The following is a 57,671-nucleotide window of genomic DNA, read 5'->3' as shown; positions in this document are numbered from 1 at the left end:
AAAGAAGACGTGCAGATTTACGTCAAGGCCATGATGCAGAAGGCCAAGGAAGCACCGGCCGCTGCTGCTGGCGCAACCGGCGGCGCGGGCATCCCGCCGATTCCGGTCGTGGACTTCAGCCGTTTCGGTGAAACCGAAGAAGTGCCGATGACTCGCCTGATGCAAATCGGCGCATCGAGCCTGCATCGTAGCTGGTTGAACATTCCTCACGTGACTCAGTTCGATTCGGCTGATATCACCGAGCTGGAAGCGTTCCGTGTTGCTCAGAAAGCCGTTGCAGAAAAGGCTGGCGTCAAGCTGACCATCCTGCCGCTGCTGCTCAAGTCCTGCGCGCATTTGCTCAAGGAACTGCCGGACTTCAACAGTTCGCTGGCGCCAAGCGGCAAGGCGATCATCCGCAAGAAGTACGTGAACATCGGCTTCGCGGTCGACACCCCTGAAGGCCTGCTGGTACCGGTCATCAAGAACGTCGACCAGAAGAGCCTGTTGCAACTGGCAGCCGAAGCCGCTGCGCTGGCTGCCAAAGCCCGCGACAAAAAGCTCACCGCTGACGACATGCAAGGCGCCTGTTTCACCATTTCCAGCCTCGGCCACATTGGCGGCACCGGCTTCACGCCGATCGTCAACGCGCCGGAAGTGGCGATCCTCGGTGTTTCCAAGGCAACCATTCAGCCAGTCTGGGACGGCAAAGCCTTCCAGCCGAAACTGATGCTGCCGCTGTCGCTGTCCTACGATCACCGTGTGATCAACGGCGCCGCTGCTGCACGCTTCACCAAGCGTCTGAGCGACCTGCTGGCGGACATCCGCACCATTCTGCTGTAACACCGGCCGGCCCTCCTTCATCGCAGGGCCGGTCGCGTTCGACGTTTTTCGAGCGCCACGCTCGTACCTCAACCCCGCCAATCTGGCGGGGCTTTTTTTGCCCTCAAGAAAGCCATGGCCGATTCAGCATTCCAGGTAGCAGCTGCCTGACTGGCATTGGGCCCTCTTCCGAGTTTTTATTCCTACACTCATGGCTTACACCGCCTACAACTCGAGTCCACTTTCGCCCGATATTTTTTGCAAGCCAATAACTAGTCTTAGTTAGGGGAACTTCTAATAGAAACCCCGACAACTTATTCCGCTTAGTTAGCACTACTTCGAATGGATTCGAACATGTTCAAACCGACTGTCGGCCCGATTATTGGCCACACCACAACTAACCATGCGAGAATTTTCTTGCGTGGCGAATTACAAAAAGACGCCCTGGTATTTGCAGGAATTCGCTATCGACGCGCCGGTGAGAATCACTGGTCCAAAGGTGTATTTACAGAACTGACCATTTTGCGCGACATGTGCGATGTAATTGCCCTCAATGACCTCATCACCGACAGCGTCTATGAATACCAGGCAGGCTGGTTCAGCCCCATGAGCCCGGTGCATACCGTGGAGACGATCCAGGAACTGCCGCTGCAATGGCCTCGGGAAATCTATCGCTTTCGCACGCAGTCCAGCAAAAACACCATGCCACGGGCCTATATCGCAGGCTCATGCCGTTACCTGCGCATGACGGCCGGCATTGCGTCGGCCCCGCATCTGGGCGACCGGATCTTTGCCTCGATCACAAGCCTGGCGGAGCGCGCCGAGCCGCCGATCAGCGCCATGCTGATGACTGGCGACCAAATCTACGTCGATGACCTGAACCTCGTGGCCCCCGACCGGGAATACAAAGACATCCTCAGCAAATACCGTACGGCTTTTTCTCAGCCGCATATCTCGAAGTTAATGTCCGGCGTGCCGACTTACATGATCCTCGACGATCATGAAATTGAAGACAATTGGCCCGTCAATGAAAGCAAGGCCGATGCTTACTTATACGAAAACGCCATGGCGGCATATGAGTTATATCAAGCCAGCCATAGCCCTGCTTATGACTTACTGGCCAACGGGCAAGTAAGCAAGAAACTGCAACAGTATTGGTATCAATTCTGCGAGGGTGATATCGAATGGTTCATCACCGACAGTCGAACCCGACGCAATCTATCGGCCAGCGACCGCCGCATTCTTGATGAAGAACAGGAACAGGCGCTGCTCAAATGGCTGATCAACAGCCCGGCACGGGTCAAATTTGTGGTCACCAGTGTCATGTTCTACCCCGACCGCAAACTTAATGGCGATGACGCCTGGAAAGCCTTCCCGGAACAACGACTACGACTGCTGGAGACGATTCGTGCGCGCGGCATCAAAAACGTCTTGTTCATTTCCGGCGATGTCCACGGCTCGCTGACCAGTCGCCTGACTCATAGCGCCGATCCGGATTTTGAAGTTCACACCATCGTGTCTTCACCGCTGTGCAACAGCAAACTGCTGCCGTATGCCAAGGCATCGACCTTCATTCTCGACCAGGCGTTGGCCCGAACCACTTCGGGAGATTATCGGCATGAACTGACCAGTGAGGTGATCAGCCAGGATAACTTTGCGCATCTGGTCGTCGATGCTGAACAGGTCCGCGTCAATTATCACGATCGGGATGGCAAACAACTGCAGTCGATAAGCATCAAGTTACGTTGATTTCGGCAAAGATCGCAGCCTTGCAAGAGAGTCGAAGGCTGCGATCTTTTGGACCCGAAACATTACTTTCAGGCCCCTCGCTGGAGAAATCTTCGCGCCTGCCGACATATTCTTATAGCACTTGGCCTTCATGTCTCTTGTCAGTCGGTGTTGCAATGATGCAACCTTGCCGCAGGCAACAGTAAAGAGGGCGAGAGCCCGGCGCGATCAGCATATTCGAAGCGAGTTTCCCTCCATATGAAGAGCCAACCCGATGCCGCCAGCCGTATGGTGGCCGAGGTAGTGACGCAGTTGCCTGTGCCCTCGCGGCTCGGCATGCTGCGTTTCGAACGGCTGAATGAACCGAGCTGGGCGCTGCTGTTTCTCGATCCCAATTGCGAACGCCAGTTCGGCCTGCCGGCAGTGGAACTCTGCGCCTTGGTCGGCTCGCCTTACGCCAGCCTGATGGAGCCCGAAGCACGCTATCAACTGCATGACACGATCCAGCAGCAACTCACCGAAAGCCCGCATTACCTGATCCGCTACACGTTGCACACCGCCGCAGGCGTACTGAGCCTGCTGGAACTGGGCGAAGCTTACAAACAACACAATCGACACCTGCTGCGCGGCTACCTGATGGTGGTGGACGGGCTGTTCGACGGCGAACCGTTGCTGCCGATACTGGACCTGGAAACCCAGAACTCGCGCCTGCAAATCGCGCTGGAACTCAATCAGCGCGCCCAGCAGGAACAACTGCAGCACCTGGACCGGGTGCGCGCCCAGCAAGATTTGATTCTGCTGCTGACCCGTCAGCGCTACAGCACCAACAATTCCCTGCAAGAAGCCGCCGAGCTGATCACCCGTAGCGCCTGCGACATCTATGAAATCGACTGCGCCAGCCTGTGGAACCTCGACGGCTCGCTATTGACGCCGATCTCGGCCTATCACCGCGCAAGCCGAAACCACCAATTGCCTGAACCGATCGATGCCAGTGGGTTTCCCGATTACCTCGACGCCTTGCACACAGGCCGCGCCATCGACGCGCACAACGCCATGCGCGACCCGCGCACCCGTGAAATCGCCGAGTACCTGCGCCCGCGCGACGTCAACGCCATGCTCGACGCCAGCATCCGCGTTGATGGCCAAGTGGTCGGCGTGCTCTGCCTGGAGCAGATCGGTGCCACACGCGCCTGGCAATCGGACGAAATCGCCTTTGCCGGCGAGCTGGCGGATCAATTCGCCCAAGTCATCAACAACCACAACCGCCGCACCGCCACCAGCGCCCTGCACTTGTTCCAGCGTGCGGTGGAGCAAAGCGCCAACGCCTTTTTGCTGGTCAATTGCGATGGCGTGGTTGAGTACGTCAATCCAAGTTTCACGGCAATCACCCAGTACACCACTGAAGAAGTCCACGGCCAGCGGCTGTCGGAGCTGCCTGCACTGGAAAACCTCAGCGAACTGTTGTTCGATGCGCCGTCGGCACTGGCCAAGAGCAACAGCTGGCAGGGCGAGTTCAAGAGCCGGCGTAAAAACCTCGAACCGTATTGGGGCCAGCTGTCGATTTCCAAGGTCTATGGCGACAATCGTGAGCTGACGCATTACATCGGTATCTACGAAGACATCACCCAGACCAAGCTCGCCCAGCAGCGCATCGAGCGCCTGGCTTACACCGACAATCTGACCAACCTCGGCAATCGCCCGGCATTCATCCGTAACCTCGACGAGCGCTTCGCCCGAGACAGCGACACGCCGATCAGCTTGCTGCTGGTAGACATCGACAATTTCAAACGCATCAACGACAGCCTAGGCCACCAGACCGGCGACAAACTGCTGATCAGTCTGGCCCGACGCTTGCGCAACAGCCTGAGCCCCAGCGGCAGTCTGGCGCGTTTCGCCAGTAACGAATTCGCGGTGCTACTGGATGACACTGACCTCTTGGCTGGCCAACAGGTCGCCAACCAATTGCTGGCAACCCTCGACAAACCGATGTTCGTCGACAACCAGTTGATCAGCGTCACCGGCTCCGTGGGCCTGGCCTGCGCGCCGCTGCACGGCCGCGACCCCCAGACACTGATGCGCAACGCCGGTCTGGCGCTGCACAAGGCCAAGGCCAACGGCAAACACCAGGTGCAAGTGTTCACCGAAGCACTGAATGCCGAGGCCAGCTACAAACTGTTCGTTGAAAACAACCTGCGCCGCGCCCTTACCCAGAATGAGCTGGACGTGTTCTACCAGCCAAAACTGTGCCTGCGCAGCGGTCGTTTGCTGGGCATGGAAGCGCTGCTGCGCTGGAACCATCCGGAAAAGGGCATGATCCGTCCGGACCAGTTCATCAGCGTCGCCGAAGAAACCGGATTGATCATCCCGATCGGCAAATGGATCGCCCGCCAGGCCTGCCGCATGAGCAAAGACCTGACCGCCGCCGGCCTGGGTAATCTGCAAGTGGCGATCAACCTGTCGCCCAAACAGTTCTCCGACCCGGATCTGGTGGCGTCCATCGCCAACATCCTCAAAGAGGAAGCACTGCCGGCGAACCTGCTGGAGCTGGAACTGACCGAAGGCCTGCTGCTGGAAGCCACCGAAGACACCCACTTGCAGCTCGATCAGCTCAAGCGCCTGGGCTTGACCTTGGCCATGGACGACTTCGGCACCGGTTACTCGTCGCTCAGTTACTTGAAAAAATTCCCGATCGACATCATCAAGATCGATCGCAGCTTCATCCACGAAATCCCGGACAACCAGGACGACATGGAAATCACCTCCGCTGTGATCGCCATGGCCCACAACCTGAAACTCAAGGTCGTGGCTGAAGGCATCGAGACGGCCAAGCAGCTTGCGTTCTTGCGTCGCCACCGTTGCGACGTCGGCCAGGGCTACCTGTTCGACCGACCGATCCCGGGTTCCGAGCTGATCGAAAAGCTCAAACGCTATCCGCGCGGCCCGATCGCCTGACAGCACACCGCTCCCACATTTTGGGTAGTGATTAACTTGGCATCATTGGGCACACTGGCAGTCTGTTTATTTACATCTCAACCTGACTGAGAGGACTGATCATGGTTCTGCGCTCGGAAATCCTGGTGAACAAAAACGTGCTCCCGACTAAAGAACAAGCTCTGCCTGGCCGCGAAACCCCAATGACCGTGCCGGAAAAACACTTCGTCCACGACGCCCCGCTGCTCGGCCCGTTCGCAATGGACGTGGATTTCGCGATCTTCGGCCTGGGCTGCTTCTGGGGCGCGGAGCGCAAGTTCTGGCAGCGCGAAGGCGTGGTCAGCACGGCGGTGGGTTACGCGGGCGGCTTTACGCCGAACCCGACGTACGAAGAAGTCTGCTCGGGCCTGACCGGCCATAGCGAAGTGGTACTGGTGGTCTACGAGCCGGCAAAAGTCAGCTATGAAGAACTGCTGAAGATGTTCTGGGAACTGCACAACCCGACCCAGGGCATGCGTCAGGGCAATGACATCGGCACTCAGTACCGCTCGGTGATCTATGCCACCAACCCGGCTCAACTGGAAGCAGCCAACCGCAGCAAGCAAGTGTTCCAGGCGGAATTGACCAAGGCTGGCAAAGGCACCATCACCACCGAAATCGAAGAAGCGCCGACGTTCTACTTCGCCGAGGCGTACCACCAGCAATACCTGGCCAAGAACCCTGAAGGGTATTGCGGGATTGGCGGTACCGGCGTGACCTGCCCTATATAAGCAGTGACAAGCTGCAAGCCTCGAGCTGCAAGCCTCAAGCTGCAAGCCCTGTGCTCGCAGCTTTAACTTGCAGCTTGTAGCTTGAAACTTGCAGCTGCTACTCAGCAATCAACCAATCCATCTGCCATCCACCCTGGGTCTGCCCAAGCTTCTTGGACAACCACGGCAGCAACTCACGCAATTCCTCTTCCAGCCCCCACGGCGGATTGGCAATCGCCAATCCCGAACCATTCAGGCTATTGGGCGTATCCAGCGGATGCACCAGCAACTCCACCCGCAACAACTTCGGCGCGCCCGTACCCGCCAAATCCTGATAGAACCGCCGCAACATGCGCTGATCCTTCACCGGGTACCAGATCGCCGCCACCGTCTGGCGCATCCGGCCAATCGCCTCTTTCAACGACGCGGCACAACGCTGCATCTCATCAAGCTGCTCGAACGGCGGATCAATCAACATCACCGCCCGCTTCTCCTGCACCGGCAACATCGCCCGCGGAACATGCCAGCCTTCACCCAAGTGCACCTTCACCCGACGATCACCGGCCATGTTGTCCTTGAGCAACAAGCCGTCTTCGGGGTGCTTCTCGTTGAGCATCACCCGATCCTGCGGCCGCGTCAGACGCCGCGCCAACTCCGGCGACCCCGGGTAATAGCGCAACTGGCCATCCGGGTTCATGTCGTGCAGCACCTTCATGTAATCGGCAGTCAGCGCCGGCAAATCCGGCTGATCCCACAACCGCGCGATGCCTTCCAGGTACTCACCGGTACGGCTCGCCTGATCGCCCTGCAGGTCATACAGACCAATACCGGCGTGAGTGTCGAGATAGGCAAACGGCTGCTCCTTGCGCGACATCAAGGCGATGAGGCGGGTCAAAGTCAGGTGTTTGAACACATCGGCGTGATTGCCGGCATGGAAGGCGTGACGATAATTCATGATTGCTCCTGCGAAGGCCGGGAAGTTTACCTTGTACGGGGCTGGACGTCAGAACCTCACGGCTAAGCGGGCATTCTCACCGTGAACGCCCTTCTGTAGGAGCTGCCGAAGGCTGCGATCTTTTGATCTTGCTGCTAATGTGGCGAGTAACATCAAGTCACATTTTGCCAAAGACTTGCCGTCGTGGAGCTTACTCATGAGTGCGAAGATCGGACCGACCTGACGCCCGTAAAACGGAGATTTACATGGGACGGAAAATGATTGGTATCGGTGCGCCTACTTCAACTGGCGGCTCCGTACTGGAAGGGAATGTCGGTATCAACATCGATTGCGCTGTTAGCACCTCATCTATTGGACATTTGGCAAGTTGCCCAGCCTGTAGCAAAGGAAAAGGGCCCATCGTCGCGGTCGGGCCCAGAACCATCACATTACCGGCCGGATTGGTTGCCCTGGAAGGTGATTACGTTGCCTGCGGTTGCCCCCCACAATCCAACAAGGTGATGTCCGCTCAGTCATCTGTATATGGCGGAGCCGAACACAACAAAGCAGATTTTTCAGGTATCACTGCCCTGCTCAATCGCCCCAAGACCATCACTGACATTTCCTTGTCCTATGGTGATGAGCAGGTGCCTGTTGAGTCAGTTTCCCGGTTTTACACCGACTTGAATATTCATGTGAAAACTTCGGGTTATTTGCCCGGCGAGACGGTTACCGTCAACATTAGCGGCCCCACCGAAAAAGCGTTGACAGGGGTAGTCGGGGCCAAAGGCGTAGCTATCATTCAAAACGCATTTGGAAGCGAAATCATTGACATGGAAGGGGAAGCATAATGGCTAAAGTTGTCATCAATTCCGGCGGAGTGTCTTCCAGCATCTCGGTTAAAAGACCTCGCTTCAGCACTCTTTGGAACGCATATGCAGAAGTAGGTCATAAAGGTTCAGTCGAGGTTTACGGACTTGTCGGAGGCGGAGTCGAAGCGGCAAGAGCGGAAAAGCCTGATGCTTATGCGAATGCCTGCGCATTGAGGATAAGCAGAGCCTTTAATTACGGCGGATATAAAATCCCCAAAGGCACGATCATAAAAAACCAGCCCATCTATCGACTGAGTGGAGCGGACGAGCTTCCCTACATAATGAAGGTGGTAGATTTCCTCGCTTTTCTTAGACATAACTGGGGCGAGCCCGATCATACGCTGACGCAAACCAATTCGAATTTTATAAATGGAAAAAAAGGCGTCATTGTTATGGATATCACCGGGTGGAGCGACGCGTCAGGCCATGCAACCCTCTGGAACGGGAGCGTGACCGGTGATGACAGTGACTACCACAGGCAAGACAGCCATACCTATGAAAATCCAAGGGTGAAGCTGGAAAAAATAAACTTTTGGGAATTGAAGGGATGACGCACTCTCGGCTAATTATGCTGGCACTGCTACTCGTTGCAGGGCGAGCCATATCTGCTGAAATCGATATCGATAAGGCTCGAGAAGTGCTTAAGGATTATGGGCTGGCAAACTGTATCTCCAGCCAATTCAATGGTGAGTCAGAAATCAAATCTGATATCGGACTTGCAATTGGCGCCTACTCGTCGATGGGTAAAGGTCAGCATCTGATCATTCAAAACGAGGACACCCTCGAGGTCACACACGACCCTTACGCAGAAACCGAGAAATATATGCGTAATGCCTATGCAAAGACCTCATCCGTCAGCAAGCATTCTGATAAAAAAATGGTCTTTTATGGTTGCCTCGAGGTTTACAACTCCAGGGAATTCGACGCATTCATTCAGTCTCAGGATCAATACCTGCCAAAGTAGATCATCCAAATGAGTAAGGACGATCCTTCCTACCATCAAACAGGAAGGATCACTCTTTATTCAGATACTAGGACCGAGCCCGCAACCGCCGCCCAATCACATCCAGCACATCACAGCCATCGCGCAATGGAATGGCGCAGAGCAAGGCAAAGTCACTGAGGATGAAGGATTCGCACTCGACTGAACCGCGCATCGACATGTTCTCAAGCACCTGCGTGACGGCGCGGATTCGATAGTTGGCAGCGTCATACAGAACATCGAGCGGGGCGTGGGTATCGACGAACAGGGTGGGCATGTCGGTGCAGTTGCCGGTTAGGGCCATGAAGCGGTTTTCGGGATGAGGGATTATTTTTTCGTAGGGTGGGTCGGGATGAAGGGTTTTCATATTCAGTTCCAAAGGCAAAAAATAGGAACTGCCATCAGCCTTCCTACAGGCTGGGGTGGCAGCTATGCGCGGGGTAGGAATATCGAGGCCTTTGGAAAACTCGACCACGCCGGAGCGTGCCCGCGCACAACCGCCGCAACTGATCTTACGGACGCACGTTAACGGCCGCAAACCAAGCTTCGACGCCAATACATTTCCAACGACTTTGAAGGGTTCCTACACCCCGCCACTGAGTTTTCAGTGACCACCAAAGACTATCGATGGAAAACATTTCACACCAGTTCATGGAAACCGCTACGACTTGAAGGAAACTTCCGACAACCTTGCCCAGAAATTTCGCTCAAAAAAAGCAAAGGTGACGAAAGGCTTCACTGAAGCTTGGCTTGATTTCGCCACCTGTTGAATCCACATCCTATAGCTGCCACTCAGCAAAGACAGAATTCGGCCCAGAGTGTGTAAAAACGCCTGCCACTCTCTTGCCGCCGACTTCAGACGGTGCAGAATGCCAAGCTATCAAGATCGATCTCGGCGTAGCGCCCCAAATCGCCTTTGTAGAGATAGATCTTGGACACTCTTAGCTCGGATTGTAAGAACTCAACAAGCTTTCTAAGGCTACCGTTTTTAGACATTGTAGTCGGACGTACTACCGTTGCCTGTCCGGATTCATCATCGTAAATTCTGATCAGAAACACATCCTCTTCGTTCTGTATTTCGTAGTTACAACCACGGTACTCATATCCAACATCGTGGTCGACATCATCAAAGCGAGTAGATTTCACTATCTTCAAAGTAGCAGCCCGTTAAACATCACTGATAAACGTGGATGGATATATTTATCTTGCAAGTATACTTTCAGGTTAGTTTTCCGCCGCATACCCACTGACCACTATCGCCAAAACAACAACAACAACATGACTGTCGCGAGCAAAGGTAAAGCAGTAGCTAATTCCTACTTTAAAAAAACCAAGCAGATTCATTCTTGCATCAGCTTTCTTAACCACAAGTCGACACACCATCCCAACTCAAACAAAAGTGGACATATTGGGATGCGACAACAAAACGCGACAAACCAAAAAAGCTTCCTACTCAAACAACTTAAGATCTAATCTAGAGCGACACTCGCAGTAGAACCTAGAGTCACTATCGCGTTGATCATGCCTAAAATCCAGAACCTGCTTGTATAGAGACTGAATTGCAGGATCATTAATAACCCGCATACTATCCAGAACCAAACAAAGCTCATATATTTCGTCTTCACGCCTTACAAGCTCTTGCCTATATTCATCTCTCGACATAATTCCGCGAAATCTAGAAAAATGAAAAGGCAATTTAGTACCGCGCCTAAACATCCATAAGAAAGAGTGCGACAACAACCCAGCAAAATACAACCTACTCGGACATTTTGGATCTGCAGCAAACTCCAGCGCCCCCTTCGCACCAAAAATACTTCTTACTGTACTTTCGAAAATTGCAGCATCACCATCATCGCCACTTTCATACATATCAATAACGACGTCATCGTTATACGCCCACTCCAGTATCAACTCTCGGGTTATATTCTCAGACACTACAAATCACCAATCAGATTGATCTTCGAGACTAGCTTTTTGAAGATCATTCTTCCACTCTTCGCTGGCCAGTCTACATATATCCTCAAAAAAACCGCGAGCGTCATCTATTTGCGTTTCATCCCATGCAACACAAGTATTCTCATCGTAATTACTTTCGAATTATCCAGAAAAATCAAACTCCGGAAGCTTTAATGACGCCTCAAGCAGCTTAACCATTAAAAATCTATGCCTATAAGTAAGATCATCAAAACGAGTTAATATAAAGTCTCTTATAACTACTTCTCTATCGGCTTCATCGTTCGGATCGTACGCCGACAAAGCAACGCCCAGAGTTTCTTCAATATCATATATAGAAATACCTCCCAGCCAATATGAAAGCAGGGGCTCAAACGGTAAATCGAACATAGGCCACTTCAACATCTCAACATCCTAATCTGGGAACGCCGTATAAGGCTTTTTTATATCCTGCCGACGAAATCTAACTTCAGAATAATTTAGCACACCTACATATCTTGGATTGTTTCTGTCCCTATTATTTGGTTTATACCCTCTACCAGCATTTTAGAAAAAATGGGACAGATCTACTTATTTTCATAAATTCGCTATCTACGACTTATCTGAGCATTAGCTCCCTTCACCAAGTCGCTCGATCTTCCTGGCTGGCTTTGAGCAAGTCATCTTTCCAAACCTCCTGCGCCAGCGTATAGACATGCTGAAGAAAACCACGAGGATCCTTTAATTCGTACCATTCACCCCGAGCCCAGCTCGCAGCCTCGTCCTCGTCAATATCGAACAAGCCCTGAAAGTCATAGCTTTCGTCGTTCAGCTTATCTGCCAGAGACTCCATCAAAACGAGCTTATGCCGATAGGTCAAATATCCTAAATTAAGACTGTACTTCCTGATCAGCTCAGCTCTATCGTCCTTATTATTAGGATCATAAACTTCAAGTTCTGCCCCAAGCGTCTCTTCACGATCATAAACACCAAAAACCCCAATAAACCACATTAAGTCGGGCCGAAATTCCTCATCTAAAAAAGGGTCTCGCAACATCATTTTTTCTCCGAAGGAAAACCTGTATAGGGCCGGGTCACATCATCTTTATCAAACTTAACTTCAAACCAATTCAGATCCTCATTTAACTTAGGATTACTTTGATCCATTCTATTTGGCCTATACCCACGACCAGGGGACCAAAAAAGGGGACGAACATATTTACCCTTTCTGAAATATTCATATCAACAGCATCAGAATCATCCGCGTAATCATCGTCAAACAACTCCGCGCCTGCCTCTTTACAAGCCCAACGCTTGAAGTCATTAAACGACCACCCCCCTCAATAACTTCAGGCATTATTCATACTCCATCATCTTCCAACTGATAACACTTCAAACGATCCAACAGCACTTTCATAAACCGACGCTGATCTTTAACCTCATCATTAAAGTACGTATCCACCCTTGTGAACACCTCATCAAAATTTTCCCCCACCTCTAGGTAATACAATATCGTATCGACAAACCATTGACGCTCATCTGGCCGATACACTAGAAAATCCGGCTTCAGCAAAAGATCAAACAACTCAGCCAGTTCACGATCATCATTTACATCTTTAGATACTATTATCTTCTCTCTTTCTTCACTTTTTGTATTTTCGATATCAAACGCAAAAAGCAAACTTCTCAAAACAACCATACTCGGCTTTGGCTTCATCGCTTGAACTCCGTGTAAGACGTTATCGCATCACCATCGTCATTGAGTATGACAATAGCCTTGTTCTGCTCCCCATACTCAAGCCCTCTTCTTTTATAGCCCTCACCAACTTTACGCCCAAAATCTATTGGCTCTCTAGAATTCAAAAGACCACTTTGCCTAAATATTAGCTTCGCCCTATAAATTGCATTTAATTGATCTCGGTGGGAAACAAATTTAGTCGCTGCACTTGGTATCACAGGCTGCCCCCTTCTCCTTCCCTCTGTATAAAACTTAATCTCACCCGTCGCTGGGTCCTTACCTGTACTCACACGATCCAGTTGAGATTGAAGAGTCGTTTGAGCTCCATGCCTTTGTAAAAAGTGGGCTTCATCTATCGAGTCTTCCATTTCTTTTAATCGTCTAAATGCAACCGCCTCAGCCAGCTCATCAATCCGCGCCCTCCGCTGCTCACCCGTCAGCTTCGGCAGCGGCGGCTCACCCCCATCAACCCTAGCGCCAGTCGTATCATCCGGCGCCTGACACCCAGGCTTATTGGGCGGCGGACAATTCCCGCTCAACCCCAACGGATCAACCCACCCCGTCGGATTCGGCGTGTACTGGTACTGGTTCAGCCCACCCGCCAACTTGATCGGATCAGGCGTCAGGTACCGACCAACCTCCGGATCATAGTACCGATGCCGGTTGTAGTGCAGGCCGCTCTCGGCGTCGAAGTATTGCCCCTGGAACCGCAGCGGCTGGTCGAGCTGCTCGCCCCCTCCGAATGCCAGACGCGTGACTTTCCCGTAGGCGTTGTACTGCGCCGACCAGACAATCTCGCCACCAAAGTCCGTCAGTTCCTGAGGCGTCCCCAGGTGATCGAGCTGGTAGTAGAACGGGCAGGCCTTTTTCGGGCCTTTGCCGTCGAGCATCGCCAGCGGGCGGAAGCTGCCGGGCTCATAGACGTAGCTGCGGTAGTGTTCGCGGCTGCTTTCGGCGATGAGGTTATCGCCTTGCCAGAAGAATTCGGTGGTGTGGCCGTCGACGGTTTTGGTGATGCGGCGGCCGAAGGCGTCGTAGCGGTAGGTCGCGGTGCAGCCGTTCGGGGTGGTGACGCCGACCAAGCGGTGCTGACCGTCGTAGCGGTATTCAGTGACGAGTTTTTGCGCGGTGCCGCGGCGTTCACGGATGAGGTTGCCGAAGGCGTCGTAGTCGTAATGCCGGTCGCCTTGCATCAATAGGCGATTGCCTTTGACGGTCGCCGGGCCCGGGCGATCCTGCATCAGCAGGTTGCCCGCCGGATCGTGGGCGAAGCTTTCCGGCGGATCGTCGCGGGTGTGGCGCACGCGGGTCAGGCGGTTGAGCGGGTCGTACTGGTAGTTGCGCTGGCCGTGGCGGGTGTCGGCGATGTGGTCGAGATTGCCGTTGAGGCTGTAGGCATAGTCGCGGCGGTACAGGTTTTTTTGCTGTTGGCTGACGGCGTGGGCCTTCAGTCGGCCCTGGTCGTCGTAGGTATATTCGCTGAGCAGCAGGCCTTGCTGGCGTTGCTGTTCACGGCCGGATTTGTACGTGTGACCTGTAAGACGCGCGCCATTGAGGTCGATGGCCGTCAGCGCACCGCCCTTGGCGTGGTGGTAGTCGAGTTTGCTGCCGTCCGGCAGGCGCAGGCGGTTGAGCTGGCCGCAGGCGTCGTAGCCATAGCGCAAGGTGCCCCAGCCCTGGTGCTCGGTGATCAGACGATCCTGCTGGTCGTACTCGAATTCCAGCGGATGGTCGTGGCCATCGTCGACACTGCTCAGTCGGCCCAGCGAGTCGTAGCGGTATTCGACCTGGATGCCATCGGGCAGCGTTTTGACCAATAGGCGCCCAGCCGAGTCCCGCTCATAAGCCGTGATCAGCTGCGAGCCGTCATCGCCGAACTCGGTTTTCTCCACCAAGTGGCCGTTGAGGTCGTAGGCGTACGCGGTGCGGCGGCCATCGAAACCGGTTTCCTGTCGGATCAGGCCGTTCGGCGTGTAGTCCAGCCGATATTTCTCGCCGGATTCGTTTTCGATTTCCGTCAGTAATAGCTGTGCGTTGTCGTAGCGGTACTGGAGCTGGGTGCCGTCGGGGTTGGTCCGACGGCTGACCAAGTGCAGGTCGTCGGCGTATTCGTAACGGGTGATGCGGCCCAGTTCATCGCGTTCGGCGGTGATCTTGCCGTAGGCGTTGTAGCTGAAGGCGCGAGTGGCGCCGGTAGGTAAAGTCGTCTGGATCAGTCGGCCGACGGCATCCCACTGATAACGGGTAACCGCACCGTGTTCATCCTGACGGGTCAGCTGCCGCCCCAGCACGTCATAGGAAAAGCGCCGCTGACCACCGTCCGGCAAGGTCTCTTCGAGCAACTGGCCCAAGGCATTCCAGACGAAGACATGCCGACTGGTGTCCGGGTAGCGGATCGACAGCAAGCGCCCCTGAGGGTCGTAGTGGTAATGGGTGATCTGGCCGTCCGGATCGGTGGCCTCGGTGACCTCACCCTGGGCATTGCGCTGATATTTCCACACCGCTTTGCCGCGATAGCGCGCGTGCAGGAAACCGTTGCGGTATTCGTAGGCCGTCGGCTCGTCTTCGGCCGGAATCAGCGCCACCAACCGTCCGACTTCGTCGTAACGGTATTCAGTGACGGCGCCGAGCGGATCCTGCTCGGCAATCAGCCGACCGTTGTCGTCGTAAGCCTTGAGCTGTTCGCCGCCATCTAGTTCTACCCGGCGCACCAATCGCGCCCGGTCGTCGTGGACATAAACCTCTTCACTGCCGTCGATGTTCTGGACGGTGACGCTGCCCTGGTCGTCCCAGACATAACGCGTGTCCATCTGCGAGAAAGACGCCCAGTGCCGGATGCAGCGCGCCGCCTTGCCGGACCGCTCCCACTCCCAGAAGAAACTCGCGCCACCAGCCAGTTGCCGCTGCAGGATCACGTGCTGGTCGTCGTAGTCGTAACGCTCGCTGTCGCCGGCGGCGTTGCTGGCCTCGATCAACTGATCGCGTTCGTCGTAGTGGTAGCTGACTAGCGTCTGCTCGGTGTGCCAGGCCTCGGCGAGGGTCTGGGCCGGGACAAAAACCTGATAATCGACGCCGACCAGATGGCTGCGGTCATAGCGCAACAGCAAGGCGCGACCGGCGCCGTTGTCGAGGCGCTGGATGCGCTGCTGACGGTCGCGGGTGATGCGCAAGCGGTTGTCGTAGGCGTCGCTGATCGCGGTCAGAAAACCGTCATGAAAGTGGTAGAAACGCGGCTCTTCGCCGGCCTGGGCGAGGATCAATTCTTCCAGTTCATCGCCCAGATAAATCGCCGCGCGCGACAAACTGTTGTGGATCGCCGGGCGTTCGTGGTTCGGCAGCGGGAACGTCGTGCGACGGTTTTCGTGGTCGATCCAGATGACCTGATCACCCTCGATCTCCAATCGATGGGCGAGCGAATGACTCCAGCCAAAGCCCAGGCCACAGTCGATCTCGGCGGCGCTGGTGCGATAGAGCCGGGTGAAGTCGAACGGCAGGATGCCGTCCAGGGCACCATCGGTGAGGGTCAGCAGTTCTTCGCCGGTGACCATCGAAACCGGGCAGCCGTTCTTGCAAGTGGACGGCACGCACGTGGCGCTGTCGCCGTTGGGGTTTTTCGCCTGATCCGGGACGTTGTCGCGGTGTTCGTTTTGCTTGAGCGTGGTGTTGCGTTTGGCATCCCAGCGCAGTTGCATCCGACCCTTTTTCAGCCCCGCGGCAACACCGCGTGCGGCGACTTTCTTATAGCGGTCGACGTACTCCATGAAGGTGCTGAGAATAGTGAAAGTGGCCTCGACGAAGCGCATCGCAAGACCCGCCAGCAACGCCCCGTACTTGATCCCGCGAAATGTGAGATAGGCCTTGGCGACGGGTATACCGACCCCCGTCCAGGCCAGTGCCAAAGCAATCAGAATATCGATCAGTACCGAGACAATGACTTGGCTGGCCACCTCTGCCGAGTTACCAGCCATTTCGCTAGGCGGTAACGCCGAAAGCCAAAGACTCGCAGCACGAAACAGCAGACAAAGCGCCGCTTCATCGCTAGCCAGCAACATGGCTTTTTCCATCGTTGCTGGTGATTGCTTCGCCAAATCGATGAGTTGCTGCGCACTACTGCCGAGTTGTTCAAGGTGAGCGCCTGGATTCTTAAGGATGTCAAAGACAAGGCTCAGTCCATCCCAAACGCCCATGACTGCTGCCCAACTTCCCGCCAGCATTCCGTTACCAGCGGCCACAAAAGTCGACTGCGACCACTGCGGTTTGAACCCCTCCCACTCTTTGCGCAGCCAGCCTTCCAGCTCTGAGGTCAAGCCATCGTAAGACGAGAAAAGATCATCGATTTGAGCCGGGGTAACTTCACTCTGGACATGAACACGATAGAACTTGCCGGGTGTACCTTCGAACTGTCCTTTACCGTTTTCATCAAGCGTGACCGGTGTGATCTCGCCGCCATCGACAGCAATCACATCAAGCGAAATATTCCCCAGCGGAATGTCATAAACCGATTCAAACTTGCTCTCGATTTCCAGAATTCCGCTCTTCGGGCACTGCGCAAAGCTGGAGAAAAAATCGTCATCACGACTGCTCACCGCGGTGGTGGTATTACCAAGTTTTATGAGCCGCTCCATGTCCATCAGCGACGGCATATCCGTAACTCGGCTAACCCTGTCCACATTCCTGCTCAAGAAGCTGCCAAGTTGCTGGCGATACAAACTCAACGTGTCTTTGAAACCGTCGAGCTCCTGCTCGATCCGTACGATCTGATCCATCAGTCCAGCTCCGTCATCAGGTAATCCACCAACGCTGATTTCGGCACTTGAGGCTGGTCCGGCGTCTCAAGAAGGCTCGTAACTTTGTGCCGCAACACACTTTCAGAAAACGCTTCGTAAAGGTCTGGACGGTCTTCGCTCAGCCACTTCAGCAAGTTGTTGATGCGGGTCGTGGCGGTCTCAGTGGCGAGGCGTTTGAGCAGCGATTCAGAAACTTCCCACCACGGAAAATCCCTGGCGGCTTTCAATGCACTGCCGGCGATATCGAGCGGTTGCCCATTGATCAAACAACGGTCAATGACAGGCATTAACTGCGTGGCGTTAACGTCGGCAGACTGAAGAATCGACAGCAAATAACGCCCATCCCAGAAACGAAAAAACACCGCGTTGCCGTTGGGCAAAAGAACTTGAGTGAGGCTGCGCAAATGCTCGACCAGCACTTCTTGAGAGGCAGAAGAAACTGCCAGCCAACCCCAATCGCGGGACTCGGTCGTAGCAACCCACTCCAGAAACTCACCATCAGCAGCGACGATTCCGACATAGGGCATCACCGCGTCCCACTCGGCATACGCGGTGTCGGCCCAGATCGGGCTCGGCGCTTGTGCGGTGATCGAGCGTTGCCAGGCAACAAATGGCTCAGCGGCGCTGGCATTGCTGAAAATCGCGAACAGTTGCTCCGACGGTTTCACTGGCTGGCGTTCCAGCCAGGCCCGAGGTGACAAGACATCAGGCGGCACAGACACCGTCCTTGCAGCGCTCGCACTCTTCGCAGAACGGCGCGTCACTTTGCAGGCTGAGTATTTGTGCGGCACTGAGCAGCGCCGCGGGGGCTGCTGCCAGTTTCAACGGGACGTCCGGCAAGCTGGGCGCAGCAGCCATGGCCGCCATCGGTGCGCCACCGACCTGGATCGGCACGCTGCTGAAAATTCCGCCGGGGCCGATGTTGATCCACTGCCCGCCCGCCTGAATGGTCGCGCTGGCGCCGCCGTCGATGACCACTTGCTGGCCGGCGCTGACGTGGAATTGCTGGCTGGCGTTGAGGGCCTGACTGGTCACGCGAATGTGCCGGTCACCGACCACCACCAAATGATCATCAAGTCGCACTTCGGTCTGGCGCTGGCCGTGGGTGATGCGCTTTTCGTCAGCCTTCAACTCATGGCGGGCGGTGCCGGTGACGACGATGCTGCGCTGGTTGTCGACCTGCACCTGTTGATCATTCAATACATGCTGAGTCCAGTTTCGCTGGGCGCGCAGGTAGATTTCCTCGCCGCCCTTGCGATCCTCGATGCGCAATTCGTTGTAACCACCGCCACCGGGACTACTTTGGCTGCGGAAAATGCTGCGGGTTTTGTCCGCCGGCAGATCGAGCGGCACCGGGGTCGCGGCGTTGGGCAGGCACCCCATGACCAGCGGCTTGTCGGCATCGGCGTCGACGAACCCCACCAGCACTTCCATGCCGACGCGCGGAATCATCACGCTGCCGTAGCGGTCGTGCGCCCAGCCAGTGGCGACACGCAGCCAGCAACTGGAATGCTCGTTGAGCTGACCGTCACGGTCCCAGGCCAGTTGAACCTTGACCCGACCGTACTCGTCGCAATGGATTTCGCTGTCAGTCGGGCCGGTAACCACGGCCGGTTGATAGCCGAGCATGCGGGGCTTTTCCGGCCCCAGCGAGGGGCGAAAAGCAATGTCCCACGGCGTCGCCAGAAAGGCATTGCGATACCCTTGGAAATCATCTGGGCTGTCGCTGGTGGCCGACTCTTCGAGGACCTGCGGCTGCCGCCCCCGGTGTTCGATTTCGGTGATCAACCACAGGTCATTCCATGCCTGACGCGGGTGTTCGGCGAGGTGTAGGAAATGCCCACTGACCAACGCAGATTCGTCGCCGCGACCTTCGGCCTGGCGGTAATCGGCGCCGTGGCGCTCCAAGGCCCGTTGTGCCAGATGCTTGCCGTGTTCGCGGTCGGTGAATTGGCCAGGGAAGTGGTAGTCCTCAAGCACCGGTCGCTGTTCGCTGTCCAGGCGGCTTTCGAGTTGCAGGTGTGGTTTGTGGAAGTCGTAATCCCGGCGAGTGACCGCCGTAGTACGGGTTTCCAGGCGCACGTTGAACCGCTTGATCGCTGGCGCATCCGCTGCCATCCCGCTACCTGGCAAGTACAGCGTCGGCTCGGGTAGTCGAGGGAAAACCGTCTGGTCATCGCCGAACACCAGCAAGTGCCCATCGGGGCTGTGCTGGAAGTGGTAATGAATACCGATTTCGGCACACAGACGTTGAATGAATGCCAGATCGCTTTCGGCGTACTGCACGCAGTACTCGCGCTCGGGGTAGTCGCTGCCGAGCCGGAACTCGAAGGCGTCACGCTGGATGCCGTGGTCTTTGAGGATTTGCGTGACGATGGTCGGCACGCTTTTGTGCTGGAAAATCCGCTGATTAATGCGCTGACCCAGGTATGCCAGACGCGGCACGAGACTGATTTGATAGCCTGTCAGACGATGACTGGAATCGCTCTGGCCAACACGAAAAATCTGACCGTGAATACCGGAACCGTGCGCATCGAAACTCAGAAATGCCTGACGGTGCAGCAGGCTTTCGAGTTCCAGGTCCGGGCGCTCGCTGACCAGTTCCAGGTCAAAACGATAGGGTTGGCTGATGGCTTCCTTGCCCGTGAACTCAAGTACCTTGAGCTCATTCTGGACGCCGTCGAGGGTCAACGTGAAACGCGGTTGATTGGCAGGCGCGAACATCCGATGTGTCTCTGCAGAATGAAGGCGGGCGATTCTGCATGAGCGACAAGGGGTGTTGACGTGGGGACAAGGAAATCAGATTTGCCCTACTTTTTTAAGGATTTTTCCTTCAAAAATCGGTGTGTTTTGCTACAGACATTCCCTGCAAAAGTAGTGTGTTGCAGCGGGTGGCCTCTTCGCGGGCAAGCCTCGCTCCTACAGTTCTGCGGTGGATCATGAATCCTGTAGGAGCGAGGCTTGCCCGCGAAGGCGGCATCAAAAACATCAACCCCTTCCCCACAAACCAAAAAAAACGGCCCGCCTCCAAAGGAAGCGGACCGTTTTCATGTAGCCGAAGGGTCAGAGCATCAGCTCATCCCCATCACTTGTTCAGGCGGAAATCTGCCTCGGCAGCCGCAAAGCGCTGAAGCATGCCGTGAGTCGGCGTGCCCAGCTTGCTGACGATGTAGATCGCCAGGCTGGCGAAGATGAAACCAGGAATGATTTCGTACAGGCCCAGCAGTTCGAAGTGTTTCCAGACGATCACGGTGATCGCGCCGACCAGGATACCGGCCAGTGCGCCGTTGCGGGTCATGTCTTTCCAGATCACGGAGATCAGGACAACCGGACCGAACGCAGCACCGAAACCGGCCCAAGCGTAGCTGACCAGACCCAGTACACGGTTTTCCGGGTTAGCCGCCATCGCAATGGCGATCAGGGCAACCAGCAGCACCATGGCGCGACCGACCCAGACCAGTTCAACCTGGGAAGCGCTTTTACGCAGGAAGGTTTTGTAGAAGTCTTCGGTCAGGGCGCTCGAGCACACCAGCAGCTGGCAGCTCAGGGTACTCATTACCGCCGCCAGAATGGCCGACAGCAGTACACCGGCAACCCACGGGTTGAACAGGATTTTGGCCAGTTCGATGAATACACGCTCGTGGTTTTCACTCACTGGCATTGCCACGGCAGGGTTTGCCGAGAAGTAAGCGATGCCGAAGAAACCTACAGCGACCGTACCGCCCAGGCACAGGATCATCCAGGCCATGGAAATGCGACGCGCCTTGGCAATCGACTTGACCGAATCCGCCGCCATGAAACGCGCCAGGATATGCGGCTGGCCGAAGTAGCCCAAGCCCCAGCCCATCAGCGAGATAATGCCGACGAAGGTGGTGTTTTTCAGCATGTCGAAGTTGCTGGCGTCTTGCGCTTCGATGGCCAGGAACGTGGTATCGATGCCGCCGGTCGCCAGCAGCACAATGATCGGCGTCAGCAGCAAGGCGAAGATCATCAATGTGGCTTGTACGGTGTCCGTCCAGCTCACTGCCAGGAAACCGCCGACGAAGGTGTAGGCAATCGTCGCCGCAGCACCGGCCCACAGCGCTGTCTCGTAAGACATGCCGAAGGTACTTTCGAACAGACGGGCGCCGGCCACGATGCCGGAAGCGCAGTAGATGGTGAAGAACACCAGGATCACCACCGCAGAGATAATCCGCAGCAGGCCGCTTTTATCTTCAAAACGGCTGGAGAAATAATCCGGCAGGGTCAGTGCATCGCCGTTGTGCTCGGTCTGCACGCGAAGACGGCCGGCGACGAACAGCCAGTTCAGGTAAGCACCGATGATCAGGCCGATAGCGATCCAGCTTTCGGAAAGACCGGACATGTAGATAGCGCCTGGCAGGCCCATCAACAACCAGCCGCTCATGTCGGAAGCACCGGCAGAGAGTGCGGTCACGACGCTGCCCAGGCTACGACCGCCCAGAATGTAGTCAGAAAGGTTGTTGGTGGAGCGATAGGCCATGAAGCCGATCAGCACCATTGCTGCGATGTAGATCACGAACGTGATCAGGGTTGGATTGCTTACGCTCATTGAGTTACGCCCTGGCATTGTTTTTATGTAACGGCGGCTGGTGAACCGCTCGCAAACGACGACGTTTGACAGACGATCCGGATCCCGCGCATTTATGACTGATGTTTCCCCAGGAAAGCCATCAGCCGGCACACCGGTTTTTCGACCGGTTGCACCTTGGCCGCGAATGCTATTCAACATTGCAAATAAGGTGCAACCAGTTTCGTACGAATAAGTTGCACCTAGTCGGATTTTTCTTACAAAGGGTCGATTTTGCTCCTTTTTAGGGCGTTTTTCCGGTTGCACTAGAATTAAAAGCACCAAGCAGGCGCGGGAGGAGGCAGCAAAATCAGTTTCCTGACGAGCTGCTTATTATTCCGACAAAAAAAGGGTTGCACCCGGTTGCACCTCGACCGACGCACCGCTAATCTTGCCGCCAGCTGATGCCACGCGGTCGTGGCAAACATGAGGATAAAAAAATATGGCTACCACCACTCTTGGGGTCAAACTTGACGACCCGACCCGCGAACGCCTCAAGGCCGCCGCGACCTCGATTGATCGCACGCCGCACTGGCTGATCAAGCAGGCAATTTTCAATTACCTGGAAAAACTCGAGGGTGGTGCAACCCTGTCCGAGCTGAACGGTTTGAACGGCAAGGAAATTGACGAAGCGGGCGAGATCCATATTGATCACGCCCATCAGTGCTTCCTGGAATTCGCCGAAAGCATCCTGCCGCAATCGGTGCTGCGCGCTTCGATCACCGCTGCCTACCGTCGCCCGGAACCTGAAGTGGTGCCGATGCTGATCGAGCAAGCGCGCCTGCCGGCCCCGATGGCCGACGCCACTAACAAGCTCGCCGCCTCGATTGCCGAGAAATTGCGCAATCAGAAAAGCGCCGGCGGCCGTGCCGGGATTGTTCAGGGCCTGTTGCAGGAGTTTTCCCTGTCGTCCCAGGAAGGCGTGGCACTGATGTGCCTGGCCGAAGCGCTGTTGCGTATTCCGGACAAAGGCACCCGCGACGCGCTGATCCGCGACAAAATCAGCACCGGCAACTGGCAGCCGCACCTGGGCAACAGCCCATCGCTGTTCGTCAACGCCGCCACCTGGGGCTTGCTGCTGACCGGCAAACTGGTCGCCACCCATAACGAAGCGGGCCTGACCTCCTCCCTGAGCCGCATCATCGGCAAGAGCGGCGAGCCGATGATCCGCAAGGGCGTCGACATGGCCATGCGCCTGATGGGCGAGCAGTTCGTTACCGGCGAAACCATCGCCGAAGCCCTGGCCAACGCCAGCAAGTTCGAAACCAAAGGCTTCCGTTATTCCTACGACATGCTGGGTGAAGCCGCACTCACCGAGCACGACGCCCAGAAATACCTGGCCTCGTACGAACAAGCCATTCACTCGATCGGCAAAGCCTCCCACGGTCGTGGGATTTATGAAGGCCCGGGCATTTCGATCAAGCTGTCCGCACTGCACCCGCGTTATAGCCGCGCCCAGTACGAGCGCGTGATGGACGAGCTGTACCCGCGCCTGCTGTCGCTGACTCTGTTGGCCAAGCAATACGACATCGGTCTGAACATCGACGCCGAAGAAGCCGACCGCCTCGAGCTGTCGCTGGATCTGCTGGAGCGCCTGTGCTTCGAGCCGCAACTGACTGGCTGGAACGGCATCGGTTTCGTGATCCAGGCGTACCAGAAACGTTGCCCTTATGTGATCGACTACGTGATTGACCTGGCTCGCCGCAGCCGTCATCGCCTGATGATTCGCCTGGTGAAAGGCGCGTACTGGGACAGCGAAATCAAGCGCGCCCAGGTCGAAGGCCTGGAAGGCTATCCGGTCTACACCCGCAAGGTGTACACCGACGTGTCCTACATTGCCTGCGCACGCAAACTGCTGTCGGTGCCGGAAGTCATTTATCCACAGTTCGCCACGCACAACGCCCACACTTTATCGGCCATTTACCACATCGCCGGTCAGAACTATTACCCAGGTCAGTACGAGTTCCAGTGCCTGCACGGCATGGGCGAACCCCTGTACGAACAGGTTGTAGGCAAAGTTTCCGAAGGCAAGCTGAACCGTCCGTGCCGCGTATACGCTCCGGTTGGCACGCACGAAACACTGCTGGCGTACCTGGTGCGTCGCCTGCTGGAAAACGGCGCGAACACTTCGTTCGTCAACCGCATCGCCGACCAGTCCATTTCGATTCAGGAGCTGGTGGCCGATCCAGTGGCCAGCATCGAGCAGATGGCGACGCTGGAAGGCGGTTTCGGCCTGCCGCACCCGCGCATCCCGCTGCCGCGCGATCTTTATGGTGCCGAGCGCGCCAACTCCAGCGGCATCGACATGGCCAACGAACATCGTCTGGCTTCGCTGTCGTGCGCTTTGTTGGCCACCGCACACAACAACTGGAAAGCGGCGCCGATGCTCGGTTGCGCCTCCAGTAGCGAAACCCCGGCGCCCGTCCTGAACCCGTCGGATCTGCGTGACGTGGTGGGTCATGTGCAGGAAGCTACCGTCGAAGACGTCGACAATGCAATTCAGTGCGCCCTGAACGCCGCCCCGATCTGGCAGGCGACCCCGCCAGCCGAACGTGCTGCGATTCTGGAACGTGCCGCCGATTTGATGGAAGGCGAGATCCAGCCGTTGATGGGCCTGTTGGCTCGTGAAGCCGGCAAGACTTTCGCCAACGCCATCGCCGAAGTGCGTGAAGCCGTGGACTTCCTGCGTTATTACGCGGTGCAGGCACGCAACGATTTTACCAACGATGCCCACCGCCCATTGGGCCCAGTGGTCTGCATCAGCCCGTGGAACTTCCCGCTGGCGATCTTCAGTGGTCAGGTCGCTGCGGCCCTGGCCGCCGGTAACCCGGTACTGGCCAAACCTGCGGAACAAACCCCGCTGGTGGCGGCTCAAGCCGTGCGCTTGCTGCTCGAAGCCGGGATTCCGGAAGGCGTGTTGCAACTGCTGCCGGGCCGTGGCGAAACCGTCGGCGCCCGCCTGGTCGGCGACGATCGGGTCAAAGGCGTGATGTTCACCGGTTCCACCGAAGTCGCGCGTCTGCTGCAACGCAACATCGCCGGTCGTCTGGACGCTCAGGGGCGTCCGATTCCGTTGATCGCCGAAACCGGTGGCCAGAACGCGATGATCGTCGACTCCTCGGCGCTGACCGAACAAGTAGTCATTGACGTGGTGTCGTCGGCCTTCGACAGCGCCGGTCAACGCTGCTCGGCGCTGCGGGTGCTTTGCCTGCAGGAAGATTCCGCTGACCGTGTCATCGAAATGCTCAAGGGCGCCATGGCGGAATGCCGCCTCGGTAATCCAGAGCGTCTGAGCGTGGACATCGGCCCGGTGATCGACGCCGAAGCCAAGGCAGGCATCGAGAAGCACATCCAGGCCATGCGCGACAAAGGTCGCAACGTGTACCAGGTAGCCATCGCCAACACAGAAGAAGTCAAACGTGGCACTTTCGTGATGCCGACCCTGATCGAACTGGAAAGCTTCGACGAGCTGCAACGGGAAATCTTCGGCCCGGTGCTGCACGTGGTGCGCTACAAGCGCAAGGATATCGATCAACTGATCGGCCAGATCAACGCTTCCGGCTACGGCCTGACCCTGGGCGTACACACGCGCATCGACGAGACCATCGCCAAGGTGATCGACAACGTCAACGCCGGCAACATCTACGTGAACCGCAACATCGTCGGTGCTGTAGTCGGCGTGCAACCGTTCGGCGGTGAAGGCCTGTCGGGTACTGGCCCGAAAGCCGGTGGTCCGTTGTACCTGTACCGCCTGCTGTCGACGCGTCCTACCGATGCAATCGAAAAATCCTTCGCTCGGGACGATGCCGTCGCTGCACCGGACGTTCGTCTGCGTGATGCCATGAGCAAACCGCTGACAGCGCTCAAAGCCTGGGCCGAGAGCAACAAGCTCGCTGACTTGAGCACCTTGTGCGTGCAGTTTGCCGCGCAGTCGCAGAGCGGGATCACCCGTGTTCTGGCCGGCCCGACCGGCGAACGCAACAGCTACGCCATCCTGCCGCGCGAACACGTGCTGTGCCTGGCAGAGGTCGAAGGCGATCTGCTGACTCAATTGGCTGCGGTATTGGCCGTGGGCGGCTCGGCGGTATGGCCGGAAGGCGAACCGGGCAAAGCTCTGTTCGCACGCCTGCCGAAAGAAGTTCAGGCGCGGATCAAGCGGGTTGCCGACTGGACCAAGGACGAAGTGGTGATCGATGCGGTTCTGCATCATGGCCATTCCGACCAGTTGCGTGCGGTGTGCCAGCAAGTGGCCAAGCGTGCCGGGGCGATCGTTGGGGTTCATGGTTTGTCGCAGGGCGAGACCAACATTGCGTTGGAGCGTCTGGTGATCGAGCGGGCGTTGAGCGTTAACACTGCTGCGGCGGGTGGTAATGCCAGCCTGATGACGATCGGCTAAACCCTCCTCGTGATCGTTCCCACGCTCTGCGTGGGAATGCCTCCTGTGACGCTCTGCGTCACGCCGTTTGGGGACGCGGAGCGTCCCGGGCTGCATTCCCACGCTCTGCGTGGGAACGATCATGACCGTCCTCCCCAGCTTTATCCTTCCCTCTCGTTCTGCCTCTCCATCACGCTCATCAATCATCCTGTTCACCCCGCCCTTCCCACATCTAGACTCGGTCCATTCCAAAAAAAGGTAGGCCGCCATGTCCGAGACGTTGCTCAGTTCCCGCAATCTGGCTTTCGAGCTGTATGAAGTCCTTGATGCCGAAGGCCTGACTCAGCGTGAGCGGTTCGCCGAGCACAACCGCGAGACCTTCGATGCGGCCATCGGTACTGCCCGCAACATCGCCGAGAAGTTCTTCGCCCCGCACAACCGCAAGGGCGACGAGAACGAACCGCGCTATGAGAACGGTCAGGCAATTCTGATTCCGGAAGTGAAGCCGGCGGTGGATGCGTTCCTTGAAGCCGGTTTCCTCAACGCCGCGCGCAGTTTCGACGCCGGCGGCATGCAACTGCCTACGCTGCTGTCGCAAGCGTGCTTTGCGCACTTTCAGTCGGCCAACGCGGCGTCGACTTCTTACCCGTTCCTGACCATGGGCGCGGCGAACCTGATCGAAAGCTTCGGCACCGATGAACAGAAGCAGCGTTTCCTGCAACCGATGATCAACGGTCGTTTCTTCGGCACCATGGCCCTGACCGAGCCTCACGCAGGCTCCTCGCTGTCGGATATTCGTACCCGCGCCGAGCTTGCATCCGATGGCACCTACCGCCTCAAGGGCAACAAGATTTTCATCTCCGGCGGCGACCACCCGCTGTCGGAAAACATCGTGCACATGGTGCTGGCCAAACTGCCGGACGCGCCGGCCGGGGTGAAAGGCATTTCGCTGTTTATCGTGCCCAAGTTTCTGGTCAACGATGACGGCAGCCTGGGCAAACGCAACGACGTGTTGCTGGCCGGGTTGTTCCACAAGATGGGCTGGCGTGGCACCACTTCCACCGCGCTGAACTTCGGCGACAATGGCGAGTGTGTCGGCTATCTGGTGGGCAAGCCGCACCACGGTTTGAGCTACATGTTCCAGATGATGAACGAGGCGCGGATCGGCGTCGGCATGGGCGCGGTAATGCTCGGTTACGCCGGGTATCTGTACTCACTGGAGTACGCTCGCGAACGTCCGCAAGGCCGCGTTCCCGACAGTAAAGACCCAACCACCGCCCCCGTGGCAATCATTCAGCACGCCGACGTCAAACGCATGCTGCTGACCCAGAAGGCTTATGTAGAAGGCGCGTTCGACCTTGGTTTGTACGCGGCGCGACTGTTCGACGACACCACCACGCTTGAGACTGAAGCCGAACGCAAACAAGCCCATGAGCTGCTGGATTTACTGACGCCGATCGTCAAATCCTGGCCGTCGGAGTTTTGCCTGAAGGCCAACGAACTGGCGATCCAGATTCTCGGCGGCCACGGTTACACCCGTGAGTACCCGGTGGAGCAGTATTACCGCGACAACCGACTGAACCCGATCCATGAAGGGACTCACGGCATTCAGTCGCTGGACTTGCTGGGGCGCAAGCTGGCGCAGAACGGGGGCGCGGGGCTCAAGCAATTGATCCGTCTGATCGCCGACACCGCCGCACGTGCACAGACGCATCAATCGCTGACGCCGCTGCGTGAGCCGTTGGAGAAACTGGTGGCCCGCCTGCAAACCGTGACCATCGGCCTGCTGACCGATCTGGCCCAAGGCAAGGTCAATTGCAGCCTGGCGAATTCGGCGCTGTACCTGAAAGTGTTCGGGCATACGGTGATCGGCTGGCGCTGGCTGGAACAGGCGATTCGTGCCGAGGAAGGGTTGGCCAAAGGGAACTCGGCGGACGTGAGCTTCTATAAAGGCAAACTGCAGGCGGCGCGGTATTTTCTGACGTGGGAAGTGCCGGGTTGTCACCATGAGCTGGCGATTCTTGAGGCGCGGGATGATGTGTGTTTGACGATGCAGGATGAGTGGTTCTGACACCCTCTCACTGATCGTTCCCACGCTCTGCGTGGGAATGCCTCAGGGGACGCTCCGCGTTCCAATGGGACGCGGAGCGTCCCGGGCTGCATTCCCACGCAGAGCGTGGGAACGATCGGTCAACACAATTTTTAGCTGAGTTTGAAACTGCCCATCTGCCGCGCCAGATCATCCGCCAACCGCTGCAACATCTGACAATCCTCACGGCAAGCCCTGACTTCCCCCGCTGTCGCTCGAGCCAAATCAGAAATCCCCTGCACATTCCGGTTGATTTCTTCGGTCACCGCCGACTGCTCTTCCGTCGCCGTGGCTACCTGGTGGTTCATGTCGCTGATGCGCTCGACCTGTCCGGTAATCGCCGTTAACGACGCCCCGGTGCGCTGGCTCGACTCAACGCCGGTGCCGGTCGCCGCTTGTCCGGCGTGCATGGAAGACACCGCATTCTCCGCGCCCTGCTTGAGGCTGCCGATCATCTGCTGGATCTCGTCGGTGGACGCCTGAGTCCGCCGCGCCAATGTCCGCACTTCATCGGCCACCACGGCAAACCCGCGCCCCATGTCCCCGGCCCGCGCCGCTTCGATGGCCGCATTCAAAGCCAAAAGATTGGTTTGCTCGGAAATCCCGCGAATCACCGCCAACACTTGATCGATGGACGCCACTTGATGGGCCAACTCGCCCACCGCACCGGCGGCGATACCAATCTCATCGGACATGCTTTCGATATGCCGAATCGAGCCGCCCACGACTTCCCGCGCCTGCAATGCTTCATCCCGCGCGGTTTGCGAAGCGACGGCTGCATTGCCAGCGTTCTGCGCGATTTCCTGCACGGTCAGGCCCATTTCGTGAACGGCGGTGGCGACCATATCGGTCATTTCCTGCTGATGGCCCGAGCGTTCGGCCGTGTTATCCACCACACGCGCCACTTGGCCGACCGCCGTGCGCAAACGCTCACTGGTGGCCAGGACTTCGCCGATCATGTCGCGCTGACTTTCCAGGAAGCGATTGAAGCCACGAGCGAGGTCACCCAGTTCATCGGCGCGGCTGGAATCTAACCTGTGGGTCAAATCTCCACCACCGCTACCGATGGCAACCAACGCTGCTGTTACCTGACGAATCGGTCGCACCAATCCACGGGCCAGCAACACCACCAGCAACAGGCAAACCAGTGCCACCGCCAGACCGATGCCGCCGCTCATCCACATCGCGCGGCGGGCTTCGGCGTAGATCTGCGACTGTGGCACTTCGGCCACCAGGGTCCAGCCCAGATCACGTAGCGGCAGGCTCAGCGCCAGAAAATCTTCGCCATCGCGGATAAAACGGCTGGTGGCAAACGCGGTGGCGCCAGGGCGCTGCCCCATGACCGCTTGCGCCGCCGAAGCGCCGATTTGCTCGACCAGCGTGCGTTTGCCGCTGAACTGCGCCTGGGGGTGAACCTGGATCAAACCGTCGGAGCGCACCAGATAGACCTTGCCGCGCTCACCGAAATTGAAATCGTGGATCAGCTCCGACAGTTCTTTCATGCTCAGGCCCAGCCCGGCGACGCCCACGACTTTACCGGCCTGCTCGACCTTGAGGTCGATGAACAGCGCCAACTCGCCGGTGGCGGTGTCATTGTCGATATTGAGGGTGCGCGGCTGGTTGCTGTCGAGGAACGAATAGAACCAGGCGTCGTTGGGATTGGAACGGCTGAGCGTGCGATCCAGGCCTTTTTCATTGAAGTAATGGCTAGACGCGGCCCCGATAATCAGCGCGGTAAAGGCTTTATGCTCGGCGCGGATGCCTTCCAGATAGTTCACGAAGGTGTCGGTCTGGGCGCTGTTCTCGCCCCCGGCCAACCAGTCGCGCACCATGCTGTTACTGGCGATGTCCTTGGCGGCGGTGAGCGGTTGAACGAGGATTCGTTCGATGTCGTTGCGCATCGCCTCGATGCTCGACGGCAGCGCTTGTTCGACCAGATAGCGCTGGGCGAGGCGGTTGACCACGAGGGTATAAACGCCAACCACGATCAGAATACTGACCAGCAGGGCGGTGCCCATGCTCAGGATCAACTGCCATTGAATACTGCGTCGCCAGAACTGCATGGAGCACCCCCAAAGAATAAGAGGCTGAAACACTGCAACAGCCATGCCGATTGTATACAACGCAAACGACAATTTATTCTTTGGTTGTGCGCAAAGCTGATCAGGCCTGATTGATGGTCTTGGCGATCACTTCAACCGTGGCGCTGACTTGCTCTTGGTAACGGTCGAGTTCTTGCTGGTGACGCTTTTGCATTTCGATCTGCTGCGAACACAGATTCATCGCCGCCAGCACCAGCAAGCGGTCACCGATCAGCGTCGGGTATTTCTTTTTGGTCTCGGCCAGGGCGGCCTTCAACATTAAAGCGGCGTCCAGCAGGGTCTGCTCTTCCCCGGCCGGCGCCTTGATCGAATAGTCCTCCCCCAGAATCGAGACGACTTTTACCCCCGGGGCGCCATAACTCATGCGCTGACAGGGCCGGCGCTGACGCGCTCAACCAAGGCCTGAATACGTGCGGCAGTGGCGCCTTGTCTCTCTTCCTGTTCCATCAGGCTCAGTTGCAGGCTTTCGTTTTCATCCTTGACCTGGGCCAGTTCCGCGCTCAGGGATTGATTGGTGCCGAGCAGGCTCTGGTTCTGCTGCACCAGGTCGCTGACCAGTTGTTCCAATTGGCTTAGGGATGCTTCCAACATTTTGATTTTCCGGGCATTTTCAAAGGGCGCGTACGATAAAGAAAAGTCACCACTGACGCCAGGGTTATTCGGGCGCAAGGCCTTGATTTTGCTGGCGGGCGACCTTCCTCGCGAGTTTTAAAGACTGTGTTTGGCGGATCTGGTTCCTGCACTTCGTCGCCGCGGCCCTTGCGCGACAAAAACGCGCGCCGCTCAAGACTTTAGTCGTATGACCGATAAGTCATGCATACAGCAGTCTCAGCCCCGCACGGATGCGCTTTTTTCGGTGAACATCATGTCTTTACGAAACATCAATATCGCACCGCGGGCGTTCCTCGGTTTTGCCTTGATTGGCGGCCTGATGCTGGTTCTGGGTGTATTCGCGCTGAACCAGATGAGCAAGATTCGCGGTGCCGCCGAGCAAATCACCTCCAACAGCGTACCGAGCATCAAAAGCCTCGATGAGTTCACTCAGCTGACCCTGCGCCTGCGCGTGCTGTCTTATCGTCTGCTGGTGAACCGCGAGCCGGACGTCCAGCAGAAAACCATGGACCTGCTGGAAACCCGTAACCAGCAGATTCGAGCGGCTCAAGCCATCTACGAAAAACTGATCGCCAGCCCGCAGGAACGTGCGACCTATGATCAATATGTGCAGTTGCTGGGGCAGTATCGCCAGATCGAAGACCGGATGAAGAGCCTGTCGCGCAACAATCAGATCGACGAACTGCGCACGCTGCTCAATACCGATTTGCTGACGAACTCTGAAGCCGTCAACTCTGTGCTCAGCCGTTTGCTGGAGATCAACACTCAGCAGTCCCTCGACACCAATCAGCAAGCCGTCGACCAATACGCCTCGGCCTTCAACCTGACGGTGACCCTGCTGATCATCGCCACCGGCCTGACTTTGCTGTTTGCCTGGCTGCTGACTAACAGCATTACCAGGCCAATCGCCAACGCCCTGAGCGCCGCCGAAGAAATCGCCGAAGGCAACCTCACGCGCCCGATCACCGTCGACGGTAAAGATGAAGCCGGTCGTTTGCTGGCCGCGATGGCGAAGATGCAGGACAAACTGCGCGACACCTTGCAACAGATTTCCGGTTCGGCCACGCAACTGGCGTCCGCCGCGGAGGAGCTCAACAGCGTTACCGACGAAAGCGCCCGGGGCCTGACTCAGCAGAACAACGAAATCGAACAGGCCGCCACGGCCGTTAACGAAATGACCAGTGCCGTGGAAGAAGTCGCGCGCAATGCCGTGAGCACCTCCGAAGCCTCGAAAAATGCCACCACGTCGGCGGGTGACGGCCGTGACCTGGTGCAGGAAACCGTCAGTGCGATCGAGCGCATGAGCGCCGACGTGCAGAGCACTGCCACCCTGATCGGTGATCTGGCCAACGAGTCGCGCGACATCGGCAAGGTGCTGGACGTGATTCGCGGCCTGGCGGACCAGACCAACCTGTTGGCATTGAACGCCGCCATCGAAGCCGCCCGTGCCGGTGAAGCCGGTCGTGGTTTTGCAGTCGTTGCCGACGAAGTGCGTGCCCTCGCTCATCGCACCCAGCAGTCGACCAGCGAAATCGAACGCATGATCGGCAGTATCCAGAGCGGCACCGAACACGCCGTGGATTCGATGCGCAACAGCACCGAACGCGCCGAGTCGACCTTGAGCATCGCCCGTGGAGCAGGCCTGTCGCTGGATACCATCAACAGCGCCATCGTCGAAATCAACGAACGCAACCTGGTGATCGCCAGCGCGGCCGAAGAGCAGGCACAGGTGGCCCGTGAAGTGGACCGCAATCTGGTGAACATTCGTGACCTGTCGGTGCAATCGGCCACGGGTGCCAACCAGACAAGCGCGGCCAGCAACGAGCTGTCGCGCCTGGCGCTGGACCTGAACAACATGGTTGGGCGGTTTAGCCTCTAATCCTGTGGCGAGGGGGCTTGCCCCCGTTCGGCTGCGCAGCAGTCGTAGAATCCGGGGCCGCTGCGCGACCCAACGGGGGCAAGCCCCCTCGCCACAGTTATCTCATCCGGCTCATCGTTAAAAGCTTTTTGACAGCATCACATTTCAACAGGTTAGAATCGCTGGCACGCAGACTGCATGGTCAGTTTGTGCCCGCCTTTAGCTTTCTGGAGTATTGCCTTTGAATGCGACGACCATCAACAGCCTGTTCTTGATCGGCGCGTTGCTGGTAGGTGCGAGCATTCTGGTGAGCTCACTTTCATCGCGCCTCGGGATCCCGATTCTGGTGATCATCCTCGCGGTGGGCATGTTGGCCGGTGTCGACGGTGCCGGCATTATTTTCGATAACTACCCTACGGCTTATCTGGTCGGCAACCTTGCCTTGGCAGTGATCCTGCTCGATGGCGGCTTGCGCACCCGGGTGGCGAGTTTCCGCGTGGCATTATGGCCGGCGCTGTCGCTGGCCACTGTCGGGGTGTTGATTACCACGGGGCTGACCGGAATGGCGGCGGCGTGGTTGTTTGACCTCAATATGATTCAGGGCCTGCTGATCGGCGCCATCGTCGGCTCCACCGATGCCGCCGCCGTGTTCTCGCTGCTGGGCGGCAAGGGCTTGAACGAACGGGTGAGCGCGAGCCTGGAAATCGAATCCGGCAGCAACGATCCGATGGCGGTGTTCCTCACCGTGACCCTGATCGACATGCTCGCCAGCGGCGAGACCGGCCTGCACTGGAGTCTGCTGGCGCATTTGGTGCGTGAATTCGGCATCGGCGGTGTGATCGGCCTGGGCGGTGGCTGGCTGATGCTGCAACTGGTCAACCGTATCAATCTGGCCACCGGCCTTTATCCGATTCTGGTGATTGCTGGCGGTCTGGCGGTGTTTGCCCTGACCAACGCCCTGCACGGCAGCGGTTTTTTGGCGGTTTACTTGTGCGGGCTGGTGATCGGCAATCGCCCGGTGCGCAGTCGCCACGGTATTTTGCACATGCTCGACGGCATGGCCTGGCTGGCGCAGATCGGCATGTTCCTGGTGCTGGGGTTGTTGGTCACGCCCCATGACCTGCTGCCGATTGCCTTGCCCGCACTGGGCCTGGCGCTGTGGATGATCCTGTTTGCCCGCCCGCTGTCTGTGCTGGTCGGCCTGTTGCCCTTCAAGGCATTCCATGGCCGCGAAAAGGCATTCATTTCCTGGGTTGGCCTGCGCGGTGCCGTACCGATCATTCTGGCGGTATTTCCGCTGATGGCGGGGCTACCCAATGCCCAGCTGTATTTCAATCTGGCGTTCTTTATTGTGCTGGTGTCGCTGCTGCTGCAAGGCACGAGCCTGCCCTGGGTTGCCAAGCTGTTGAAAGTGACCGTCCCGCCGGAGCCCTTACCGATTTCCCGATCGGCGCTGGAAGTGCATGTCACCAGTGAATGGGAGCTGTTCGTGTATCGCCTGGGTGCCGAGAAATGGTGCATTGGATCCCCTCTTCGCGAGCTGAAAATGCCCGAAGGGACCCGTATCGCTGCCCTGTTTCGTGGCCAACAATTGCTCCATCCGTCGGGTAGCACGGTGCTTGAAGTCGATGATTTGCTCTGTGTAATCGGCCATGAACACAACCTTCCGGCCCTCGGAAAACTCTTCAGTCAGGCCCCGCAACGGGGGCAGGATTTGCGCTTCTTCGGCGACTTCGTACTCGAAGGAGACGCCCAGCTGGCCGCGGTTGCCGCCCTGTACGGGTTGCAAGTCGAAGGCATCGATCCAAACATGTCCCTGGGCCACTTCATTGCCCAGAAAGTGGGCGGTGCACCCGTAGTGGGCGACCAGGTGGAATGGAACAACACACTGTGGACCGTCGCTGTCATGGAGGGGAACAAGATTGGTAAGGTAGGCGTCAGATTCCCCGAAGGAAGTCGCCCGGGTCCCGGCTTGTTCCTCTAAACTCCACTCTTCGTCAGTTTTCGATCGGTCTTTATGTCAACCCTGCGCACTGTTTTCATCATGGCCCTGCTGGGCTTGAGTCTTTCCATCAACACACTGAAAGCCGCCGAACCGCCCTCCAGCGCAGCCGTGCAGGCGAGCCTGGACAAGATCGCCGAGCGCAAGCTGCCGGAAGCCGATCAGAAGGCCCTGCAAAGCGTTTTGCAAGGCACGTTGACGCAACTGGCCAACAGGCGTGATTACGAGCAAAAACTAGTTGATCTCAAGCAGCAGCTGGCTAGCGCGCCAAAGCAGAACATCGAGAACCAGCGTGAACTGGCTCGCCTGAAGGTCAACCATGTGGTGCCGGTGGCGCAACGCTACGCCAAAGAAACCATTCAGCAGCTTGAGCAGTTATTGACCGAACGCTCGACGCAGCAAAGCGATCTGCAAAAGGCACTGGCCGAGGCCAACAGTCTGGTGATCACTGCCCAGACCCGTCCTGAGCGTGCCCAGGCGGAAATTTCCGCCAGCCAGACGCGCATTCAGCAAATCAATAACATCCTCAAAATCGGCAAGGACAACGGCAAGACGCTCAGCGCTGAACAGCGCGACCAGCTCAACGCCGAGCTTGCGGCACTGAACGCACTGATCCCGTTGCGTCGCCAGGAGTTGGCCGGTAACAGTCAGCTGCAGGATTTGGGCAACAGCCAGCATGACCTGCTCACGGAAAAGTCCAATCGCCTGGATCAGGAGATCCAGGAGCTGCAAACCCTGATCAACCAGAAGCGCCTGGCCCAGTCTCAAGAGACCGTTACCCAGCAGTCCATCGAAGCGCAGAAGGCCGGCGGCAGCAGCCTGCTGGCCACCGAAAGCGCGGCCAACCTGAAGCTCTCCGATTACCTGCTCAAAAGCACCGACCGTCTCAATGAAGTCACCCAACAGAACCTGCAGACCAAGCAGCAACTGGACAGCGTGACCCAGAGCGACTCGGCGCTGGACGAACAGATCAACGTGCTCAAGGGCAGCCTGCTGCTCTCCAAGATTCTGTACAAACAGAAACAGGCCCTGCCGCGTCTCAGGGTGGACCGCGACCTGGCGGATCAGATTGCCGATATTCGCCTGTATCAGTTCGAAGTCAGCCAGCAACGGGAACTGCTCAGCAACCCGACAACCTATGTCGACAACCTGCTGGCGACTCAACAGCCCGAGCAAATCACCCCGCAACTGCGCAAGAGCCTGCTGGAACTGGCCATCACTCGTGCGGACCTGCTGGAGCGCTTGAATCGCGAATTGAGCGCGGTGCTCAACGAATCCATCACGTTGCAACTCAATCAGAAACAACTGCTCAGTACCGCACAAAGCCTGAGGGCGACGCTGGATGAGCAAATGTTCTGGATTCCCAGCAACAAACCGCTGGACCTTGAGTGGATATACGCTGTGCCGGAACGCCTGGAGCGTCAGATCACTACCCTGCCATGGTCCTCGAGCCTGAGTGAGCTGACCGATGGCCTGACCCAGCGACCGCTGCTGTTCCTGCCGCTGGCGTTTCTGATCGGGGCGCTGCTGTGGCGCCGAAAAAATCTGTATGCCCGCCTGAACAAGGTTCACCTGGACATCGGCCATTTCAAGCGCGACAGCCAGTGGCACACACCGCAAGCGATTCTGATCAATATCCTGCTGGCGATGCCCGTTTCCCTGGCGCTGGCCTTGTGCGGCCTGGCGTTGCAGATCGACGCCCGCGGGCAGAACGCCAATATGGGGGCGGCGCTGCTGGAAATGGCCCAGGCCTGGCTGGTGTTCTATACCGCTTACCGCATCCTCGCGCCGGGTGGCGTCGCCGAATTGCATTTCCGCTGGGAAAAACCTCAGGTCGAATTCCTTCAAGGCTGGATACGCCGACTCGGCCTGGTAGTGATGGCCCTGGTGGCGGTGGTGGCGGTCGCCGAGTTGCAACCGGCGATACTGGCCGATGACGTGCTCGGCATGCCGGTAGTGCTGACTTGCTACGCCTTGATGGCCTGGCTACTCAGCCGCCTGCTGGTCAGCAGCCCGACTCACCAGAACGCTTCACTGTTCCGCAAGGCCGTGGGGGTTCTGTTCACAGCCCTGCCAATCGCGTTGTTCGTCGCCGTATGCTTTGGCTACTACTACACCGCGCTGAAACTCAGCGACCGGTTGATCAATACGCTGTACTTGCTGATGTTCTGGCTGGTGATCGAAGCGACCTTCGTCCGTGGCCTCAGCGTTGCCGCACGGCGCCTGGCCTATCAACGCGCCCTGGCCAAACGTCAGGCCGCCAAAGAGGCCGGCGACGGCGAAGCGGTGATCGAAGAGCCGACCCTGGACATCGAGAAGGTCAACGAGCAGTCCCTGCGCCTGATCCGCCTGGCCCTGCTCGGCGGTTTCATCGCGGCACTGTATTGGGTCTGGTCGGACCTGATTTCGGTGTTCTCGTACCTGGACAACATCACCCTCTACGAATACACCAGCGGCACCGGCGCCAACATGAGCATGGTGCCGATCAGCATCGGCGACATGCTCGGCGCGCTGATCATCATCGGCATCACCTTTGCACTGGCGCGCAACCTGCCAGGCTTGCTGGAAGTGTTTGTGCTGTCGAAGCTGAACCTGGCCCAAGGCAGTTCCTACGCCACCACCACGCTGCTGTCCTATGTGATTGCCGGCGTCGGTTTCGTCTCGACCCTGTCCACGCTCGGCGTGAGTTGGGACAAGTTGCAGTGGCTGGTGGCCGCGCTGTCGGTCGGCCTCGGTTTCGGGATGCAGGAGATCTTCGCCAACTTCATTTCCGGCATCATGATCCTGTTCGAACGCCCGGTACGGATCGGCGACACCATCACCATCGGCAACCTGTCGGGCACGGTGAGCAAGATCCGCATCCGCGCCACGACCATCACCGACTTCGACCGCAAGGACATCATCGTCCCGAACAAGACGTTCATCACCGGACAACTGATCAACTGGTCCCTCACCGACACCATTACCCGGGTAACCCTCAAGCTCGGCGTCGACTACGGCTCGGACCTGGACCTGGTGAAAGAACTGCTGCTCAAGGCTGCCCGGGATAACCCGCGCGTGCTGAAGGATCCGGAACCCCACGTGTACTTCCTGAACTTCGGCGAAAGCACCCTCGACCACGAGTTGCGTATGCATGTGCGCGACCTCGGCGACCGCAACCCGGTGCTCGATGAGGTCAACCGCTTCATCAATCGCGAGTTCAAGAAGCAGCACATCAACATCTCGTTCCGACAAATGGAGGTCTACCTCAAGAACCTTCACGGCCAGGAATACAAGATGGTGCCGATCGAACCGGAAGCCAAAACCATCGTGCCGGTGGTCGACAGCAAACCGCGGCGCGAACCGCCACCTGTCGAACTCGACTAACCGCGCTATCCCTAGCAGAATGCTCGGACATTCTGCTGGAGATGGCCGTTGAAAGCCCTCGACGAACTGACCTTCGACAATCGCTTCGCCCGCCTGGGCGATGCGTTCTCAACCCATGTGCTGCCCGAGCCCATCGCCGCTCCGCGACTGGTGGTTGCCAGCCCCGCCGCCATGGCGCTGCTGGACCTGGACCCGGCCGAGGCCCACACACCGGTGTTCGCTGAGCTGTTCAGTGGTCACAAGCTCTGGGCCGAGGCCGAGCCGCGGGCGATGGTCTATTCCGGGCATCAGTTCGGCTTTTACAACCCGCAGCTGGGCGACGGTCGCGGCTTGTTACTGGGCGAGGTCTACAACGAAGCCGGCGAGCATTGGGACCTGCACCTCAAGGGTGCCGGCCAGACGCCCTATTCACGCATGGGCGATGGACGGGCGGTGTTGCGGTCCTCGATCCGCGAATTTCTCGCCTCCGAAGCCCTGCATGCGCTGAACATTCCCACCACTCGCGCGCTGTGCGTGATCGGCTCCGACACACCGGTCTGGCGCGAGAAACAGGAACGCGCGGCCATGCTCCTGCGTCTGGCGCCGAGCCATGTACGTTTCGGGCATTTCGAATTTTTCTACTACACCAAGCGTCCCGAGCAACAGAAAGAACTTGGCGACCATGTGCTGGCCATGCATTTCCCCCATTGCCTGGAACAGCCGGAACCGTATCTGGCGATGTTCCGCGAAATCGTCGAGCGCAATGCCGAACTGATCGCCAAATGGCAGGCCTACGGGTTCTGCCACGGCGTGATGAACACCGACAACATGTCGATCCTGGGTATTACCTTCGACTTCGGCCCGTTTGCCTTTCTCGACGACTTCGATGCCCACTTCATCTGCAATCACTCCGATGATCAGGGCCGCTATTCTTTCAGCAATCAGGTACCCATTGGCCAGTGGAACCTCAGCGCCCTCGCCCAGGCCTTGACGCCGTTCATCAGCGTCGAAGCCCTGCGCGAAACCCTCGGCCTGTACCTGCCACTGTTCCAGGCCCACTACCTGGACCTGATGCGCCGTCGCCTTGGCTTGACCACTGCCGAAGACGACGACCAGAAATTGCTGGAACACCTGCTGCAATTGATGCAGAACAGCGGCGTCGATTACAGCCTGTTCTTCCGCCGCCTCGGCGATGAATCACCCGAACGGGCCATCGCCTGCTTGCGCGATGACTTCGTCGACCTCAAGGGTTTCGATGCGTGGGGCGAACTCTACATCGCCCGGGTTGCCCGTGAAGGTGTGGTTGACCAGGAACAGCGCCGCAAGCGCATGCATGCGGTGAATCCGCTGTACATCCTGCGCAATTACCTGGCGCAGAACGCCATCGATGCGGCAGAGAGCGGCGACTACTCGGAAGTTCGCCGCTTGCACGCGGTGCTGAGCAATCCGTTCGAGGAGCAGCCTGGAATGGAGCGTTATGCCGAGCGGCCGCCGGAATGGGGCAAGCATCTGGAGATCAGTTGTTCGTCGTGAGTGCAGATAGGCCCTTTTCGCAACCGAATAAGATAGTGGTCTAAAACCTATCTCCTTGATAAAGACCACCTTCAACTCCAGATCAGCTCCATAGACTGCCCAACTGAGAGCCAATCATGACCGACCCACTCCTCATCCCCTGCCCCCACTGCAACGGTCTGAACCGCATCCCCGCCGAGCGCCTCAACGATCATCCAAAATGCGGTCGCTGCAAGGCCGAGGTCTTGCTGAACAAACCGTTCGAATTGAAACAAGGCGATTACGCCAGTCAGATCAAGGGCGATCTGCCATTGCTGGTGGATGTGTGGGCGGACTGGTGCGGGCCATGCAAGTCGTTTGCGCCAGTGTTCGAGCAGGCGGCGGGGCAGTTGGCAGGCAAGTGTCGGTTGGCCAAGCTGGACAGCGAGGCGAATCAGCAGTTGTCGGCGCAGCTGGGGATTCGCTCGATCCCGAGCCTGATTCTGTTCAAGAACGGCCGGGAAGTGGCTCGCCAGAGCGGGGCCTTCCCGTTACCGCAATTGATGAGCTGGTTGCGTAGTCAGGGGATCTGATAGCAGCCTGAAAAAGATCGCAGCCTTCGCAGCTTCTAAATCGGCGTTCAGCCAATCCCGTAGGAGCTGCCGAAGGCTGCGATCTTTTGCTTTTCAGTTTTCCAGCAAGTTGTGCAGGTCGACGAACTGCAGAGTCAGTTTGTGCCGCGGGTCGAGATGGATCAGCGGCGTGTTGGCCTGATGGGATTCGCGCATCCGCACTGAACTGGCCAGGTACACCGGCAATACGGGCAGCCCTTCGGCGATCAGTTCGTCGAGGATTTGCTGAGGCAAACTGGCGCGGGCCTGGAACTGGTTGACGACAATGCCTTCAACCTCCAGCCCTTCGTTGTGGTCTTCCTTCAATTCTTCGATTTCCGCCAGCAGGCCATACAGCGCCTGACGGGAGAAACTGTCGCAATCAAAGGGGATCAACACCCGATCAGCAGCGATCAACGCCGAGACAGCATAGAAATTCAGCGCTGGCGGTGTATCGAGGTAGATTCGGTCGTAATCGCCGTCCAGTTCCTCGAGCAATTTTCTCAGCTTGTTGATCTTGTGCTTGGCCTCAAGCTTGGGCTGCAAGTCAGCCAGCTCGGCGGTCGCGGTAACGACGTGAAGGTTGTCGAACGGAGTTTCGTAGATATCGACCTGGTTTTTCTTCGAAAACGGGCCGGAGGACAGCGTCTGCTTGAAGAAATCAGCGATCCCCATCGGGATATCGTCACCGGTGAGTCCCGTCAGGTATTGAGTGGAGTTGGCTTGGGCATCGAGATCCACCAACAGCGTGCGATAGCCTTCGCTGGCGCTGACCGCCGCCAGATTGCAGGCAATACTTGACTTGCCCACGCCACCTTTCTGATTGAACACCACGCGCCGCATGTCAAAACCTCCGTGTATCAAAGAATGACCGAGTGTAGTGGTCCACGCCGCTGCTTAGCTACCTCGCTGGCATCGGGACTACACAATCATGGGTAATTTCCGTCGGAAAACGCCGCCAACTCACCCATCGATCGCCGATGGAGCTGACAGACATGTCCGACGCCGCGTGGATAATGGCCAAACGACAGTTTTTTTCGCGAACCAGACGGTACATTTCGTTGCACAAAATGTAACCAGCATTTGCTACACACCCGTCGCAACGGGATAATGCGCGCCACTCGGCGTTAAGCGCCACGTAAGGTCTGCCGCGATTTTTAGCGGCTCACCGCGTCAAAAGAAAGCCTGCAGGGGCGGGATTGAATGTCTGTGATCAACTTCAACATCGCCCAATGGCGCGCGTGGGCCCCCGGGCTTGAAAGCGTGGATGACTGGCAGGCCTGGAGCCGGCAACCGGTTGTGCTCGAGCGCAGCGATGTCGCTCCCGACGTATCGTTTCTGCCGGCCATGCAGCGTCGGCGCCTCAGCCGTCTGGCGCGGATGGCGTTCAGTGTCGGCTGGCCTTTGGCCGATGGTCGCCAGGACCTACCGTTGATCTTTATTTCCCGCCATGGCGAAACCCCGCGCACCTTCGACATTCTCAGCGATCTGGCGACGGATCAACCGTTGTCGCCCACTCAGTTCAGCCTGTCGGTGCACAATGCGGTGATCGGCCTGTGGTCGATCATGCGTGGCGAAACCAGCGAAATGACCGCCCTCGCCGCGGCGGGAGATGGCCTTGAACACGGCATGCTGGAAGCGGCGGCGCTGCTCGAGGAAGGCGCACCCGCGGTACTGCTGATAGTGACGGAGGAGCAACCGCCCGCGGCCTACACGGCCTGGATCGACGATGTGCCATTCCCCTACGCGGTGGGCCTGTTGATTACGCCTGGCAATCAGTGGCAGCTGTCGCTGAACAGCACCTCGCAAGCGTTGTCCAAAACCCGTTGGCCCCATGCCCTGAATCTGTTGCGTACCCTGCTCGGCCAGCAAACGACCTGCCAACATGCCTGGAAAAATCGTGTATGGACCTGGCAACGCAACCTGTGACCGATAAAAACCGCGACGCCTATTACTGGCGCCTGCTGGCCACTGCCGCAAGCTTCACCCTGTTCGGGTTGGGCGGGCTATGCCTGCGAGTGGTGGTATTCCCACTGCTGAGTTGCCTGCCGGGAGACGCCCAGGCCCATCGTCGGCGCGCCCGACAGACAGTGAGCCGCTGTTTCTGGTTTTTCATTCGGTTCATGGCTCGCGCCGGCGTGCTGACTTATGACATTCAGGGCGCGGAAAAACTCGGGCGGCCAGGGCAGATGATCGTTGCCAATCACCCCTCGTTGATCGATGTCGTATTTTTGATCGGCCTGGTGGGCCACTCCAACTGTGTGGTCAAGAAAAGCCTCTGGGAAAACCCGTTCACCCGCGCCCCGCTACGCCGCACCGATTACATCAGCAACGATGGCAGCATGGACATGCTCGACGCCGCTGCCGATGCGCTGAAAAGCGGTCAGACCCTGATCATCTTTCCCGAGGGCACCCGCACTCAACCCGGCAAACCGCCGGCCTTTCATCGGGGGGGCGCGGCAATCGCCCTGCGTGGTGCGAGAATCCTCACCCCGGTGATCATCAAGGTCAGCCCGACCACATTGACCAAGGCCGAACCCTGGTATCGGATCCCCAAACGCCGCGTGCACTTCAGTTTTCGCGTCGGGGCCGATATAGACCCACAGGCCTTCGCTACGCAGGGGCCTGCGCCTCAGGCCTCGCGCAAGCTCAATGACTATTTGCACCATTACTTTATTAAGGAGCTCGCCGAAGATGAGCGATCTGCACCGTGAGATAAAAGAACTGATCATCGATGCCCTGGGCCTCGAAGACATCAGCGTCGATGATATTGGCGATGAACAAACGCTGTTCGGCGAAGGCCTGGGCCTGGACTCGGTAGACGCCCTGGAACTCGGCCTGGCCATCCAGAAAAAGTACGGCATCAAAATCGATGCCGACGCCAAGGACACCCGTAATCACTTCACCAACGTGGCGAGCCTTGCGGCGTTCGTCACCGCAAAGCAGGCAGCTTGAGACCGGACCATGCAAACTCGTGACGATATTTTCATTACCCTGCGTGATGCTCTGGTCGAACTCTTTGAGCTGGAGCCCGAGCGCATCGGTCTGGAGTCCAATCTGTATCAGGATCTGGAAATCGACAGCATCGATGCGGTCGACCTGATCGATCACATCAAACGCCAGACCGGCAAGAAAATCGCCGCCGAGGAATTCAAATCGGTGCGTACCGTCAGCGACGTGGTCGAGGCGGTCTACCGTCTGGTTCAACCCGCCGCATGAGCCGACTGATCGGCCTCGGCCTGCTGCTGGCGGGCCTTTTGTACCCCTTTGCGGTGTATTTCGGCATGGCGCATTTTGCCCCGTGGCAGTTCGGTCTGCTGCTGGGCAGCCTGTGGCTGGCGCGGGCGCTGACTGGCCAGCGGCGGCCTGAAAGCCTGTGGATGGCCGTGGTCGCCATCGCATTCTGCCTGTTGCTGGCGCTGTTCGACAGCCCGGTGCTGCTGCGCTGGTACCCGGTATTGATCAGCGCATTCATGCTGGTGCTGTTCGGGCTGAGCCTGAAATATGGCCCGCCGATGATCGAGCGCCTGGCCCGGCTGCGAGAGCCGGAATTACCGGCCAAGGCCATTCGCTACACCCGCCGGGTGACGATTGCCTGGAGCGTGTTCTTTCTCTGCAACGGCTTGTGCGCCGCGGCCCTGACCCTTTGGGCGCCGCTGAATTGGTGGATGTTGTACACCGGCCTGATCTCCTATGGATTGATCGGCCTGATGTTTGCCATTGAATGGCTGATACGACAACGGGTAAGAGGCCGCCCATGAATTGGATAACACTTGAGCAACTGTTGCTCAAGGCTCGGCCAGACCATGTCGTGACGGCCGAACCTGCGTTGAATCATGCGCAATTGTGCGAACAGGCCCTGAGCCTGGCTGCCGGCCTGCAAGCGCAAGGCGTGCAGCGCATCGCCGTGCACCTTGAAGACGCTGCCGACCTGGCCATTGCCCTGCTCGGCGCCTGGCGTGCCGGGGTCAGCGTACTGTTGCCCGCGGACTTGCAAGCGCAAACTCGCCAGCGCTGGTCGACCGAGGTCGATCTGTGGCTGACCGACCAGGCTGAGGATGCGCACCTGAGCGATTATCGGCATGCACCGCTGCCAGCCAGTGCTCTGGATCTGGATCGCTGTCAGCTGAGCCTGTGCACCTCCGGCTCCAGTGGCGAACCCAAGCGTATCGACAAAACCCTGCGCCAATTGGCCAATGAAGTCGAAGCGCTGGAGCATCTATGGGGCGCAGATCTGGGCGAGGCCTGCATCATTGGCAGCGTCGCCACTCAACACATCTACGGCTTGCTGTTTCGGGTGCTGTGGCCGTTGTGCGCCGGGCGCTCGTTCGTCCGCAAGCAATTGGCCTTCCCGGAAGATTTGCAGCGCGCCAGCCGCGAATACCCGGCCTTCGCCTGGGTCGCCAGCCCGGCGCTGCTCAAGCGCATGGGCGACAACCTCGACTGGCCAGCGCTGAGCGCGGTGCGCCGGGTATTTTCCTCCGGTGGTGCGTTGCCCGCCGAAGCAGCGCAATGCCTGCATGAGCGCCTGCAACAATGGCCGACAGAAATTTTCGGCAGCTCGGAAACCGGCGGCATCGCCTGGCGTCAGGGCCCGCATCTGTGGCAACCCTTCGCCGATGTAGCGCTGAGCCAGGACAACGATGGTGCCCTGCTTGTCGCCTCAGCGTATTTGCCAGCCGGCCATGTCGAACACACCGCCGATGCCGCGCGCATCGCCGCCGACGGCCGTTTCGAGCTGTTGGGACGGCTGGACCGAATCGTCAAACTGGAAGAAAAACGTATTTCGCTACCGATGCTCGAACAAGCGCTGATGGCTCACGGCTGGGTCGCCGAAGCACGCCTCGCCGTGGTTCAGGAAAATCGCGCTTCATTAGGGGCGCTGCTGGTACTCAGCGAACGAGGCCTGCGTGCCTTGCGCAATCAGGGTCGACGCAGCCTCACTCAAGCCTTGCGTCAGCACCTGAGTCAGCATTGTGAAACGCTGGCCCTGCCACGCCGCTGGCGCTTGTTGCGGCAGCTACCGCTCAACGCACAAGGCAAACTGCCCCAGGCCGAGGTGGAAGCCTTGCTGCTGGCGCCCCGTCCAAAGGCCCCGGAAGTGCTGGAGCAAATCGACACCGATGGCGAATGGAGCCTGCAATTGGCCGTTCCACCAGACCTGGCGTATTTCAGCGGCCACTTTCCCCGAGCGCCGGTATTGCCCGGCGTGGTGCAGGTGGATTGGGCATTGAGCCTGGGCCAGCGACTGATGGATCTGCCGGCAAAATTCGCCGGCATGGAAGTGCTGAAATTCCAGCAACTGGTACGCCCCGGTGATGAAATCCAGTTGCACCTGCGCTTCGACTCGGCGCGCAGCAAATTGTATTTCACCTATCGCAACGAAACCGCCACCTGCTCCAGTGGGCGGATTTTGCTGGAGGCTGCCTGTGGATAAGTTGAGTTCCGCTGTAGCAGCTGCCGAAGGCTGCGTTCGAGTGCGAAGCGCTCGCATCTGGGTTACCACGTTTATTCTGAAAGATCTCCAATACCGGTTTACGACCGCTTCGCGCTCGAACGCAGCCTTCGGCAGCTGCTACACGGGCGAGGGAATGAGCCACCATGCATAACCCCTGCGCCGTAATCCCGGTCTACAACCACGAAACGGCAATTACCGCCGTGGTCGATGCCCTGCTTGCCAGTGGCCTGCCCTGCATTCTGGTGGATGATGCCAGCAGCCCGGCCTGCGCCAAGGTGCTTGACCGACTGGCCCAGCGGGACCGGGTTTACCTGATCAGGCTCACCGTCAATCAAGGCAAGGGCGGCGCGGTAATGACCGGTTTGCGCGAAGCTTCGCGCCTGGGCTTCAGCCACGCCTTGCAGGTGGACGCCGACGGCCAGCACGACCTGCAAGACGTCAAAGTCTTCATCGAACATTCACGCGCCCACCCCGACGCGATGATCTGCGGTTATCCACAATACGACGCCAGCGTGCCGAAAGGCCGTTTATACGCCCGCTACCTGACCCATGTGATGGTCTGGATCAACACCCTGTCATTGCAGATTCGCGACTCGATGTGCGGCTTCCGTGTCTACCCATTGCCACCGACCCTGGCGCTGATCGACTCGGCCAGGATCGGTAAACGCATGGACTTCGACTCCGACATCCTGGTGCGCCTGGCCTGGCGTAATCAGCCGATGCAGTGGCTGAGAACCAGGGTTCATTACCCTCAGGATGGCGTCTCGCATTTCCGCTTGTTCCACGACAACGTATTGATTTCGAGCATGCACACCCGGCTGTTCTTCGGCATGTTGCTGCGCGCACCGGTAATCCTCTGGCGACGGTGGCGAGCATGAGCGACAACGCCGACAAACAGCATTGGGCCGATCGTCAGGAGCGCGGCAGCTTCTGGCTGATGAAGTTCACCGCGCTATGCGCAAAAGTCTTGGGTCGCCGATTGCTCAGCCCGTTGCTGTACGGCATCGTGCTGTACTTTTTCCTGTTCGGACGCAGTGCCCGCCAAAGTGCCTGGCAATACCAACAGCGACTCGCTGACTGGAGCGGTCGCAGCGAGCTGCGCCCGACCCATTGGCGGGTGTTTGGCCAATTCATGGCCTTCGCCGATTCCATGCTCGACAAACTCGATGTGTGGAACGGTAAGCTGAGCATCGACCAAATCGAGATCATCGACCCGGCGCTGCTGCGCAATAAGCTGCGCGGCACACGCGGGCAAATGCTGGTAGGCGCGCACCTGGGCAATCTCGAGGTCTGCCGGGCATTGGCCGAGATCGGTGAGAAAGTCACCATGAACGTGCTGGTGCACACCAAGCATGCCGAACAATTCAACCGCTTGCTGGGCGAAGCCGGGGCGACCAATCTGCGCCTGATTCAGGTCAGCGAGCTGGACGCGGTGATCATGCTGCAGCTGCATGAACGCCTGGAGCGCGGCGAATGGCTGGCGATTGCCGGCGACCGCGTGCCATTGCATGGCGGGCGCAGCGTGAGCGTGGGTTTTCTCGGTCATCAAGCCGCGTTTCCTCAGGGTCCATGGTTGCTGGCCGGTCTGCTGAAATGCCCGATCAACCTGATGCTGTGCCTGAAGAAACCCACTGGCGACTACCGACTGACCCTCGAACCGTTCGCCGACGCCATCGTTTGGAAGCGCAGCGACCGCGAACAGGTCATTCATCAGTGGGCCTCCCGCTACGCCGAACGCCTGAGTCACTATTGTCTCGAAGCGCCCCAACAATGGTTCAACTTTTACCCTTTCTGGAAGACCGATGACGACGCCAACGCTTGAGCCGGTAACCTTCGGCGAACTCCCTTTGCGCATCGAAGACGTGCTGGCCCTGGCCAACCGTCGGGTGCCGACGCAATTGCAGGGCGATCCCGAGTTTCGCCAGCGCATCGCCAAGGGTCCGCAGTTCCTTGATTCCCTGTTGGACAAGGAAGGCGTGATCTATGGCGTGACCACCGGTTATGGCGACTCCTGCGTGGTGGCGGTACCGCTGCACCACGTCGAAGCCCTGCCGCGTCATCTGTATACCTTCCACGGTTGCGGCCTGGGCAAACTGCTCGACGCCCAAGCCACCCGGGCGGTGCTGGCGGCGCGTTTGCAGTCGCTGTGCCAAGGGGTTTCCGGAGTACGCGTGGAACTGCTGGAGCGCCTGCAGGCCTTCCTCGAATACGACATCCTGCCGCTGATTCCGGAAGAAGGTTCGGTGGGCGCCAGCGGTGATCTGACGCCGCTGTCCTACGTCGCCGCGACCTTGTCCGGCGAGCGCGAAGTGATGTTTCGCGGTGAGCGTCGACAAGCCGCCGATGTGCACAGCGAGCTGGGCTGGGAGCCGCTGGTATTGCGCCCCAAAGAAGCGCTGGCGCTGATGAACGGCACCGCGGTGATGACCGGCCTCGCCTGCCTGGCTTATGCCCGCGCCGATTACCTGTTGCAACTGGCCACGCGCATTACCGCGCTGAACGTGGTCGCGTTGCAGGGCAACCCGGAACACTTCGACGAGCGTCTGTTCGCCGCCAAACCCCATCCGGGGCAGATGCAAGTCGCCGCCTGGTTGCGCAAGGATCTTGCAATCAATGCACCGACCGCGCCGCTGCATCGCCTGCAAGACCGTTATTCCCTGCGTTGTGCGCCGCACGTGCTCGGTGTATTGGCCGACAGCCTGAACTGGCTGCGCTCGTTCATCGAGATCGAACTCAACAGCGCCAACGACAACCCGATCATCGACGCCGAAGCCGAACGCGTGCTGCACGGCGGGCACTTCTACGGCGGCCATATTGCCTTCGCCATGGACAGTCTGAAAAACCTGGTGGCCAACGTTGCCGACTTGCTCGACCGCCAGCTCGCGTTGCTGGTGGACGAGCGTTACAACCATGGCTTGCCGAGCAACCTGTCTGGTGCCAGCGCCGACCGGGCGATGCTCAACCATGGCTTCAAGGCGGTGCAGATCGGCACCAGCGCCTGGACCGCCGAAGCCCTGAAAAACACCCTGCCGGCCAGCGTCTTCTCGCGCTCCACCGAGTGCCATAACCAGGACAAAGTCAGCATGGGCACCATCGCCGCCCGCGACGCCATCCGCGTACTGGAGCTGACCGAGCAGGTCGCCGCCGCCACGCTGCTGGCCGCCAACCAAGGCGTCTGGCTACGTGGCCAGGCTGAAGACGCGCGGCCACTGCCACCGGCCCTGGCTGCAATGCACGAAGAGTTGGCCAAGGACTTCCCGCCGGTCATCGAAGACCGTGCCCTGGAAGGCGAATTGCGCCTGTGCCTGCAACGTATCGCCGAACAACACTGGAGGCTGCATGCGTAGCAAGGGAGTGCTGCACACTGACACGGAAATCCTCGTACCGTTCTTTGACGTCGACACCATGAACGTGGTCTGGCACGGCCATTACGTCAAATACCTGGAAGTCGCCCGCTGTGCGCTGCTGGACAAGATCGGCCACAACTACGACGCCATGGTGGCGTCGGGTTACGCCTGGCCGGTGATCGATTTGCAACTGCGCTATGTGCGCGGCGCGGTGTTCGGCCAGAAGCTGAATGTGCGCGCCAACCTGGTGGAGTGGCAAAACCGCCTGAAGATCAATTACCTGATCAGCGATCTGGCCACCGGCGAACGCCTGACCCGCGCCTGTTCGGTGCAGGTCGCCGTCGACATGAGCAGCCGCGAAATGCAGCTGGCTTCGCCGAAGGTGTTCACCGACGCGGTTGAAAGGATGTTGCCATGAAACTGCTGAAAACCCTCTGTAGCAGCTGGCGAAGCCTGCGTTGGACTGCGCAGCGGTCGCCCTGCGATTTCCCTGAAGCACCGCATGCGCAGGTCTTACGACGGCTTCGCCGCCGGACGCAGCCTCGCGGGCTCGGCAGCTGCTACATGTTTGTGTTGGCGCTGGGTTTTACTTCACTGGCGCAGGCCTTCGATCTGCAACAGCTCAGCGATCAACTGGCCAAACCCGATGTGATCCACGGTAGCTTCGTCCAGGAAAAACACCTGCGCGCTCTGCCCCAGCCGCTGACCAGCAAGGGCACCTTCGTTCTGGCAAAAAACCATGGTTTGCTCTGGCTACTGAAAACGCCGCTGCAACAGGACTATCGCATCAGCGACAAAGGCATTGCCCGGCGTGATGCCAGCGGCTGGCAAATGCTGCCGAACAAGAGCGCCGGTGCCGAACAGAACCGCTTGTTCCTCGCGGTGCTGCAAGGCGACAGCAGTGGCCTGCAACGGGATTTCGAGCTTTCGCTGAGCGGCGACGCACAGCGCTGGAAACTGACCCTGATCCCGCGCTCGATGCTGCTCAAGCAGGTGTTCAATCAGATCAACATTGATGGCGGCGAACTGGTGCACAGCATCGAGCTGCTCGAAACCCAGGGCGACCGAACCCTGTTGCGCATGCAGGACAGCACCAGCGCACAACCCTTGAGCGATGCGGAGCAACATGACTTTGCCGAGTGAACGGATGCTCCCGCGGCTGTTTCTGATCCTGCTGCTGGCGGTGCTCGCGCTCGCCGGCTGGCAATGGCGTGATGGTGCACCGCTGTCGGCCAACCTGATGGAACTGGTACCAGGCACCGTGCCGGACGCGTTGCAACTGCGTGCCGAACAGCGCATGCAAGAACCGCTGAACCGGGAAATGCTGGTACTGGTCGGCCATAAAGACCGCCAGCAAGCCATCGCCATGGCGCAAAAACTCGGCGAGCAATGGCAGGCCAGCGGCGTCTTCGAAAAGGTCCAGTGGACCCTGCAAGCCGACTTGCCCGCCTTGCGCAGCCAATTGCTGCAAGGTCGACTGGCGATGCTGCCCGCTGCCGACCGGCAGCAACTCATCGAGCACCCTGACGCCTTTATCCAGCAACGGGTACAAGCCCTGTTCGACCCGTTCACCGGCTTCAGCCTGGTGCCGAGCCAGGACGACTGGCTCGGCCTGACCGGGCGCATCCAGAACAGCCAGCCACAACACGGCTCGGTGCAACTGGACATCGGCAGCGGTACGCTGGTTGCCGATGCCGACGGCAAGAGTTGGGTGATGCTGCGGGCACGAACCGCCGGCAACGCGTTCGACATGGACTTGCCGCTGCAAGTGGCCGACCTGCTGCAGCACAGTCGCGAAGAAGCGGCCCGGGCCGATGTGCAACTGCTCGCCGCCAGTGGCCTGCTGTATGCCGCCAGCGGTCAACGGCAAGCCGCGCGCGAAATGACCTGGGTCGGCGGCGGCGCCACAGTCGGGATTGTGTTGCTGCTGTTGCTGGCCTTCCGGCGCTGGAGGGTGCTGCTGGCATTCGTCCCGGTGCTGGTGGGCATGTTGTTCGGTGCGGTGGCCTGCGTGGCGCTGTTCGGCCATATGCATGTGATGACGCTGGTGCTGGGCTCAAGCCTGATCGGTGTGGCAGTGGATTACCCACTGCATTACCTGTCCAAAAGCTGGAGCCTGAAACCCTGGCACAGCTGGCCGGCGTTACGTCTGACTTTGCCGGGGCTGACGCTGAGCCTGATCACCAGTTGCATCGGCTACCTGGCCCTGGCCTGGACGCCGTTTCCGGCCCTGACCCAAATTGCCGTGTTCTCCGCTGCCGGCCTGGTGGGCGCCTATCTGTCGGCAGTGTGCCTGTTGCCGGCGCTGCTCAAGGGCGTGGTTCTGCAGCCGGCGCAATGGCCGATGCGCATCGCCGAAAAGTTACTGGAGCTGCGTGAGTCGCTGCTCAAATACTTGCGCACGCCGGTCCTGCTGGCCCTGCTGATCGCCTTCTGTGTCGGCGGTCTGTTGCAGTTGCAGAGCAAAAACGACATTCGCCAATGGGTCGGCACACCGCAGCAACTGACTGACGAAGCGCAGACCATCGCCCGCATCACCGGCTATCAACCTACCAGCCAGTTTTTCCTGGTGCGCGCGGCCAATCAGCAGGCGTTGCTCGAACGGCTGACGGCACTGAGCGAGCGCCTGGATCAGTTGGTCAATCTGGATAAACTTCAGGGCTATCTGTCGCTCAATCAACTGGTCAGCCAACCGAGCGAGCAGCGCAAAGTGCGTGAAGCACTGAGCAAGCTGCCGCAGTTCTGGCAACCGTTACTCGCCCTTGGTGTGCCGGTCGCCGCGTTGCAGGCCGAGCTGGCAACGTTGCAGGCGCTGCCTGTCGAAGACATCGACGCAGCATTGGCCGGTCCATTGGCCGAGCCCTACCGCACACTGTGGCTGGGGCCGACCGAAGACGGCGTGGCGGCGATGGTCAGCCTGCAAGGCTTGAACAATCCCACGCTGTTGCGGATTCAGGCGCTGGACTTGCCGGGCGTGGAACTGGTGGACCGCCTCGGCGAACTGAACCAGGTTTTCGCCGCCACTCAAATCAGCGCCGCTGAATTGAAACTCGCCTCCTGCGTGTTGATCGTGCTGGTGCTGATCCTGCCATTCGGTTTCGGTGGTGCGTTGCGAATCGTCTCCCTGCCGTTGCTGGCGGCTCTGTGCAGCCTGGCAAGCCTCGGTTGGCTCGGTCAGCCGCTGACGCTGTTCAGCCTGTTCGGCCTGCTGCTGGTGACGGCCATCAGCGTCGATTACGCGATTCTCATGCGCGAACAGATCGGTGGTGCTGCGGCGAGTCTGCTGGGCACCCTGCTGGCAGCGGTGACCACTTGGCTGTCGTTCGGCCTGCTGGCGGTGTCCAGCACGCCGGCGGTGAGCAACTTCGGCCTGTCGGTGAGCCTGGGCCTGGCGTTCAGTTTCATTCTTGCGCCATGGGCCGGACGCCAAGTGCATGCTGCCCCGGTCGTGGAGCCGGCAGCATGATGGTCGCGGCGTTCTGGATGATGGCCCTGGTGTTGTTCGCCGTGGCCACTCGTATCGGTCGTCATTTCGGTCTGATTCCGATCGTCAGCCAGTTGCTGCTGGCGACCTTCGGCCTGCCGTTGTTGATGTACTTGTGGATCGAACCGGGCTGGCACCTCAGCGGCGTCGACCTGATCTCGCCGGGCTGGCTGGAGAACCTCTACAGCCTGAGCTTTGCCTTGCTGCTGGGGCACATTCTCAGCGATGTGATCGACCTGCGCCTGGAACGCCAGAGCCTGAAAATCGCCCTGCCGAGTTTCTGTATTCCGTTTGCCGGCGGGCTAGCGACAGCGTTCTGGCTGTTGCCGCCGCAGCCGTGGATCAGCTCGCTGGCGGTCGGTCTGCTGTTCGCCATCACCGCCATTCCGGTGTTGTATCTGTACCTGCGACACATCAACTACCCGCCCGCCGCCACCCGGCGACTGGTGCAAGCCGCGATCCTGATCGACCTGACCTGCTGGACCCTGTTTGCGTTCGCCCAGGGTACCCTGCACCTGAGCAGCCTCTTGCTGCCGCTCGCCGGCGCCTGCCTGCCATTGCTGTTGCGCCTGCTCGGATTACGCCAACCGTTGCTGCACAGCGGCGGCTTCTTCGCGCTGCTGGTGGTCGCCGAACACTTCAAACTCAATGCGCTGATTTTCGGCATCGGCTATCTGCTGTGCATGGCCGCGCTCAAGGTGCCATTGGTGCTGCCATTGTCGGCGGCGTGGATGAGCCGTTTGCAGACCTGGATCGCCATCCCGCTGATCCTCACGTTCGGCATCGTGCAGATCAACGTGCACAGCGCCATCGACAGTCTCAGCGGCGTGCAACTGGCCGCACTTCTGCTATTGCCGATCGCCAGCAAACTGTTGGGCAACTGGCTGGGCCTCGGCTGGGCCGGCGCCTCGTTTGAAGGTGCCAGCCGCTGGCGGGAAAGCCTTTTACTGAATATTCGCGGTTTGAGCGAGATTGTCTTTCTCAACCTGCTGCTGCAACAACAGCTCATCAGCCCGGCGCTGTATTTTGCGCTGATGTTGATGGGCCTGATCGCAACCCTGCTGCCGGCGCTCGCCGGCATGCACCGAATCCCTTTGAACATCGCCGCCCCGGCAAGGAGCACCCGTGCCAACAGTTGAAATGGAACGTCGTCAGGTACTGGTCATCGGCGCCGGCCCCTCGGGCGCCATCGTCGCCGCGCTGCTCAAGCGTAAAGGTCATGATGTGCTGATGATCGAGCGCCAGCATTTCCCACGGTTTTCCATCGGTGAAAGCCTGCTGTCCCACTGCCTGGATTTCGTCGAAGAAGCGGGCATGCTCGAGGCGGTAAATGCCGCTGGTTTCCAGCGCAAAAACGGTGCAGCGTTCGCTTGGGGGGAGCAATACAGCACCTTCGATTTCGGCGACACATTCACCAAAGGCAAGCCGACGACGTTCCAGGTCCAGCGCGCCGACTTCGATAAGTTGCTGGCCGATCAGGCTGAGTTGCAAGGTGTCGATGTCCGTTATGGCGAAGCCATTGTCAGCGCCGATTTCAGCCTGGAGAAACCGCAGCTCGATGTGCTGCGCGAAGACGGTAGCCAATACCGCGTCGAGGCCGACTTCGTGCTCGATGCCAGCGGCTACGGTCGCGTGCTGCCGCGCTTGCTCGACCTTGAAGCACCGTCGAATTTCCCGGTGCGCCAGGCCGTGTTCACCCACGTCGAAGATTGCATCGACAGCCCGGCTTTCGACCGGGAGAAGATCCTCATCACCACCCATCCGACCCAGCGCGATATCTGGTTCTGGACCATACCGTTCAGTAACGGCCGTTGCTCGGTGGGTGTTGTGGCGGCCGCCGAGCATTTCGCAGGCCGCGCCGAGAACCTTGACGACTGCCTGCGCGGTTTCATTGCTGAAACGCCGAGCCTGGCCGGTGTGCTGAACAATGCCGTGTGGGATACGCCCGCGCGAACCATCGGCGGCTATTCGGCCAACGTCAAAACCCTGCACGGCCCGGGTTTCGCCCTGTTGGGCAACGCGGCGGAATTTCTCGACCCGGTGTTCTCCTCCGGAGTAACCATCGCCATGCGTTCGGCGAGCATGGCCGCCGCCGTGCTGCACCGCCAACTGCAAGGTGAAAGCGTCAACTGGCAGACCGAATTCGCTGAACCGCTCAAGCGCGGCGTCGACACCTTCCGTTGCTACGTCGAAGGCTGGTACGCCGGGACCTTTCAGGATGTGATTTTTTATCAGGGCGGCGCAGCGGAAATCCGCCGCATGATCAGCTCGATCCTCGCGGGTTATGCCTGGGATGAACGCAACCCGTTTGTCAGCGAACCCAAACGCCGGCTGCGGATGATCTCAGACCTGTGCGCACAGGGCCCGACATGAGTTACTTGATCGACAACTACGTCGAAGAAACCCGTTTCGGGTTCTGGTTTCTGCGCAGCCACACCTGGCAGCATCACGTATTGCGGGTGGCGATCAATGATTTGCGCGCCCTGTTCAGCGCGCCATTGCCCGCCAACTGGGTATTGCTGGATGCCGGTTGCAGCCAGGGCTGGTCAATGTGGTCGCGCGCAAGCCTCTTGAAGGTGCTGATTGATGTCTAGCGCAACTCAAACCTGTGGGAGCGAGCCTGCTCGCGAAAGCGGTGTGTCAGTCAACAAACGTGTTGGATGTGCCGTCGCATTCGCGAGCAGGCTCGCTCCCACAGGGTCTGCGGCGCTGATCCGCTTTCTGTTGCTCAGCTGTGTCCTGTTGCTGAGCGCTTGCGCCAGCCAGGCACCGCTGCCCGAGCGAATCCCAAACCTGGCGTTGCCACTGCAATTGCACATCGAACGGCAGATGGCCGAACAGCGTCAGGACTGGCTGCTGGTCATCCAGCGTGAAGGCCCAGGCATTCGCTGGTCGATGATGGACCCTTTGGGAATTCCCGTGGCACGGCAGAAACTGATTGATGGCCGGTGGCAGGCCGACGGCCTTCTGCCGCCCAATCCGGAAGCCCGGGAACTGTTCGCTGCCTTATTGTTTGCGTTGACCCCCGCAGGCGAGCTGCATCGCAGCTATCCCGCTGCCCGGCAGGACGCTGGGCAACGGTCTTTGTCACCACGCTGGAACATCCTCTATTCGCAACCACTGAGCTTTGTATTGAACGTGTCCCAAGGCCCGCACTATCGCATCACTCCGTTAGGCGAGCGTACGCCATGACGGCCTATCTGAATGCCCTCGGGGTAATCTGCGCCCTGGGCCGCGACAAGCAGGAAGTCGCGCGCAACCTGTTTGCCGGCGATTGCTCGGGCATGCGCAGCGAGGCCGGCTGGGTGGTGGAACGCTCGCTGCCGGTCGCGGCGGTGCGCGGCGAGCTGGCGCCGATTCCACCTGAGCTGGCGCACCAAAGCAGTCGCAACAATCAATTGCTCCTTGAGGCTGCGCTGCAAATTGGCGAAGACATCGAGCAAGCGATCCAGACCTACGGCCGCGACCGTATCGGCGTCATCCTGGGCACCAGCACCTCGGGCATCCATGAGGCCACCAGCGGTCTGGCCCATTACATCCGCGAGCAGCAGTTCCCCGCCGACTACGACTATCAGCAACAGGAACTCGGCGCACCGGCAACGTTCCTCGCCGACTGGCTGCAATTGAGCGGCCCGGCCTATGTGATTTCCACTGCCTGCACCTCCAGCGCCCGGGCGCTGATGAGCGCCCAACGACTGCTCGACCTGGGCCTGTGCGACGCCGTGTTGTGCGGCGGCGTCGACAGTTTGTGCAAACTGACGCTCAATGGCTTTTCGGCCCTGGAAGCGGTGTCCGAGCAGCGCTGCAATCCGTTTTCAGCCAACCGAAACGGCATCAATATCGGCGAAGCGGCGGTACTGTTTCTGATGAGCAAAAATGCCGGCAACCGCCAACCGATTGCCCTGCTGGGCAGTGGCGCCAGCTCCGATGCACACCATATTTCCGCGCCCGAACCCACCGGTCGTGGCGCCCTGCAAGCGATGCGCAAAGCCTTGAGCCGCGCAGGCCTGCAACCGCAGCAGATCGGTTACCTGAACCTGCACGGCACCGCCACCCAACACAACGACGCCATGGAAAGCCTGGCCGTGACGACACTCTTCCCGCAAGGCGTGCCCTGCTCATCGACCAAACCGATGACCGGCCATACCCTCGGTGCCGCCGGTGCCCTGGAAGCGGCGTTCTGCTGGCTGAGCCTGAGCGCGGACAACCGCGAGCATGCCCTGCCGCCCCATGTCTGGGACGGTCAGCCCGACCCCGACTTGCCGGCCCTGCATTGGGTGACCCCGACTGACCACCTGACGTCCATTGCACCTCGCTACCTGATGAGCAATTCCTTTGCCTTCGGTGGCAATAACGTCAGCCTGATTATCGGAGACGCCCCATGATTGCCTGGCCGCTCGCCGAACTGCTGCCGCATGCTGGCGACATGATCCTCATCGAGCAGATCCTGTCGTTCGATGACGAGCAAATTCATACCCGACTCACCGTCAAACCCGACGGCCTGTTCAATCGTCCGGACGGCAGTCTGCCGGCCTGGGTCGGCATCGAGCTGATGGCCCAGAGCGTCGCCGCGTACGCCGGCTGCCATGCGCGCCAGAAAGGCAATGCGGTTGAACTGGGTTTCCTGCTCGGCACCCGAAAATTCGAATGCAACGTGGAACATTTCCCCGCCGGCACCGAGTTGACCATCCATGGGATACGCTCGCTGGAAGACGACAACGGCATGGGTGTGTTCGAATGCCACCTCACCGCCCCCGGCATCCATGCCACCGCCCGGCTGAACGTGTTTCGTCCGCCCCAGGCCGCGCACTATCTTCATGAACCCCAAGGAGTCGAGTGATGACTGAATCCGTAC

At 58.8% G+C, this 57,671-nt stretch carries 45 protein-coding genes and 3 pseudogenes (2 of these 48 running past the window's edge); 34 read left to right on the top strand and 14 right to left on the bottom strand.

What is annotated here, in order from left to right; genetic code table 11:
* From aceF to msrA, 4 genes are all read left to right on the top strand, one after another.
* Positions 1 to 822 carry the 3' portion of a dihydrolipoyllysine-residue acetyltransferase gene (gene aceF / locus FHW68_RS15555; protein ID WP_183681157.1) on the top strand. It extends 1,140 nt beyond the left edge of the window, so 822 of the gene's 1,962 nt are visible here — the last part of the coding sequence; the start codon falls outside the window, past its left edge; its stop codon occupies positions 820 to 822.
* 333 nt (positions 823 to 1,155) lie between these two features.
* Positions 1,156 to 2,550 (top strand): alkaline phosphatase D family protein, encoded by a 1,395-nt coding sequence (locus tag FHW68_RS15550; protein ID WP_183681155.1) that lies wholly within the window; start codon positions 1,156 to 1,158, stop codon positions 2,548 to 2,550.
* 237 nt (positions 2,551 to 2,787) lie between these two features.
* On the top strand, positions 2,788 to 5,481 hold the full coding sequence (locus tag FHW68_RS15545; protein ID WP_095630875.1) for a bifunctional diguanylate cyclase/phosphodiesterase: 2,694 nt from the start codon (positions 2,788 to 2,790) through the stop codon (positions 5,479 to 5,481).
* Positions 5,482 to 5,582: 101 nt separating this feature from the next.
* Positions 5,583 to 6,230, top strand: a complete 648-nt coding sequence (gene msrA, locus FHW68_RS15540) for a peptide-methionine (S)-S-oxide reductase MsrA (RefSeq protein ID WP_095630876.1) — start codon at positions 5,583 to 5,585, stop codon at positions 6,228 to 6,230.
* Between the two features lie 97 nt (positions 6,231 to 6,327).
* Here msrA and FHW68_RS15535 read toward each other — a convergent pair whose 3' ends face one another.
* Complete coding sequence (locus FHW68_RS15535; protein WP_095630877.1) at positions 6,328 to 7,164, bottom strand: 23S rRNA (adenine(2030)-N(6))-methyltransferase RlmJ; 837 nt, start codon at positions 7,162 to 7,164, stop codon at positions 6,328 to 6,330.
* A gap of 245 nt (positions 7,165 to 7,409) precedes the next feature.
* Here FHW68_RS15535 and FHW68_RS15530 point away from each other — a divergent pair, with 245 nt between their 5' ends.
* From FHW68_RS15530 to FHW68_RS15520, 3 genes are read left to right on the top strand one after another with little or no spacing between them, the layout of a single operon-like run.
* Complete coding sequence (locus FHW68_RS15530) at positions 7,410 to 7,994, top strand: PAAR domain-containing protein (RefSeq protein WP_183681152.1); 585 nt, start codon at positions 7,410 to 7,412, stop codon at positions 7,992 to 7,994.
* On the top strand, positions 7,994 to 8,566 hold the full coding sequence (locus FHW68_RS15525; protein WP_183681150.1) for a type VI secretion system amidase effector protein Tae4: 573 nt from the start codon (positions 7,994 to 7,996) through the stop codon (positions 8,564 to 8,566). The genes FHW68_RS15530 and FHW68_RS15525 overlap by 1 nt, the downstream gene beginning before the upstream one ends.
* Positions 8,563 to 8,979 carry a hypothetical protein gene (locus FHW68_RS15520; protein WP_095630879.1) on the top strand — a complete coding sequence of 139 codons (417 nt, stop codon included), beginning with the start codon at positions 8,563 to 8,565 and terminating at the stop codon, positions 8,977 to 8,979. The genes FHW68_RS15525 and FHW68_RS15520 overlap by 4 nt, the downstream gene beginning before the upstream one ends.
* 67 nt (positions 8,980 to 9,046) lie before the next feature.
* Here the strand turns inward: FHW68_RS15520 and FHW68_RS15515 are convergent, their stop codons facing one another.
* The 8 genes from FHW68_RS15515 to putP all read right to left on the bottom strand — a co-directional run bounded on the left by FHW68_RS15515 (position 9,047) and on the right by putP (position 22,024).
* The gene (locus FHW68_RS15515) at positions 9,047 to 9,364 is read right to left on the bottom strand and encodes a hypothetical protein (protein WP_183681148.1); all 318 of its coding nucleotides are present in this window, start codon (positions 9,362 to 9,364) and stop codon (positions 9,047 to 9,049) included.
* Positions 9,365 to 11,094: 1,730 nt separating this feature from the next.
* Positions 11,095 to 11,355, bottom strand: a complete 261-nt coding sequence (locus FHW68_RS27435) for a hypothetical protein (protein WP_311656088.1) — start codon at positions 11,353 to 11,355, stop codon at positions 11,095 to 11,097.
* Positions 11,356 to 11,569: 214 nt separating this feature from the next.
* Positions 11,570 to 11,989: a hypothetical protein gene (locus FHW68_RS15505; protein WP_183681146.1), complete on the bottom strand. Its 420-nt coding sequence runs from the start codon at positions 11,987 to 11,989 to the stop codon at positions 11,570 to 11,572.
* Positions 11,990 to 12,289: 300 nt separating this feature from the next.
* Positions 12,290 to 12,646, bottom strand: a complete 357-nt coding sequence (locus FHW68_RS15500; protein WP_183681144.1) for a hypothetical protein — start codon at positions 12,644 to 12,646, stop codon at positions 12,290 to 12,292.
* Positions 12,643 to 17,433, bottom strand: a complete 4,791-nt coding sequence (locus tag FHW68_RS15495; RefSeq protein ID WP_183681142.1) for an RHS repeat-associated core domain-containing protein — start codon at positions 17,431 to 17,433, stop codon at positions 12,643 to 12,645. The genes FHW68_RS15500 and FHW68_RS15495 overlap by 4 nt, the downstream gene beginning before the upstream one ends.
* Complete coding sequence (locus FHW68_RS15490) at positions 17,433 to 18,170, bottom strand: DUF4123 domain-containing protein (protein WP_183681140.1); 738 nt, start codon at positions 18,168 to 18,170, stop codon at positions 17,433 to 17,435. Before FHW68_RS15490 ends, FHW68_RS15495 begins: the two co-directional genes overlap by 1 nt.
* A complete protein-coding gene (locus FHW68_RS15485) occupies positions 18,160 to 20,178 on the bottom strand; it encodes a type VI secretion system tip protein VgrG (RefSeq protein ID WP_183681137.1) in 2,019 nt (672 codons plus the stop codon). Before FHW68_RS15485 ends, FHW68_RS15490 begins: the two co-directional genes overlap by 11 nt.
* A 361-nt stretch (positions 20,179 to 20,539) precedes the next feature.
* A complete protein-coding gene (putP, locus tag FHW68_RS15480) occupies positions 20,540 to 22,024 on the bottom strand; it encodes a sodium/proline symporter PutP (protein ID WP_095633519.1) in 1,485 nt (494 codons plus the stop codon).
* A 460-nt stretch (positions 22,025 to 22,484) separates the two neighbouring features.
* Here putP and putA point away from each other — a divergent pair, with 460 nt between their 5' ends.
* Positions 22,485 to 26,438: a trifunctional transcriptional regulator/proline dehydrogenase/L-glutamate gamma-semialdehyde dehydrogenase gene (putA, locus tag FHW68_RS15475; protein WP_183681135.1), complete on the top strand. Its 3,954-nt coding sequence runs from the start codon at positions 22,485 to 22,487 to the stop codon at positions 26,436 to 26,438.
* Between the two features lie 247 nt (positions 26,439 to 26,685).
* Positions 26,686 to 28,488 (top strand): acyl-CoA dehydrogenase, encoded by a 1,803-nt coding sequence (locus tag FHW68_RS15470; protein ID WP_183681133.1) that lies wholly within the window; start codon positions 26,686 to 26,688, stop codon positions 28,486 to 28,488.
* A gap of 131 nt (positions 28,489 to 28,619) precedes the next feature.
* Here the strand turns inward: FHW68_RS15470 and FHW68_RS27540 are convergent, their stop codons facing one another.
* The 4 genes and pseudogenes from FHW68_RS27540 to FHW68_RS15455 form a co-directional block, all read right to left on the bottom strand.
* Positions 28,620 to 29,351: a methyl-accepting chemotaxis protein gene (locus FHW68_RS27540; protein ID WP_371916222.1), complete on the bottom strand. Its 732-nt coding sequence runs from the start codon at positions 29,349 to 29,351 to the stop codon at positions 28,620 to 28,622.
* 135 nt (positions 29,352 to 29,486) lie between these two features.
* Positions 29,487 to 30,524: pseudogene (locus FHW68_RS27535) on the bottom strand (cache domain-containing protein); the annotation flags it as partial.
* 145 nt (positions 30,525 to 30,669) lie between these two features.
* Positions 30,670 to 30,972, bottom strand: a complete 303-nt coding sequence (locus FHW68_RS15460) for a cell division protein ZapA (RefSeq protein WP_008071056.1) — start codon at positions 30,970 to 30,972, stop codon at positions 30,670 to 30,672.
* Positions 30,969 to 31,199 (bottom strand): hypothetical protein, encoded by a 231-nt coding sequence (locus FHW68_RS15455; protein WP_183681129.1) that lies wholly within the window; start codon positions 31,197 to 31,199, stop codon positions 30,969 to 30,971. Before FHW68_RS15455 ends, FHW68_RS15460 begins: the two co-directional genes overlap by 4 nt.
* 208 nt (positions 31,200 to 31,407) lie before the next feature.
* Here FHW68_RS15455 and FHW68_RS27530 point away from each other — a divergent pair.
* From FHW68_RS27530 to trxC, 6 genes and pseudogenes are all read left to right on the top strand, one after another.
* A pseudogene (locus tag FHW68_RS27530) lies at positions 31,408 to 32,244 on the top strand (MCP four helix bundle domain-containing protein); the annotation flags it as partial.
* Complete coding sequence (locus FHW68_RS27525; protein ID WP_409258758.1) at positions 32,227 to 33,099, top strand: methyl-accepting chemotaxis protein; 873 nt, start codon at positions 32,227 to 32,229, stop codon at positions 33,097 to 33,099. The pseudogene FHW68_RS27530 and the gene FHW68_RS27525, both read left to right, overlap by 18 nt.
* 220 nt (positions 33,100 to 33,319) lie before the next feature.
* Positions 33,320 to 35,062 (top strand): potassium/proton antiporter, encoded by a 1,743-nt coding sequence (locus FHW68_RS15445; RefSeq protein ID WP_095633513.1) that lies wholly within the window; start codon positions 33,320 to 33,322, stop codon positions 35,060 to 35,062.
* Between the two features lie 33 nt (positions 35,063 to 35,095).
* Positions 35,096 to 38,446 carry a mechanosensitive channel MscK gene (gene mscK / locus FHW68_RS15440; protein ID WP_183681125.1) on the top strand — a complete coding sequence of 1,117 codons (3,351 nt, stop codon included), beginning with the start codon at positions 35,096 to 35,098 and terminating at the stop codon, positions 38,444 to 38,446.
* A 48-nt stretch (positions 38,447 to 38,494) separates the two neighbouring features.
* Positions 38,495 to 39,958, top strand: coding sequence for a protein adenylyltransferase SelO (gene selO, locus FHW68_RS15435; RefSeq protein ID WP_183681123.1), 1,464 nt, complete (start codon positions 38,495 to 38,497; stop codon positions 39,956 to 39,958).
* Positions 39,959 to 40,074: 116 nt separating this feature from the next.
* On the top strand, positions 40,075 to 40,509 hold the full coding sequence (gene trxC, locus FHW68_RS15430) for a thioredoxin TrxC (RefSeq protein ID WP_030129872.1): 435 nt from the start codon (positions 40,075 to 40,077) through the stop codon (positions 40,507 to 40,509).
* A gap of 93 nt (positions 40,510 to 40,602) precedes the next feature.
* Here trxC and FHW68_RS15425 read toward each other — a convergent pair whose 3' ends face one another.
* The gene (locus FHW68_RS15425) at positions 40,603 to 41,370 is read right to left on the bottom strand and encodes a ParA family protein (protein ID WP_095633509.1); all 768 of its coding nucleotides are present in this window, start codon (positions 41,368 to 41,370) and stop codon (positions 40,603 to 40,605) included.
* Between the two features lie 360 nt (positions 41,371 to 41,730).
* Here FHW68_RS15425 and FHW68_RS15420 point away from each other — a divergent pair, with 360 nt between their 5' ends.
* From FHW68_RS15420 to fabG, 19 genes and pseudogenes are all read left to right on the top strand, one after another.
* Entirely contained in the window at positions 41,731 to 42,456 is a 726-nt protein-coding gene (locus FHW68_RS15420) for a beta-ketoacyl synthase chain length factor (RefSeq protein ID WP_183681121.1), read from the top strand.
* The gene (locus tag FHW68_RS15415) at positions 42,432 to 43,241 is read left to right on the top strand and encodes a 1-acyl-sn-glycerol-3-phosphate acyltransferase (protein WP_095633507.1); all 810 of its coding nucleotides are present in this window, start codon (positions 42,432 to 42,434) and stop codon (positions 43,239 to 43,241) included. Before FHW68_RS15420 ends, FHW68_RS15415 begins: the two co-directional genes overlap by 25 nt.
* On the top strand, positions 43,222 to 43,482 hold the full coding sequence (locus tag FHW68_RS15410) for a phosphopantetheine-binding protein (protein WP_095633506.1): 261 nt from the start codon (positions 43,222 to 43,224) through the stop codon (positions 43,480 to 43,482). Before FHW68_RS15415 ends, FHW68_RS15410 begins: the two co-directional genes overlap by 20 nt.
* Positions 43,483 to 43,491: 9 nt before the next feature.
* Positions 43,492 to 43,746: an acyl carrier protein gene (locus FHW68_RS15405; RefSeq protein ID WP_183681119.1), complete on the top strand. Its 255-nt coding sequence runs from the start codon at positions 43,492 to 43,494 to the stop codon at positions 43,744 to 43,746.
* Positions 43,743 to 44,288: a hypothetical protein gene (locus tag FHW68_RS15400; RefSeq protein ID WP_095633505.1), complete on the top strand. Its 546-nt coding sequence runs from the start codon at positions 43,743 to 43,745 to the stop codon at positions 44,286 to 44,288. The genes FHW68_RS15405 and FHW68_RS15400 overlap by 4 nt, the downstream gene beginning before the upstream one ends.
* A complete protein-coding gene (locus tag FHW68_RS15395) occupies positions 44,285 to 45,964 on the top strand; it encodes an acyl-CoA synthetase family protein (RefSeq protein WP_183681117.1) in 1,680 nt (559 codons plus the stop codon). Before FHW68_RS15400 ends, FHW68_RS15395 begins: the two co-directional genes overlap by 4 nt.
* Before the next feature lie 164 nt (positions 45,965 to 46,128).
* On the top strand, positions 46,129 to 46,863 hold the full coding sequence (locus tag FHW68_RS15390; protein WP_095633503.1) for a glycosyltransferase family 2 protein: 735 nt from the start codon (positions 46,129 to 46,131) through the stop codon (positions 46,861 to 46,863).
* The gene (locus FHW68_RS15385) at positions 46,860 to 47,807 is read left to right on the top strand and encodes a glycosyl transferase (RefSeq protein ID WP_095633502.1); all 948 of its coding nucleotides are present in this window, start codon (positions 46,860 to 46,862) and stop codon (positions 47,805 to 47,807) included. Before FHW68_RS15390 ends, FHW68_RS15385 begins: the two co-directional genes overlap by 4 nt.
* The gene (gene hutH, locus FHW68_RS15380; protein WP_095633501.1) at positions 47,788 to 49,332 is read left to right on the top strand and encodes a histidine ammonia-lyase; all 1,545 of its coding nucleotides are present in this window, start codon (positions 47,788 to 47,790) and stop codon (positions 49,330 to 49,332) included. The genes FHW68_RS15385 and hutH overlap by 20 nt, the downstream gene beginning before the upstream one ends.
* Positions 49,325 to 49,750, top strand: coding sequence for a thioesterase family protein (locus FHW68_RS15375; protein WP_183681115.1), 426 nt, complete (start codon positions 49,325 to 49,327; stop codon positions 49,748 to 49,750). The genes hutH and FHW68_RS15375 overlap by 8 nt, the downstream gene beginning before the upstream one ends.
* A 146-nt stretch (positions 49,751 to 49,896) precedes the next feature.
* Positions 49,897 to 50,475, top strand: coding sequence for an outer membrane lipoprotein carrier protein LolA (locus FHW68_RS15370; RefSeq protein ID WP_095633524.1), 579 nt, complete (start codon positions 49,897 to 49,899; stop codon positions 50,473 to 50,475).
* Positions 50,459 to 52,798, top strand: a complete 2,340-nt coding sequence (locus FHW68_RS15365) for an MMPL family transporter (protein WP_183681113.1) — start codon at positions 50,459 to 50,461, stop codon at positions 52,796 to 52,798. The genes FHW68_RS15370 and FHW68_RS15365 overlap by 17 nt, the downstream gene beginning before the upstream one ends.
* Positions 52,795 to 53,955, top strand: coding sequence for a sodium:proton antiporter (locus tag FHW68_RS15360; protein WP_183681111.1), 1,161 nt, complete (start codon positions 52,795 to 52,797; stop codon positions 53,953 to 53,955). Before FHW68_RS15365 ends, FHW68_RS15360 begins: the two co-directional genes overlap by 4 nt.
* Positions 53,942 to 55,189 carry an NAD(P)/FAD-dependent oxidoreductase gene (locus FHW68_RS15355; RefSeq protein ID WP_183681109.1) on the top strand — a complete coding sequence of 416 codons (1,248 nt, stop codon included), beginning with the start codon at positions 53,942 to 53,944 and terminating at the stop codon, positions 55,187 to 55,189. The genes FHW68_RS15360 and FHW68_RS15355 overlap by 14 nt, the downstream gene beginning before the upstream one ends.
* Positions 55,186 to 55,365: pseudogene (locus tag FHW68_RS15350) on the top strand (SAM-dependent methyltransferase); the annotation flags it as partial. The gene FHW68_RS15355 and the pseudogene FHW68_RS15350, both read left to right, overlap by 4 nt.
* A 160-nt stretch (positions 55,366 to 55,525) precedes the next feature.
* Complete coding sequence (locus tag FHW68_RS15345; RefSeq protein WP_095633523.1) at positions 55,526 to 56,008, top strand: hypothetical protein; 483 nt, start codon at positions 55,526 to 55,528, stop codon at positions 56,006 to 56,008.
* Positions 56,005 to 57,201 carry a beta-ketoacyl-[acyl-carrier-protein] synthase family protein gene (locus FHW68_RS15340; RefSeq protein ID WP_183681107.1) on the top strand — a complete coding sequence of 399 codons (1,197 nt, stop codon included), beginning with the start codon at positions 56,005 to 56,007 and terminating at the stop codon, positions 57,199 to 57,201. Before FHW68_RS15345 ends, FHW68_RS15340 begins: the two co-directional genes overlap by 4 nt.
* Positions 57,198 to 57,656 carry a hotdog family protein gene (locus FHW68_RS15335; protein ID WP_095633495.1) on the top strand — a complete coding sequence of 153 codons (459 nt, stop codon included), beginning with the start codon at positions 57,198 to 57,200 and terminating at the stop codon, positions 57,654 to 57,656. Before FHW68_RS15340 ends, FHW68_RS15335 begins: the two co-directional genes overlap by 4 nt.
* Positions 57,656 to 57,671, top strand: partial view of a 3-oxoacyl-ACP reductase FabG gene (gene fabG / locus FHW68_RS15330; protein WP_183681105.1) — the start only. 713 nt of this gene lie beyond the right edge of the window; 16 of the gene's 729 nt are visible here — the first part of the coding sequence; the start codon lies at positions 57,656 to 57,658; its stop codon lies off the right edge, out of view. Before FHW68_RS15335 ends, fabG begins: the two co-directional genes overlap by 1 nt.

The sequence above is a fragment of the Pseudomonas sp. Tn43 genome, assembly GCF_014192635.1.
Classification (GTDB): Bacteria; Pseudomonadota; Gammaproteobacteria; order Pseudomonadales; family Pseudomonadaceae; genus Aquipseudomonas.
This window is presented reverse-complemented; position numbering and strand designations above follow the sequence as displayed.

Bases quoted from the DNA above. Each gene is read 5' to 3' on its own strand.
- FHW68_RS15550 (WP_183681155.1), top strand. From the start codon at position 1,156: ATGTTCAAACCGACTGTCGGCCCGATTATTGGCCACACCACAACTAAC.
- FHW68_RS15545 (WP_095630875.1), top strand. From the start codon at position 2,788: ATGAAGAGCCAACCCGATGCCGCCAGCCGTATGGTGGCCGAGGTAGTG.
- msrA (WP_095630876.1), top strand. From the start codon at position 5,583: ATGGTTCTGCGCTCGGAAATCCTGGTGAACAAAAACGTGCTCCCGACT.
- FHW68_RS15535 (WP_095630877.1), bottom strand. From the start codon at position 7,164: ATGAATTATCGTCACGCCTTCCATGCCGGCAATCACGCCGATGTGTTC.
- FHW68_RS15530 (WP_183681152.1), top strand. From the start codon at position 7,410: ATGGGACGGAAAATGATTGGTATCGGTGCGCCTACTTCAACTGGCGGC.
- FHW68_RS15525 (WP_183681150.1), top strand. From the start codon at position 7,994: ATGGCTAAAGTTGTCATCAATTCCGGCGGAGTGTCTTCCAGCATCTCG.
- FHW68_RS15520 (WP_095630879.1), top strand. From the start codon at position 8,563: ATGACGCACTCTCGGCTAATTATGCTGGCACTGCTACTCGTTGCAGGG.
- FHW68_RS15515 (WP_183681148.1), bottom strand. From the start codon at position 9,364: ATGAAAACCCTTCATCCCGACCCACCCTACGAAAAAATAATCCCTCAT.
- FHW68_RS27435 (WP_311656088.1), bottom strand. From the start codon at position 11,355: ATGTTGAAGTGGCCTATGTTCGATTTACCGTTTGAGCCCCTGCTTTCA.
- FHW68_RS15505 (WP_183681146.1), bottom strand. From the start codon at position 11,989: ATGATGTTGCGAGACCCTTTTTTAGATGAGGAATTTCGGCCCGACTTA.
- FHW68_RS15500 (WP_183681144.1), bottom strand. From the start codon at position 12,646: ATGAAGCCAAAGCCGAGTATGGTTGTTTTGAGAAGTTTGCTTTTTGCG.
- FHW68_RS15495 (WP_183681142.1), bottom strand. From the start codon at position 17,433: ATGGATCAGATCGTACGGATCGAGCAGGAGCTCGACGGTTTCAAAGAC.
- FHW68_RS15485 (WP_183681137.1), bottom strand. From the start codon at position 20,178: ATGTTCGCGCCTGCCAATCAACCGCGTTTCACGTTGACCCTCGACGGC.
- putP (WP_095633519.1), bottom strand. From the start codon at position 22,024: ATGAGCGTAAGCAATCCAACCCTGATCACGTTCGTGATCTACATCGCA.
- putA (WP_183681135.1), top strand. From the start codon at position 22,485: ATGGCTACCACCACTCTTGGGGTCAAACTTGACGACCCGACCCGCGAA.
- FHW68_RS15470 (WP_183681133.1), top strand. From the start codon at position 26,686: ATGTCCGAGACGTTGCTCAGTTCCCGCAATCTGGCTTTCGAGCTGTAT.
- FHW68_RS27540 (WP_371916222.1), bottom strand. From the start codon at position 29,351: ATGGTCGCCACCGCCGTTCACGAAATGGGCCTGACCGTGCAGGAAATC.
- FHW68_RS15460 (WP_008071056.1), bottom strand. From the start codon at position 30,972: ATGAGTTATGGCGCCCCGGGGGTAAAAGTCGTCTCGATTCTGGGGGAG.
- FHW68_RS15455 (WP_183681129.1), bottom strand. From the start codon at position 31,199: ATGTTGGAAGCATCCCTAAGCCAATTGGAACAACTGGTCAGCGACCTG.
- FHW68_RS27525 (WP_409258758.1), top strand. From the start codon at position 32,227: ATGGCGAAGATGCAGGACAAACTGCGCGACACCTTGCAACAGATTTCC.
- mscK (WP_183681125.1), top strand. From the start codon at position 35,096: ATGTCAACCCTGCGCACTGTTTTCATCATGGCCCTGCTGGGCTTGAGT.
- trxC (WP_030129872.1), top strand. From the start codon at position 40,075: ATGACCGACCCACTCCTCATCCCCTGCCCCCACTGCAACGGTCTGAAC.
- FHW68_RS15425 (WP_095633509.1), bottom strand. From the start codon at position 41,370: ATGCGGCGCGTGGTGTTCAATCAGAAAGGTGGCGTGGGCAAGTCAAGT.
- FHW68_RS15420 (WP_183681121.1), top strand. From the start codon at position 41,731: ATGTCTGTGATCAACTTCAACATCGCCCAATGGCGCGCGTGGGCCCCC.
- FHW68_RS15415 (WP_095633507.1), top strand. From the start codon at position 42,432: ATGGACCTGGCAACGCAACCTGTGACCGATAAAAACCGCGACGCCTAT.
- FHW68_RS15410 (WP_095633506.1), top strand. From the start codon at position 43,222: ATGAGCGATCTGCACCGTGAGATAAAAGAACTGATCATCGATGCCCTG.
- FHW68_RS15405 (WP_183681119.1), top strand. From the start codon at position 43,492: ATGCAAACTCGTGACGATATTTTCATTACCCTGCGTGATGCTCTGGTC.
- FHW68_RS15400 (WP_095633505.1), top strand. From the start codon at position 43,743: ATGAGCCGACTGATCGGCCTCGGCCTGCTGCTGGCGGGCCTTTTGTAC.
- FHW68_RS15395 (WP_183681117.1), top strand. From the start codon at position 44,285: ATGAATTGGATAACACTTGAGCAACTGTTGCTCAAGGCTCGGCCAGAC.
- FHW68_RS15390 (WP_095633503.1), top strand. From the start codon at position 46,129: ATGCATAACCCCTGCGCCGTAATCCCGGTCTACAACCACGAAACGGCA.
- FHW68_RS15385 (WP_095633502.1), top strand. From the start codon at position 46,860: ATGAGCGACAACGCCGACAAACAGCATTGGGCCGATCGTCAGGAGCGC.
- hutH (WP_095633501.1), top strand. From the start codon at position 47,788: ATGACGACGCCAACGCTTGAGCCGGTAACCTTCGGCGAACTCCCTTTG.
- FHW68_RS15375 (WP_183681115.1), top strand. From the start codon at position 49,325: ATGCGTAGCAAGGGAGTGCTGCACACTGACACGGAAATCCTCGTACCG.
- FHW68_RS15370 (WP_095633524.1), top strand. From the start codon at position 49,897: ATGTTTGTGTTGGCGCTGGGTTTTACTTCACTGGCGCAGGCCTTCGAT.
- FHW68_RS15365 (WP_183681113.1), top strand. From the start codon at position 50,459: ATGACTTTGCCGAGTGAACGGATGCTCCCGCGGCTGTTTCTGATCCTG.
- FHW68_RS15360 (WP_183681111.1), top strand. From the start codon at position 52,795: ATGATGGTCGCGGCGTTCTGGATGATGGCCCTGGTGTTGTTCGCCGTG.
- FHW68_RS15340 (WP_183681107.1), top strand. From the start codon at position 56,005: ATGACGGCCTATCTGAATGCCCTCGGGGTAATCTGCGCCCTGGGCCGC.
- FHW68_RS15335 (WP_095633495.1), top strand. From the start codon at position 57,198: ATGATTGCCTGGCCGCTCGCCGAACTGCTGCCGCATGCTGGCGACATG.